This is a genomic window from Blautia sp. DFI.3.45 (genome assembly GCF_020593505.1).
In the GTDB taxonomy this organism is placed as follows: Bacteria; Bacillota; Clostridia; order Lachnospirales; family Lachnospiraceae; genus Blautia_A; species Blautia_A wexlerae.
In genome coordinates this window covers 1-57,671 of record NZ_JAJDMI010000010.1, presented here as the reverse complement: position 1 = coordinate 57,671, position 57,671 = coordinate 1, and the positions used below count along the sequence as shown (strand labels likewise).

The following is a 57,671-nucleotide window of genomic DNA, read 5'->3' as shown; positions in this document are numbered from 1 at the left end:
CCAGATCGTATCCGGAATCAAAGCACACTACAGTGCAGAAGAAATGGTAGGTAAGAGGGTTATGGTAGTCACAAACCTGAAACCAGCCAAACTTGCCGGTGTACTCAGTGAAGGAATGATCCTCTGCGCAGAAGATGCAGACGGAAACCTTTCCCTGATGGTACCGGAAAAGGAAATGCCTGCAGGTGCAGAAATCTGCTGATCTTTGTATTACTGAGAACAAAGCGAACGGTAGCGAAAATGTGTGAAAACTTACGAATATTATCTTGACAAATACACTCTCAAAAGCTATATTAATATTTAGATAAAGGGGAGTGACTGACTCATGAGTATTCATGGTGTCGTCAATTTCGGTGGGTAAAGACTCCAACCGTATCGTGATGAACAGGCGAGGCTTTTATTGTATGTTCCCGTACAATAAGAGCCTCGCTTTTTGTAAAAACTTAAACAGGGGGATTTTGATCATGTCACAGGGTTTTAATCATTTTGATGAGAATGGAAACGCAGTTATGGTAGACGTTTCCGGGAAAAATGTCACTTGCAGAACAGCAGTTGCCACAGGTGAGATTCATGTAGGAGAAGCAATCATGGAGGCTGTGAAAGAGGGGTCTGTGAAAAAGGGAGATGTGCTTGGAGTAGCACGTGTAGCGGGGATTATGGGAGTGAAAAGGACTTCTGAGTTGATTCCCATGTGCCATCCGCTTCCGATCCAGAAATGTTCCGTAGACTATGAACTGGATGAGACAAACGGAATTATCCGCGCTTTCTGTACAGTGAAAACAGAAGGCAAGACCGGTGTGGAAATGGAGGCACTGACAGGGGTTCAGGTGACGCTTCTGACGATTTATGATATGTGTAAGGCAATTGACAAGCATATGGTAATGTCCAATATTCATCTGGTTGAAAAGACGGGCGGTAAGAGTGGAGATTTTTATTTTTGATATCCACGAATTGCTCTGCGATTTGCAAAATATTTGTTGGGTAAAATGAAAGAAATGTGTATAATGGAAATACAGAATGGCAGATAACGAAAAAAATTATCTGCCCGACAGGGAGGTTTTTATAAAATGAAAAGAGTAGCGATTATTACATCCAGTGATACGGGATATCGCGGAGAACGTGAGGATTTAAGCGGACCTGCGATCCGAGAGATTGTTGAGAAGAATGGATATGAGGTTGTGTCTGAAGATGTTCTGCCGGATGACAGAAAGATGTTGTCAGAGAGAATGGCGGAAATTGCAGACAGCGGCACAGCGGAACTGATCCTGACAACAGGCGGAACCGGTTTTTCACCCAGAGATATTACACCGGAGGCAACGGAGGATATTATTGACAGACGTGTACCGGGGATTCCGGAGGCAATGCGTGCGTACAGTATGACTATCACGAAACGCGCCATGCTCAGCCGTTCTACGGCAGGTATCCGAAAAAAAACACTGATCATCAATCTTCCGGGAAGTCCGAAAGCTGTAAAAGAGAGCCTGGAGTATATTATTGATGCGCTTGGACATGGCATTGAGATCATGACAGGGGAAGCAGGGAACTGCGCAAGATAACTGATGGCGATAACAGGGATAAGAAAGCAGAGAATATAAGCTGACGGCAATAAACGGAAGAGCAGGTACGAAAACAGTATCTGAAACTAAAACAGGAAGGTGAAAGGGATAATCTTATGGGAAAAGTAATTGCGGTTTGTACAAGTGAAAGAAAGGGAATAGAGAAGACAAGTGTTCCGGAGATTAAAGTAATTGAGGACTGGGGAATCGAGGGTGATGCCCATGCCGGCAAATGGCACCGTCAGGTAAGTCTGCTCTCTTTTGACAAGATTGAAGATTTTCGCGCCAGAGGTGCAGAGGTAGAAGACGGGGCATTCGGAGAGAACCTGGTGGTTCAGGGAATCGACTTTGCCACACTTCCGATCGGTACGAAATTCCAGTGCAATGATGTAGTCCTGGAGCTGACACAGATTGGAAAAGAATGCCACAGCGGATGTGCGATCTTTAAGAAAATGGGAGAGTGCATTATGCCGAAACAGGGAGTTTTTACGAAGGTTATTCATGGCGGTGTGATCCATCCGGGGGATGAACTGGTAATTTTATAACAGATTTTTTAATCGGACTATAGCAATTCCATAAATTACTGCAAACAATCCAGTCCATCATAGCGTGAAGTCCTGCTGAACTGTCTTGATTGCATTATTTTATGGAATTGCTATAAGATTACATGAGGAGATAGGAAAAAATGATTATTGATACACATGCGCACTATGATGACGAGGCCTTTGACACAGACAGGGAAGCGCTTCTTATGTCTATGTACGATGGAGGGATTGAGAAGATTGTGAATGTCTGTGCATCTGTAGGCGGTTTTCAGGATACTGTGAAGCTGATGGAGAAATATCCTTTTGTATATGGAGCAGTGGGAATCCATCCGGATGATGCAGATAAGATGACACAGGAGACTCTGGATGAGATTCGCAGATTATCCCATATGGACAAGATGGTGGCAATCGGTGAGATCGGGCTGGACTATTACTGGCATAAGGAAGAAGAGGAACATCAGATCCAGCAGAAGATGTTTCGCGCTCAGCTTGATATTGCGAGAGAAGAGAAGCTTCCGTTTATGATCCACAGCAGAGAAGCTGCCGAGGATACTCTGAATATTGTCAGAGAATATATGCAGGGTGGTATGTATGGCGGTATCATTCATTGTTTTTCATACAGCAGGGAGATTGCAGCAGAATATCTGAAAATGGGACTGTATCTGGGAATCGGCGGAGTTGTCACTTTTAAGAATGCAAAGAAACTGAAAGAGACGGTTCAGTATGCACCCCTGTCTCAGCTTGTCCTGGAAACAGACTGTCCCTATATGTCTCCGGAGCCAAACAGAGGTAAGAGAAATTCGTCATTAAATCTGCCTTATGTAGCACAGGCAATCGCAGAACTGAAGGGAATTACAGCAGAGGAGGTTATTGATGTGACCAGACAGAATGCAGAGAAACTGCTGGGAATTCATCAATAACCACTGTCATATTCGTTTGAAGAATCATCTGAATTTTCATCCGAACTTTCATCTGAACTTTCATCCGAACTTTCATCTGAACTTTCGTCCGAACTTTCATCCGAACTTTCATCTGAACTTTCATCTGAAGAGCTGTCAGAAACGTCGGAAGAGTCTTCGGTTCCGTCTGATGTGTCTGCCTGATATTCCCAGGAGTGGATGGATTCTGTATCTTCCACTACATTTCCGGTAGTTTTGTCAATCATGTTGCCCTCCCAGTCAAACTTGACGTTCAGCAGGTTTGTATTTGTGGAAGGCTTCACATTCATGGACATGATTTCCTTAAATTTGGCTTTCAGGTTATCGAGAGTAAACTCATCACCGATCACATTTCTTACACTGTGGGAAGAAGCAAGTTCTTCTGTATAATCATCCAGCATATATGGTCCGTATTCTCCGTTATCGTAATCATAATGCATGACCATAGGTTTCACTTCCGGAGAAAGGATCTGGATGGTTGATTTGCCGTTCAGAGTTGATTTCTGTATGGTAAAACTTGCCATTCCTTCCAGAAGTTCCGGGAGTTCCTGCTGGGTGGAAACGAAGTTTCCGAGGGAGTAGAATATGGTGGTATTGTGTCCTTGGTCATCAGAAAGCTGTCCGTAAGGCTGAAGCACATGCGGATGACCGCCAATGATCACATCAACACCCTGCTGCATCAGAAAAGCGGCCCATTGTTTCTCGTATTCATTTGGCATGGTTTCATCTTCTGTTCCCCAGTGAGCCACAAAGATGATGCAGTCGCTGATTTCTTTGGCTTTCTGGATCATTGTGGTGATCTTATCCTTATCAAAGATATCGATCATGTACTCATATCCTTCGCCTGCACCGGAATTATTGGTGCCGTATGTATAGTCAAGAAAAGCAATCTTAATACCATTCACTTCTTTTACTTTGACAGTGTCTGCATCTTCCTGGGTGGCGTGGATGCCAAGTACAGGAATATCCGGATAATTGGTGCTCCAGAAATCCAGAGTACTTTTCAGATAGTCATATCCATAATCATCGGCGTGATTTGTGGCAGATTCCACTACATCAAACCCTGCTTTGATAATGGCATCTCCCACTTCCTGGGGAGTGGCAAAAGAAGGATAAGTGCTGACAGCATCGTGGCTTGGAGCAAAAACCGTTTCCTGGTCGATCATGGCTACGTCTGCAGCTTGGATCTGGTCCAGAACATGAGTGTAGATATGGTCATAATTCCATATGCCGGAGTCATTTTCGCCGGATTCATACAGCTTGCTGTGATAAAGATTATCTCCAACAGCAATTACACTTGCAGTGGAGATGACAGGTGTTTCAGCTTTGATCTTATCCTGCTGTTCCTTGAGAGCCGCTGCTTCTGCTGCTTCTTTCTGCGGTTTACGGATCAGGGTGTAATCCATCTGATGCATCACCAGAACGAGCAGAACCAGAACAATAACAGAACACAGAAGACTGATCCGGGAGTTGATTCTCTCCCGTAAATTAAGTGGCATATTATTTTTTTTCATAGAAAATTCCCTTTAACTAAAATAGTTCTTAACAGTGAGAGTGCTGAACAGTTACAGCAATCTGCAGCCTGTATTGCTGTCCTCAGTACCGTATCCCAAATTCATTGCAGACTGCATACGGAAATGAGACAGGAGCGTATGAACTGTAATCTATCTGTTCATTATAACAAATTTCATGGTTCAAAGAAAGAATTAAGAGAGAAATTCTTTGAAAACCTGCCAGAAATGCTTTGTGAGACAAAGTATTTTAGTGTATAATAGGTAGCAATATAACCATGAATGTACAAACATGCTACAGCAATGCTATATGGAATTGCTTAAGCAAAAAGAGGGAGGTAACCGGATGAACCATTATGAGGCAATTAATGATGTACTGGTCAATTTATTTAATGAGATTCTGGACCTGGAAGAACGGGCATTGATTACGGGAGAATATAAGAATATTTCCGTCAATGATATGCACATTATTAATGCAGTAGGTATCCGGGAACAGAAGAATATGTCAACAGTAGCCAGAGAACTGAATGTGACTGTGGGTACATTGACGATCGCTGTGAATAATCTTGTAAAGAAGGGATATATCCAGCGTATGAGAAGTCAGGAGGACCGAAGGGTTGTGTTGATCTCCCTGACAGAACAGGGGAAGAAAGCTTATTACCATCATAAAGATTTCCATGAGAAGATGGTACTGGCTGTACTTAAAGGCCTGAATGTGGAGGAGACAGAGGCATTGACGAAAGCTCTGACCAAGTTGCAGGCATTTTTTAGATCATATCAGTAGAAGGAGTAAAGATGGAATATACTGAGAAGGATTTAGTAAAGATCGCAAAAAGGGAAAATAATACAAAGAGAAACTATCTGGTAGTGGATCCGCTTCAGGGAAAGCATATTCCGGTAGTGCCATCAAAGGCACTGGATTTATTTGCTGCTCTGGCAGATACTTTCAGGGAGAAATACAAAGATGAAAAACTTTTGCTGTTGGGCTTTGCGGAGACAGCAACTGCCATAGGTGCTCAGGCAGCGATTACTGTGGGGGCAGATTATATTCAGACCACCAGAGAAGTTATTCCCGGCGTGAATTATCTGTTTTTTTCCGAGGAACACAGCCATGCCACAGAGCAGAAGCTGGTAAAAGATGATATTGACAGAGCAGCGGCGGAGACGGATCGGATCATATTTATCGAGGATGAAGTAACTACCGGAAAAACAATTCGGAATATCATCAGTATTCTTGACAGGGAGTATGACGGAAAATTTAAATATTCAGTAGCATCTCTGTTAAACGGAATGAGCGAGGAGAATCTGGAACGTTATAAGAGACAGGGGATTTCTCTGTATTATCTGGTAAAAACGGATCACAGTACTTACGGAGACAGAGCAGAAACATTTAAGGGAGACGGATTTTATTATAAATGTCCGGATAAGGCCGCAGAGTATACAACGATTTATGTTAAAGACCGGATGGATGCCCGCAGACTGATTGATTCCGGGAAATATGAAGAAGCATGTGAGAATCTGTGGAGAGAAATCCGGGAGAAAACCGGAAATATGGCTGATAATATATCTGGCAAAAGAATACTGGTGATCGGCACTGAGGAGTTTATGTTCCCTGCACTTTATATCGGAAGAAAGATGGAAAAAGAGGGAGCCGAAGTAAGGTGCCATTCGACTACAAGAAGTCCCATTGCTGTGAGTCTGGAAAAAGAGTATCCCCTTCACAGCAGATATGAACTGAAAAGTTTATATGATCCGGACAGGAGAACGTTTATTTACGATATAGGAAAATATGACAAGGTATTGATTGTTACAGATTCTCCGGAAATAAAGGAGAGTCAGGAAACGCTGATAAATGCTGTCCGGATGCAGAACAAGGATATTACAGTTGTAAGGTGGTGCTGATTTGAGAAGTTCCTATTCAGAAGAAGATGTGATTTTATTATTGAAGGATATTACCGGGCTGGTAGAACCTCAGCCTGCCAAAGTGCGGGAGAAACTGATTCAGTCCGGAAAACATTACAGCGAGATGCTGCCTGTTGAATATGTTCCTACAGATCAGTATATGCAGGTATATCATAATGCGCTGAAACATTATGCGAAGCCGGTTGCCAATGCAGTAGGAATGCTGGCAGATAAGATCATAGAGAATAAGGGAAAGAAAATTGTCCTGGTATCCCTTGCCAGAGCGGGAATCCCAATTGGTATCCTTGTGAAGCGATACATCAAATTCAAATATGGTATAAATGTGCCACATTATTCCATTTCAATTATCAGAGGAAGAGGGATTGACGATAATGCCATGAAGTATCTGCTTGAAAAGTACAGACCGCAGCAGATTTTATTTGTGGACGGATGGATTGGCAAGGGTGCGATCCTGAATGAATTGAAGAAAGATATCTCTGCATATGAAGGGGTTTCTGCTGACATAGCGGTAGTGGCAGATCCGGCAAATGTTACGGAGCTTTGCGGAACACATGAAGATATCCTGATCCCAAGTTCCTGCCTGAACAGTACAGTATCCGGCCTTATCAGCCGTACTTTTCTGAGAGATGACATAATAGGCAGAGATGATTTCCATGGGGCAGTCTATTACGGAGAACTGACAGATTCTGATCTGTCATATGACTTTATTGAAACCATTGAAAAGGAATTTAATATGGAGAATACACCTGATCTGGAAAAAAGAGTGGAAAGTCAGGGTATTGATGAGGTAATAAATATAGGAAAGAATTTCGGTATTGACGATATTAATCTGATCAAACCGGGGATCGGAGAGACAACAAGAGTATTACTGAGGAGAATTCCCTGGAAGGTGCTGATCGATGAGCGATATAAGGGAAATCCTCAGTTGGAGCATATTGTCAGACTTGCCGAAGAGAAACATACACCTGTAGAATACTATCCACTTACACATTATAAATGCTGTGGAATCATTAAGAAGCTTGCGGATGCGTGAGAAGGGTAATACTTATTCTGTTATTCCGAAAACTTCTGAAAGATAAACTGTTTTCTTAGCCCAGTTCAGATGGGTTTTATATTCATTCATTCTTTCTCTGGTTTTGCTTCCTGCAACAAGGGAAGCAGAATCAGCATTCCAGTTTAAAATCGCCCGTGCGTCAAGGTAGTCATTTTGTGAAACCTGATAAGCTCTGTTTACTACAGGGATCTGTGAAGGGTGGATAACGGTTTTTCCAATGAAACCGCAAAGTCTGTCCTCACGGATTTCCTGAATCAGTCCTTCTTTCCAGCTGTCACCGGCATAATATTCCCATACAGGACCGGAAATCACATAATCCATACCATATACAGTGATAATATCTGAGAAAATATCTGAAACAGGTCTGATGCTGTGAATAGATTCATTGGCATGTCTGCGAAACCCAAACATATGGCACAGATCATTTCCGCCAACACGTATATTCAATATAAGATCTTCAATTCTGGCTAAAGAATCCCTTAACAAATAGAGAATATCAATTCTGTTTCGCAAATCTATAATGGAAGGACTTTCGTAAATAGGCATCATGTAAAGCTTTTTTGCGACAAGTTCATTGACGAGGATCATCTGCTCAATATAACTTTGTGCGTTATCCGGGCTGAATTTAGGGACGATGAAACCGGTAACAATCTTAATGGATTGCCCAAGAGCTTTTGTTAATCTCTGAATCTGCTGTGGATTCCGAACACGGATAAATATTTTGGGCAGATAGAATGGCTTTTGTTCATGCTGTATGAATATCTGGCTGAGAGAAGAAATCAGTATCTGCTCGGCTTCTTCAACATGATCGTCGTTTATGGTATCTTCAAGACAGAGAGCAAGAGAAAATCTGTTCCCGAATCTTTCATTTATCAGAGAATCAGTGATGGATATTCTGTTGGCAGGACAATAGAGTAATGGACCTACACTGTAATATAAAACATTATTTTTCATAACACTCCTTCTGACATATCTACAAAAATTCCCGTAAATAGGGTACCTTATAGAAATTCAATAAAATACTGCAGGTAATCCGGCCCATCACAGTGTGAAGGACCGAGTCAGCAGCTACATCATAGCACATTTCAGGGGAATAAGCCATAGAAAGAACAGGGGAATTTTCTTGAAATATAAATAGCAATATGATACAATTTTGAGGTAGAATTTATACGAAAATTTGGAGAAAATTATGGTTCCGCATTATTTTATGAAATTACTGTAGAACTTATCATGAACAGAAATAAGATAAGCAGATATTGAAGGTGAGATACTTATATGTTGGAACACAAAAAAATTCAAAACCTCAGTGATTATTTTGTCGAACTGAACAGCAGGCGGGAGAAAGGTGTTTATTTCTACCGTATCAACGGATATTCTGAAGAAGTCGGCGAATTTATAAAGAAATATTATGATACAGCAAGAAGAACCGGAGTGGTTATCGAAGGGAAGATACCTAATCCCGATGAGGGGAATCTTGCATATTATAATGAAATAATGGGAATGGATTTTCAGATGAGTATGGATTTTATCCATGTCAGTCTGAGAAAATGGCTGCCAAGGATGAATGAGTTTCAGAGACAGAATGTGGCAGCCTCCATTTATGACTCTCTGGATTCCCTGCGAAAAGCCGGGAAAACCGAGAATATGCTCAGGAACGCATATATCAAGTTCATGTGCTGGCTGTATTATAAATTTGAACGCATTGTAAATCAGCTTGGAGAAAACCATATCCCTAAAATATTATATGAAGGGCAGATAAGCAATTATGAGTTAATGCTCATATCGATTCTTTCCAATGCAGGCTGTGATGTAGTACTGCTTCAGTATGCAGGGGATCAGGGATATCTGAAAACAGATCCGGGTTCCGTTCTTTCAGACAGTTTGCAGATGGAAGGTTTGCAGCCATTTCCGCAGGGATATTGTGTGAAAAAGGTCAGAGATGAGATTCAGAATGAACTTAACAATGAGAGACTGTATGGAATCAGACCTTCGCTTACAAATTGTACAAATGCATGGATAAAGGGAAACGGCCTGGATGATATCCGCGAGAGCATTCTGTTAAGGGGAAATGACAGCCGTTTTTTTTATAACTGTTTCTGCAGGATAAACGGGGCAGAAGATAAGCTTACTTATGCAAATGAACTGTTCAGATTGCAGCAGGAACTGAGAAATTCAAAGAGAAATACGGTGATCGTAAGTAAAGAGATTCCAAGACCAACGCCGCAGGAAATTTCAGAGATAAAGAGGTCAAACTACACATCCGGAGATCAGATGCTCCTGGGACTTGCGTGTAATATACAGTATGGAGCCAATCCGGAGCTTCAGCGGATCCTGCATAAAACATTTGTGGATGTTATGCTGGCTGAATCTCAGAAGGAAGGGGAAAATCTTAACAGACTGACAAACAGGGCAGTGTATCTGCTGTGCTGGATGAGAAGATATCTGCCGAAGCTGTTCATAAACTGGAAATCACCGGAGATTGGATGCTTTATTTATCTGGGGGGCTGCCGGAATGAAAACGAAGCTCTGTTTATGAGTTTCCTTGGGCGGCTGCCACTGGATGTGCTGATCTTATGTCCTGATCTGAACATTAAGTGCTGTCTGGAAGATAAACTTCTGTATGAGGTCAACTATCCGGAGAGTCTGGCGATCACAGAATATCCGGAAGAGAGTTCTCAGGTAAAGATTGGAACAGCCGCTTATCATGCGGAAAGAGAACTTGATACTCTGATGTATCAGGACAGTGGGATATACAGAAATCAGCAGTATGTGAAGGCGAATGTTATCAATCTGCAGACCATGTATGAAGAGATAAAACTACTGTGGGATCAGGAATTGAAATACAGACCTAATTTCAGCACAGTTAACGGTGTGGTAAATATTCCGGTTATTTTTTCAAAAATCTCAGGAGTGAAGGATGGAAGTGTTTCTCAGTACTGGGAATCCATAGCAGCACTGATCACAGAGGATACCGTTGTTGTGAAAAGTGCTCCGTGCATTGAACCAACTGCCTCCGGTCCAATGAAAGCCTTTGCCGTAGAATTTTATAAAAACGGAAAGCTTCTGCGGAATAAAATAAAGAATCATCCCAGATATCCTTATCATCTTCTTCGGGAGGAAATGCAGGAATTTATACTTGACAAGCTGCAGCTTCTGATCGAGCGGAAACTGATAAAGGGTATTGGGGAAAATGGTACAGAATATACAGTGATCGCGCAGATTCTGGATCTGCCGAAGGAGATTCTGCGTCTGATCCAGAAATTTGATTTTACAAAAAAGAATCCGAAACTGATATATATTAATACAGGGGAGACGATGATTTCACTTCAGGATTCGATTCTTGTAACATTCCTGAACCTGGCAGGATTTGACATTCTGTTTTTTGTCCCTACAGGCTATCAGAGTGTGGAGAACTACTTTGCAGAAAAACTGATGGAAGAGCACCAGATCGGGGAATATAAATACGATATGCAGGTTCCGGATCTGAATAACATTTCGACAAACAGTACCCGCCCCTCATGGCGGAGAAAACTTTTCAGGAGAGGTTAGTAGATTATGGGACTTGATTTCGGTAAATCATCTATGGGAAATCCTGCTCAGGCCGGTAATGGTCTTCAGGAGAAAAATGAGATTGAAGTTGTGGAGAAATATGATATTGTCGCTGACAGGCAGCAGATGAATGCTGAGCTGGTCAATTCAAAAGAAGTGGACGATATTGTCAGCACGATCGAAGTTTACAATATGGATACCATTGTATCTTTTGGTGCGAAAGCAGCAGAGGAGATTTCCAAGGCATCTGATGTGGTCCTCAACAGCATGAATATGTCGCAGCTTAATGAGACAAGCGAGATGCTTAAATCGCTGGCAAAGATCATGGATCAGTTTGACATTAATGAAATTAAGGATAATCCGGGACTTTTCGGAAAGCTTTTCGGAAATTTCAGAAAACAGCTGGATAAGATACTGGCCAAGTATCACACAATGGGCGAAGAAGTTGATAAGATTTATGTTCAGCTTAAAGGATATGAGTCTGAAATCAAACAGTCCAACAAAAAGCTGGATACCATGTTTAAGACCAATGTGGATTATTATCATGAACTGGTGAAATATATCCTTGCAGGAGAACAGGCATGTAAAGAGATTGAAGCCTACATTGCCCAGAGACAGCAGGATATGGAGAATACGGGAGATCAGTCTATTCAGTTTGAACTTACCAGTCTGAATCAGGCACTGATGATGCTGGAACAGAGGACACAGGATCTGAGAACAGCAGAGAATGTGGCAATGCAGTCCATTCCCATGATAAAGACTATGGAGTTCAGCAATTACAATCTGGTGAGAAAGATCAATTCTGCGTTTATCGTTACGCTTCCTGTATTTAAGCAGGCACTTGCGCAGGCAATTCTTCTGAAAAGGCAGAAGATACAGGCAGAATCTATTGCAGAACTGGATAAGAAAACAAATGAGATGCTTCTTAAGAATGCCCAGAATACAGTAGATGTATCGAAGATGACAGCTAAAATGGCATCCGGAAGTTCCATTCAGATTGAGACTCTTGAGAAGACATGGGCAACCATTACAAATGGAATCGAAGAGACAAGAAGGATCCAGGAAGATGCCAGAAAGAAACGCCAGGAGGATCAGGTTCGTCTGGAGGCAATCAAACAGGATTTTAACAAACAATACAATGTGCCACCGGTAAGAAAATAAAAACACAGAAAAAAGGGAGGATGAATGATATGCCTATTAATTTATCAAAAGGACAGAAGGTAGATTTAACAAAGAAGAATCCGGGACTTAAGAAGATCATGGTAGGACTTGGCTGGGATGTAAACGCTTTTGATTCAGGTTCGGATTTTGACCTGGATGCAGCAGCATTTATGCTTGGTGCCAACGGAAAATGCCCTACAGAGAAAGAATTCATTTTCTATGGCAATCTGAAGCATGTCAGTGAATCAGTCATCCACATGGGAGATAACCTTACCGGTGAGGGTGAAGGTGATGATGAGCAGATCATGATCGATCTGTCAAAGGTTCCGGCGAATATTGAGAGAATTGCGTTTACAGTTACCATTTATGATGCAGAAGCAAGACGTCAGAACTTCGGACAGGTTTCAAACTCTTACATCCGTCTGGTAGATGAATCCAATGAGGTGGAACTGATCCATTATGATCTTGGGGAGGACTTCTCCATTGAAACAGCAGTAGTTGTAGGAGAACTTTACAGACATAACGGAGAGTGGAAGTTTAATGCCATCGGAAGCGGATTCCAAGGTGGACTTGCAGCGCTCTGCGGTCATTATGGTATTGAAGTAGCGTAATGTAAGAGACAGTCGGCTGTTTGGTAAAAATACTAAACAGTTATCAGGTATGGAGCTGTATAGCGAAGCGGATAAGACAATATGGGAGGAAAAATATATGCCAGTTAGTTTAAAAAAAGGACAGAAGGTCAGTCTTACAAAAGGTAACCCGGGACTTAAGAATGTAGTTGTAGGTATCGGATGGGATATCAATGCTTTTGACACAGGCGGAGATTTCGATCTGGATGCAGCAGCGTTCTGTCTGACAGATTCCGGAAGGGTTTCTGATTCGAACGATTTTGTATTCTATGGAAATCTTGTACATCCGTCCGGAGCAGTCCAGCATATGGGAGACAACCTTACAGGTGCCGGAGACGGAGATGATGAGCAGATTAAGATCGATCTGTCAAAGATTCCTGCCAATATCACAAAGATTGCATTTACAGTTACCATCTATGATGCAGAGGCAAGACGCCAGAATTTCGGACAGGTTTCTAATGCCTTTGTGAGAATCTTCAATGAAGTGACAGGAGAAGAAATCCTCAGATATGATCTTGGAGAAGATTTCTCTATTGAAACAGCAGTTGTATTTGGTGAACTGTACAAGAATGGTGACGAATGGAAATTTAATGCCATTGGAAGTGGTTATCAGGGTGGTCTGGCTGCTTTGTGCAACAGTTATGGTGTAGACGTAGAATAGTGCCGGAGGGCAACAGGAGGGACGAAAATGTCAGTAAGCTTACAGAAAGGACAGAAGGTAAATCTGTCAAAGGAGCATGCAGGATTAGCAAAGGTGATCGTGGGACTTGGCTGGGATGAGGCAAAGCCATCCGGCGGTGGTGGATTGTTTGGTGCATTATTTGGTTCTTCATCACATCAGGCAATCGACTGCGACGCTTCTGCAATCATGTTGAAAAATGGTAAATTTACAGATAAAACAGACCTGGTATATTTCGGCAACCTGAAACATAAATCCGGGACAGTCAATCATATGGGAGACAATCTTACAGGAGCAGGCGAGGGAGATGATGAGCAGATCGTTATTGATCTGTCAAGAGTTCCGGCTGAATATGATAAGATTGTCATTGTTGTCAATATCTATCAGGCAGTAAAGAGAAAACAGCATTTTGGAATGATCCAGAATGCATTTATCCGTCTGGTTGATGCCAGAAACAATAAAGAAATGTGCAAATATAATTTAACTGAGAATTATTCAGGTATGACTGCGATGATTTTTGGGGAAATATACAGGTATAACGGTGAATGGAAATTCAACGCCGTAGGAAATGGCACAACAGATCCCGGACTTGGGGAACTCTGCCAGAGATTTGTGTGAAAATAAAAAGAGGAGCTGTTATGGTTCCTCTTTTTATATAAAATCCGGTAACTGTCTGTCCATGATTGAACAGTTGCAAAACCCGAAAGAGGAGGTTGATTATTATGAATGAAATAAACAAAGAGGAGCGAATGCAGGGCCTGTCCGGACAGCAGGTCAGCGAGAGCAAGGCGAAGTACGGCACCAATGAGCTGGCGAAGAAAGAGACTGAATCACTCTGGTCCATGTTCATCGGCGCATTTGATGACATCTGGATCAAGGTATTATGTGCGGCTCTGGCTCTTAAAGTTATCCTGGCTGTGCTGGGAATCTTTGTCCCTGCATTATCCGGCGGAAATGATGTTGTGGAGATCATCAGTATTGTGATCGCAATCGCACTTGCTACCGGTTTCAGTACCCTGTCAGAGTACAGAAATACTTCAAGAAGTGAGGCGCTTCAGGAAGAATACAGCAAGACCTATGCCAAAGTTGTAAGAGACGGAAAGCTGGTCAATATTCTTACCAGTGAAATCGTTAAAGGTGATACGATCCTTATCCAGGCAGGAGATAAGGTTCCGGCAGATGGTCTGTTATTTGAAGGTAAGATCAAAGTATCTCAGGCGGCATTAAACGGTGAATCAAGAGATGAGAACAAAGCAGCAGTAACCAATATGGACGAGGCAGAATCTACGGATTACTCTTCACAGGGAAAAGTCTTTATGGGTTCGGTTGTGACTTCAGGCGAAGGTTACATGATCGCAACTGTTATCGGAGACAGTTCTGAATTAGGAAAGATAAACAAAGCTCTGACAGATACCTCCGAGGAAGAAGAGCGAAAAGATACTTCCAGCCTGAAGCTGGAGGGTGTGGCAGCAGGTATCGGTAAACTGGGTGTGTCAGCTGCAGCGATCGCGGGTATCCTTCATGTTGTCCTGACTCTGATCAGGGCAGATCAGGCAATCACTGTTGTTTCCGTTCTCCTTGTAATAGCGGAAGCAGTTATGCTTATGGCTTCTATCGTGATCATGGCAGTTCCGGAGGGACTCCCGATGATGAACAGTCTGGTTCAGTCAATGAATACAGAGTCCATGTATAAAAAGAATATCCTTGTCAGCCACAAGGCGGCATTTTCAGATTCTGCTTACATGAACGTGCTGTTCAGTGATAAAACCGGAACGATCACACAGGGTAACCTGTCACTGGTAGAATTTATCACAGGTAACGGTGAGATTGTTGATTCCATCCAGAGCAGGGAGTTTATAGAAGCTATCACTCTGAATAACCTTGCAAAGATTTCCTCAGAAGGAAAGGCAATCGGAAGTAACAACATGGACAGAGCACTGCTCTCTTATGCCATTGATCATGGTTATAATGATTATGACAATGATCCGGAGAAGGTAGAAGAGATCAGCGGATTTGATTCCGAGAAGAAATGTGCCACTGTAAAACTGAAAAACGGACTTGTTTACTGGAAGGGTGCTACAGAGAATATCATTGATAAAGTAACACATTACATGCTTCCGGACGGGGAAGAAAGAGAGTTTACAAAGGCAGATAAAGATAAAGTAGAAGAACAGATGCATGCACAGGCAAAGAGAACCATGAAGCTTCTCTCCGTAGCGAAAATCAGCGATGGAAAGACTGTTCTTATGGCAGTTCTGTGTCTGCGTGATAATGTCAGAACAGATGCGGTTGAGACTGTTCAGATTCTCAATGATGCAGGAATCCAGGTAGTTATGGTTACCGGTGATGCAGAGGAAACTGCAGTAGCCATTGCAAAAGAGGCAGGTATTCTTGCAGATGAGAAGAAGGACGTGGTTCTTACCCATGAAGAAATGGAGAAATTATCAGATGAAGAGCTGAAGAAAGTTCTCCCGAACCTGAGAGTGGTAAGCCGCGCGAAACCGCTTGATAAGAAAAGACTGGTATCTCTTTCACAGCAGATTGATAATGTCTGTGGTATGACCGGTGACGGTGTGAACGATGCTCCCGCATTAAAACAGGCAGACATTGGTTTTGCAATGGGAGATGGTACAGCAGTTGCACAGGAGGCAGGAGATGTTGTTATCCTTAATAACAGTCTGACTTCCATTAAAGACTGTGTGCTTAACAGCAGGACTATGGCGAAATCTGTTGGAAAATTCCTCATTTTCCAGCTTACTGTAAATATCAGTACTCTGTTAATGAATATCATTGCACCGATCCTGGGATGGACAGAGCCGTTTTCCATTGTCCAGATCCTTTGGATCAACCTGATCATGGATACATTGGCTGCCATGGCGTTTGGTGGAGAACCTATTCTTGACAGATATATGAAAGATCAGCCGGCAAAGAGAACAGATAATATTCTGACTCCGTACATCAAGTCAGCGATCGGAGTAAGTGCAATATTTATTACCCTTGGTTCTATCCTGATACTTGAGAATATCGGCGGCATTACCAGTTGGGTAATCCCTGCGGGCTGTGCAGATCCGGAGCTTTATGAGAAAACATTTATGTTTGCGTTCTTCATTTATGCGATTATCTTTAACAGTCTGAATACCAGATCTGAGAAGTTTAATCTGTTTGAGCATATCGGGGAGAATAAGAACTTCGTACTGGTAATGGGAGCAATCTTTGTTCTTCAGACCATTATCATTGAAATCGGCGGAAAAGTATTTAACACAACTCTGCTTGAGCCAAAGGCATTACTGGTATCCATGGTACTTGCAGTACTTATTATACCGGTGGATCTTATCAGAAAAGCAATCATGAGCAGGTAAACAATACGTATGAAATAATAATTATGGGGCTGTCGCAGGTAATAACAGTGTGGCAGTCCCATTTTTGGAGGAAGCGAATGAATGGCATTTTATGCGCGGACATGGACAATACCATAATATATTCGTATAAGCGCAATATCGGTGAAAATAAATTAAATGTTGAGTTATATAATGGAAGAGAAATCTCATTTATTTCTGAAAAAACGCATGATCTGTTGAAAAAAGTAAGTGAGAAGATGACTATCATACCAACATCCACAAGGACGGAAGAACAGTATAAACGTATTGATCTGGATATAGGAATCGTACCCTATGCCCTTGTCTGTAATGGAGGAGTACTGCTGGTAAATGGTAAGCGTGACAGAGAGTGGTATCTGGAGTCGCTGCAAATGATCCAGAACAGCAGACCGGAAATGGAAAAAGCGCAGCAGATTCTTGCCGGGGATTCCAGACGAAAGTTTGAGCTGAGATTTCTAGATGAGCTTTTTATTTTTACAAAATGTGAAAAGCCAGAGGAAGTGGTTGAAGATCTGCAGGCAAAACTGACTACGAAGCTGGTGGACGTATTTCATAATGGAGAGAAGGTATATGTTGTTCCTGTAAATCTGAGTAAGGGAATGGCTGTGAGAAGACTTCGAAAGAGGTTGCAGCCTGCATATATCATAGCAGCCGGAGACAGCGAATTCGATGTTTCCATGGTGGAAGAAAGCGACCTGGGATTAGTTCCGGCCGGATTTAAAAAGATTTACGGTAATGGTAGCGACAGATTCAAAGAGACAGTGATGGAAATGGAGGCAGGAAGACTGTTTTCGGAAACATTACTTGAGAAATGTTTGGTTTTATATTTTAAAGAGCCGGACTGACTGCAATTCTATAAAATATTGCAGTCAGTTCGGCTCTTTGTTATATCAGGCTGTTAATCCATACTGACGCGGATTCCGCTCTGACGTTCAGATGGCTGAATGATAACCGTAACATTATCTCCTCCATGCCACTCAAACTGATAAGACTCTCCGGAAGTCTGGCCGATGAAAGTTTTCCAGTAATTCGTTTATTTCATGTATTTTTCCAGAACCGGAAACTGTACAGGTCCGATGTCCAGAATCCGGCGGTGAAATTCTTTCAGGTCGAAATCATCTCCAAGTCTTTTCTGACAGACTGTTTTCAAGTCAAGGAAATTCAGATATCCCCAATAGTATTTCAGATAGTTACCGGGAGTTTCCACAATATACTGATAGATTTCGGCAGCAGTAGAAGCATTGTTGATGCCAAATGCTTTCAGAAAGACAGCAGTGCGGGCTGCATCCCAGCCCCTGTAATGAATGCCGATATCGATCAGGGAGTAAATGCACAGATTCATACTCCTGTTTAACCAGGCAAGCCGGACAGCATTTTTGGCAGAATCCGGATCCTTCATGAGGGAGGCGGCATATTCATAGCCGTAGGATTCCACGTAGGTTGCCCAGCCTTCCACGTAACCGGAGGAGGTGACCAGATATCTGATGTTAGAGGGATTGTTTTCGGCAAAAGAAACTGTCTGGTAAAGATGGCCGGGAAATCCTTCATGTGCCAGTGTGCCGAAAAGTTCCAGAGAAGAGGTACGTCCGGAATCGTTGATATAGATTACGTTGGGGGTTCGGGTATCCACAGGCGGCGTGAGGTAAAAAGCAGGACTTAAGAATTTTTTCATGGAAGGATGAACGGTGCGGAGTTCGTAAGAGGCATCTTTCAGTTCCGGGAAATCTTTTTTCATCAATTCCGGAAGCTTCTCAAGCATCTGAGTCGGTGTCAGCGTAAGTTCACCGGAACATTGATTCAGCCTGTCGATCAGGGAGGAATTCTGTTTCAGCAGGGAAGATATCTCCCGATAGTCGGACAAAAGCTGAGCTGACAGTCTTTTTTCAATTTGTCCGACAGGTACATAGGTTCCTGTCTGGCTTTGCAGCAGGTAGAGGTAATATTCACGCCCACCCTCAAAAAATGCCAGGCCCCGGCTGCTTTTGCCTGTACCGCGAAGACTTTCCAGACTGTCTGCCAGTTCCTGATAAGCAGGGATCACTTCGGTTAAGATCAGTTTATGATGATATGTACAGAGTTTTTTCTGATCTTCGCTGCTAAATGCAGGGTTGGAGAAAGCTTTCAGTTTCTGCGCGAAAATATCATCCATGTAGTTGGAATCAGGATTCGCGACAAAAGAATGACATTGTTTCAGGATACGGTCCAGAGTTGTGTCGCTCATGAAAAGCCCTGACTGGGATTTCTGCTTTTCCAGTTTTATAATACTTTGAAAATATGGCCTGACGGTACTCAGAAGTTTCAGATAATCAGAGATATCTTCTTTTGTCCGGAAAGTATATTCCGCCAGAAGAATGGGAAGTTGTGCCTGCACACCCAGGCCTGGTCCCAGCGGCTCATCCAGGGCGCTGTTTTTTCCAAGGGAGGCTCTGGTGTGAAAATAGAGAAGAAGCATATCACAGGTAAGCCGGTTTTCTTCGGAGAGCTTGGAATAGGCAAAGGATTTCAGCTCTTTCTCATATTCCTGACAGAGACTGGTGGTCTTAGCCGGGTCAGAAAGTGCAGTTCCAAGAGTTGCCTCGGGCTTTCTGATACCTTTTTTTTCAGGGTGTGCAAGAGTGTAGTGAAGGGTGAGGGTATTGCTGCATACTTCGGACCGGAATAATTTTTCCGTAAAGGTCTGAAAACGGGAGTTTTCAGAAACAAAGTGGTCGGAGAGAACACCCATGCTGATGCCAATGGCAAAGACCAGACACAGGCTGAGGATTCTTTTAGGGATATTTTTATAAATACGCATATCCACCTCGGAATCTGCTTTTTACTATCTTATTGAAGGAAGGCATGAAGTATGCTTTCGGTAACATCATTACTGTTCACACACCATTATCCCGCGAGGTGTTTTGGCATAAATATGCCAAAATCCTGAGACATACAAGCCAAAATTCATTCCAAATGCTCGTCACACTTTTTTCATTTGACAAAATTGGGATGTTATGTTAACATACACAAATGCGTAACAAAACGTAATAAAAATGTAATAATTTTACAACGATGTATAACAGGAGTTGATTAGTAAAATGAATAATAAAATAAAGACAATTTTGATGGCAGCAATTATGAGCTCTGTGGTTCTGACACAGGGGGTATGTGTAAGCGCAGCACAGTTTGATGATGGCGCATCAGCGTTTTCTGATGGAACAGGAAGTGTAAGTGCTCTGGCAAGTACACTGGCGAAGCAGACAGAGGAACAGACACAGGAGTTTGTTGCGAAAGAAGAGGAAGCAGCTCAGATTCGTGAAGAACGAAGAGTAGAGAAAGCGGAAAAGGCTTCTGAGAAGGCAGAGCAGGAAAAAACAGCCGCGCTGGAGAGTATTCAGCAGACAGTTGAGGATACAAAGAAAAAAATTGCCGAAGAAGCAGAAGCGAAACGTCTGGCAAAGAGACAGGAAGTGGTAAACTTTGCGCTGCAGTTTGAAGGAAATCCTTATGTTTATGGCGGAACAAGTCTTACAAACGGTGCAGACTGCTCAGGATTTGTAATGTCTGTATTTGCCAATTTCGGTTACAGTCTTCCACGTGTGGCTGCAGCGCAGTGTGATGCCTCCACAAAGAAAGATATCAGCCAGCTTGAGCCGGGAGATCTGGTATTCTACGGAAACGGATATATTGATCATGTGGCACTTTATATCGGAGATGGAAAGATTATTCATGCCAGTAATGCTGCTACAGGAATCAAGATTTCCGATTATGATTATGAGAAGCCGGCAGCTGTAGGTACGTTCATGGAATAGCTGTAACGCCTAAAATTATATGATTCGACAAATTGCACAAAGAATGTCGAGAGGTGGGAAAAGTGGATAAAGTCATACACACTCTATCCACATACCCAGTTATTGAAAAATCCCGTAAATTAAAGTTATACACAAAGTTATCCACATTATCCACATTTTATGTATGTGGAATACTCGATTTACATAAGGAAAAAAGAAACAGATGTTTTGTGTAAAATGATAAATCGACATTTTTGGACGAAAAAATCCACAAATCTATTGACTTTTTTATATTCTAAAAAACATATAATATTGTACAAAAAAGACAAAATATAACAATATATATAAAAATAATCAGAATATTCAAAAAGATATTCTGCTAAAAAATACAACAACAATGAAAAAAAGAATACATTTGACAGAAACAGGAAATTTCCACATAGGAGAGACAGATGTGGATGAGAAATGCACAAAATGAATTCGGGTGGGGATAACTTTTCACAGATATTATCCACATAGCATGAAGTCCTGTGTCAGATATCTTTGCCGTGCGTCAGCACGCCTGCAGATATCTTCCTTGTCTTTCGCACTCTGCTGAACTGTCTTAAATGTATTATTTACGAGGATTGCTATAGATATCTTTATCATACGTCAGATAAAATCAGCCGGATGAATAGTAAATATTCATCCGGCTGATTTCTGATATATACTATTTTTGTTTCATCCGTTTGATGACTTTCAGACGGGTAAATTCCTCACGTTCTTTCTCCTCCAGTGCATTCTGGATATCTTTGGTCAGTGCCTCGTACTTCGGAATAGTGATATTCTTCAGAGCATTGGCACGTTTCTGAGTTTTTTTGATATTGGCTGCAAGGCGGATGGCTGCATTTTCCACCATGGACAGGCGGATGGACAGCTCTTTTACCTTTTCAAAGGCAGCCTTGGCTTCGTCCAGAGACATCTTTGTGCTGTAATAGGCATAGGTGGGAGTGTTAGTGGTTTTGTCATATTCCACCAGAGGAATTTCCGTACCCATAACACTTCGGGTTTTAATGCGTATAGAGTTCTCGACAGGAACCGTACACGCGATCTGCTGGACAAAGGCGATACCAATCTCCATATTGGCTTTCTGCAGTGCTGTATAGGCAGTGCGGAAAGTCACATCAATCTGTGTCTGGATATCCTTTGCCTGATCGATCAGTTCCATCATTTCACGAATCAGGATGTTACGCTTCTTGTCCATCAGTTCATAGCCCTGACGGGAAAGCTTCAGTGAGTTCTTTGCAAGTATCAGGTTTCCCTTGGTGGGAAAGGTATTCGGATCCATGTAATCACCTCGCTTCTTTTAGCGTACTGTTTCGTGATAGTACTTGTCGAGGATCTTCGTATCAATTCGGTCGAGCTCTTCTTTCGGAAGAAGTCCCAGAAGCTCCCAGCCCTTATCCAGGGTTTCGGTGATGCTTCGGTTCTCGGTTTCGGACTGGCCGACAAATTCACTCTCAAAGGCTTTACCAAATACCAGATAGCGTTTATCCAGCGGGGAAAGCTCATCCTCACCGATAACGGAAGCAAGGGCTCTGGCATCTCCAACCTTTGCATAGCAGGAGAAAAGCTGATTTGCCACGTCCTGATGGTCTGCTCTTGTATAGCCTTCACCGATACCGTCCTTCATCAGACGGGAAAGAGATGGCAGTACGTTAATAGGCGGATAGATTGCCTGTCCATGAAGCTGTCTGTCCAGAACGATCTGACCTTCGGTGATATAACCGGTAAGGTCAGGGATCGGGTGAGTGATATCATCGTTTGGCATGGTCAGGATCGGGATCTGGGTTACGGAACCCGGTTTGCCTTTTACGATACCTGCACGTTCGTACAGGGTTGCAAGCTCGCTGTACAGATAACCCGGATAACCTTTACGGGACGGAATCTCACCTTTGGAGGAGGAAACCTCTCGCATGGCCTCGCAGAAGGATGTGATGTCTGTCAGGATGACCAGGATGTGCATTCCCTTTTCAAAAGCAAGATACTCTGCGGCAGTGAGGGCGATCTTCGGTGTAAGAAGACGTTCAACAACCGGATCATTTGCAAGATTCAGGAACATAACTACATGGTCTGCAGCACCGCTTTCCTCGAAGGTACGGCGGAAAAATTCCGCTACGTCATATTTGACACCCATTGCCGCGAAAACAATGGCAAAATCTTCATCAGAGTCCTCTCCCAGAGAAGCCTGCTGTACGATCTGTGCAGCCAGCTTGTCGTGTGGAAGACCATTTCCGGAAAAGATCGGAAGCTTCTGTCCTCGGATCAGGGTGGTCAGTCCGTCGATTGCGGAAATACCGGTGTTGATATAGTTTCGGGGATATTCACGTGCTACCGGGTTCAGCGGCAGACCATTGATGTTTAATTTTACATCCGGGGTGATGTCCCCCAGACCGTCGATGGGCTGTCCGATACCGTTAAAGGTTCGTCCGAGGATTTCCGGGGAAAGCCCGATCTCCATGGGACGTCCGGTCAGCCGGGTATGGGTGTTGCCTAAGGACATACCGTCTGTTCCTTCAAAAACCTGGATAACAGCCTTGTCCTCATAAATCTCAATAATACGGCCGATCTTGCGAGTCCCGTCATCCATGTGAAATTCAACGATTTCCTCATAGGAGGCATTCTTGACGCCTTCCAGGACCACCAGAGGTCCGTTTATTTCGCTTAAGCCTAAATATTCAATTGCCATAAACTTCTCCTCTCTGTTACGACTCATAGCCGGTTATGGCTATGAATGTAACTGTTCCGGCATCAGCCGTTTTTTTCCATTATGTTATCATAGAAAGTATCAATGTCCTGCTTGTATTGGTCGAATTTATCAAGCTGATTATTTGCCACATCATATTTAATGGAAATAATTTTTTCAAAAATGTTGTTCCCCTCTTTCAGTACGGAAACCGGCATTCCACGGTTGATGAGTGCACGGCATTTTTCATAAAGATAGAGGATCGTTTCCATCATTTTAAACTGTTTTTCCATTGGTACGCAGGTGTCTTCTGCGTGAAAAGCGTTCTGCTGGAGGAAGCCCAGACGGATGACTCTGGCAATTTCCAGCGTCAGTTTCTGGTCATCCGGAAGAACGTCGCTTCCGATCAGCTTGACAATCTCCATCAGGGAGCTCTCCTGATTCAGGATTGCCATGAGCTGATTCCTGTCTGCTACAAATTTCGGGGAAACATGTTCTCTGTACCATGGAGTCAGGTCTTCCAGATATTCACTGTAGCTGGTGAGCCAGTGGATTGCCGGGAAGTGACGGGCATAGGCAAGGGATTTGTCCAGTCCCCAGAAGCAGCGGACGAAACGTTTGGTGTTTTGTGTGACAGGCTCTGAGAAGTCACCACCCTGTGGAGAAACTGCTCCGATAATGGAGACAGAGCCTTCGGTTCCGTTTAAGTTCTGCATCATTCCTGCACGTTCATAGAATGCGGACAGCTTGGATGCCAGATATGCAGGGAAACCTTCCTCTGCAGGCATTTCCTCCAGACGGCCGGACAGTTCTCGAAGAGCTTCTGCCCAACGGGAAGTGGAGTCTGCCATGATAGCTACGTCGTAACCCATGTCCCGGTAATATTCCGCAAGAGTTACACCTGTATAAATAGAAGCTTCACGCGCCGCAACCGGCATGTTGGAAGTATTGGCGATCAATGTGGTTCTGTCCATCATCAGGTTTCCGGATTTCGGGTCGATCAGTTTACTGAAATCTTCCAGAACCTGAGTCATCTCGTTTCCACGTTCTCCGCATCCAATGTAGATGATAATGTCTGCATCAGACCATTTTGCAATCTGATGCTGAGTCATGGTCTTACCTGTACCGAAACCTCCCGGAACAGCGGCTGTACCGCCTTTGGCAATCGGGAAAAGAGTGTCCAGGATACGCTGGCCTGTGACAAGCGGGACGCTTGCGGGGAAACGTTTGTGGGTTGGTCTCGGGATACGGATCGGCCATTTCTGTGCAAGTGCCAGATCTTTGGTGGTTCCGTCTGCGAACTGAATGGTTACGATCGGTTCCAGAATGGTGTATGCTCCGTCAGATGCTGCGTGGATAACTGTGGCTTCTGTAAGATTCGGAGGAACCATGGATTTATGGAGAATGGAGTCTGTTTCCTGAGTTTCTGCGATAACAGAGCCGGGACCTACAACATCTCCTTCTTTTACTATGATGTGAGTGTTCCATTTCTTTTCTGTGTCAAGAGAATCAACGCTGACACCTCGTGAAATATATTTGCCTGAGGCTTTGGCAATCTCTTCCAGAGGACGCTGGATACCATCAAAAATATTGTGGATGATTCCAGGTCCCAGAAGTACAGAAATGGCATCTCCGGTTCCTGTAACTGTATCGCCCGGTTTCAGTCCTGTAGTCTCCTCGAAAACCTGTACGGTGGTCATGCCTTTCTTCAGGCCGATGATCTCACCTACCAGATGTTCCGGACCTACATAGACCATCTCGGAAATCTTAAATCCGCTGTCGCCCTTCAGATAAATGACGGGGCCGTTGACACCGTAGATAATACCTGTATTACTCATGTTCTGGTCCTCCGTCAAACTTGAATTCTTTGTATGCTGCCTCAAAATTTCCTGCAAAAGAGTGATCGATCAGGATGTTTTTCTGAGGAATCGTAGCGCGGATACCGCCAAGAAAAGAGTCCTTTGCAAGCTGGATAGCAGTACCTGTTGTATGCTGAAGTTTCTCTGCAAGAGATCTGTCCTCCGGAGAGAGATAGATGGTAATCTCATCATTTCCTGCGAAATCCAGAGCTTCTTTGATCTTAGCAGTTAAATAGTTCTCATACTCCGGAGTTTTGGTAAAGGATTCCAGAAGTCCTTTTACTTCGGAGAAAATTTTCTCTTTTAATTCGTTTTGTTTTCTGGTCCAGTCACGCTTGATCGTGAGCTGTTCTGCGGAGAGAGCCTTGTTTATTTCACGTCGGGCGCTGGCAGTTTCCGCTTTGATCTGTGTCTGGGCATTTTCTTCACTGAGAGTTTTGTGTTCTTCTGCCATTTTCTCCAGAGCCGCTTTATGCTCATCGAGAATGGCGGCAGCTTTTTCGTGGGCTTCCTCTACAGTGATATCATAAAAATGGCTGAGTTTTTCATCAATTGTCATGTTAACACCTGCCTGTAATATTTAGATTGTAACTGTTCACTCCGTTCACAGTAATGTAGCCAAAATTCATTCCAGATTGCCTGCGGCAATGGGATTTTGGCTTGTATGTCTCGGAATAGTGGTGTGTGAACAGTAACATTAGATTTACTATTGGTAACTGTTTTACAGTTTTAAACCAATAGCTTCATTCACATATGAAGTGATAAAATCCGGTTTGCGACCAGTACCGTGCCTGTCGGGAATTTCGATGATCAGAGGGGTCTTGTGATGAAGCTTTACATCATCTATAATTTCGGGAAACTCCCGGCCGAATTTCTCGGTCAGGAGTATGATTCCGATTTCTTTATTGGAAATAGCTTTCTGCAAAGCATCTTTTAATTCATCATGTGTGTGTACGACCACGCCCTCCACACCTGCCAGTCTCATCCCTGTGTAGGTATCGATATTGTCGCTGATCAAAAACATCTGCATCTTATAACTGTCCCAGGATCATGAAGGAGATGATCAGTCCATAAAGGGCAACACCTTCTGCAAGACCTACGAAAATAAGGGATTTACCAAGGATACTCTGATCCTCGCTGATAGCACCTAAGGCTGCGCTTGCCGCACTGGCAACGGCAATACCACCACCGATACAGGAAAGTCCGGTTACAAGAGCTGCTGCGATATAACCCATACCTGTTGCAAGTGTGCCTTCAGAGCCTGCAGCGGCCTGTACGGAAGAAGCACCTGTGAACATAACTGCAATGGCGATAAGCATGGTTCCAAAGAAGAAGAATGCGTTTACACCGAGAGCTGTTTTGTAACGTCCGCGGTTTTTTTCACCGATGAGATAGTAGCCAAATGGAAGAATGATGCTGAGTACCAGTGCGATTGCTAAAATGATCTGTGCGATTGTTGTCATAATTAAATCTCCTCTTAGTTCTTGATTTTGCTGTTCATATATATCATATTTATTCGGCTTCGAATATCTGGCTGACCGACAGATATGGGTTTCCCGGGGATGATATATAAATGAAAATAGTATAATTTCTAATGATCTTTCTGTCTATTTTACAGAGCGGAACGGCTCAAATTTACGTCCTGTACCTTTGTAGAAGCGGCTGAACATTTCATAATATTCCAGACGAAGCACCTGGATACCTACGATCAGGCCCTCCATACCACATACAAAAAGGTTTCCCAGAACTACTACTATCCAGTTCAGGTTTCCGCTTTCTGCGCCTGCAAGCATGAGAACGACTTCCATCATCGCTGCATGGCTGACTGCGAAAGCTCCGATACGGACGAAGGAAAGGGTATTGGAGAAGTAGCTTAACAGGACTTCAAACATTTCAAAAAGTCCCTGTACAATGAACATTCCCTTCTCTTTCGGCATAACTTCTGATTTCTTCTCAATGAGGGCTGTAAGTGGCTCTTTCAGGAAGATCAGGATCAATGGTACGCCGAACATGATAAACAGTACGATTCCGCCGGGAAGTGTTTTGCCATTCAGTATAAGTGCAATGGAGACAACTGCAGAGCCGTAGAATACCAGACCGGCCACTGAGTTTGTATCAAACCAGATGTGTTCTACGTCTCTGGCTTTCCAGGCGTTCAGAATGTTAAATACCATACATAAAAGGATCAGGCACATACCAAAACCAATGGCAACAATAAATACTGTATTCAGCTTTCCGATAAACGGAACTGACATCATATTGTTCATCGGGCGAAGCCACAGGGCAGGTATCACATCTTCGAATCCGAAGATACTTCCGAACATAAATCCGAAGATTGTGGAGAACACACCTGCACAACTGATAATGCCTGCCAGTGTGATATGTTTGAATTTATAAAGCAGGAAACCTCCGATAAAGAGCAGCAATCCCTGTCCCACATCACCGAACATTGCACCGAAAATAAAGGAATAAGTCAGTGCTACAAACCATGTGGGATCCATCTCGTTATAGGCCGGAAGACCATACATCTTAATGTACATTTCAAATGGTTTAAACAGTTTCGGGTTCTTCAGTTTCGTTGGTGGCTGCTGGTGTATACCTGGCTTCAGATGTTCGTCCTCTTCACCGTCAATAATACAGAAAATGCGGCTGTCGTCTTTGATATCATTCTGGAAAGAATGGGCATCTTTCTCTGTCATCCATCCACATAAGATATAGAAAACGTCTTTATCCCCATGTGTACATGCCGCAAGTCTGCGCACATCAAAGTTACCGGAAAGCTGTGTGATAGCATTGCGTGATGCAACGATATCTTTCTGATTTCTAAGAAGAAAATCTGTTTTTTTCTGATCGGCAGATGCCAGATCAGCAGCAGCTCTGTTGCGTGTTTCAGTCAGTTGTTCGAAAGCTTCTTTTGCTGTTCCCTTATAAGTATCCGGCATATAAATACGCTCGAAGTGCATGGAAGAATAGACGGCTTTTACTTTCTGGGCTTCGTGCTCCGGGACAAAATACAGACCCCAGACATACTGGTCATCTTCATCACATTTAATGAAAATTGTGTCCAGATTTTCGTAAATATACTTTTCAAATTTCTGGTAATATTCCTTCTCAATCCTTCCGAAACGGAAGTGGATGAACTGGAATTTCAGGATTGAGGAAATATTGTAATTAATATTTCTGAACGGGCGGATCACTCGCAGAGATTCATCCAGAGCTGCAAGCTGACTCTCCAGATCAGCACGTTTATTGCTTAGTTCTTGATAATCAGACTGAATCCGGCGGATTGTATTTAAAGCCTGTTCAGTATCCATGGGTTTGGCAGAAATCTTCTCCGGATCTGCCAGTTCATCATAGAAACTGTTGGCAGTAGAGAGTGCTTCCTTATATGGATTGATTTCCATAAACGGAGAAAGACTCTCTACTGCTGTCAGCTCGGAAAGGGCATTTTCCAGATGAATTTCGTACTTGGAAAGATAGGTGTTTACCACTCTGTCAATATCGGCCTTAGGACCGGTAATGCTCAGGAACTTCATTTTCTCAATCATAAATTCACCTCCTGGTTAATGTTCTTTAAACTGCGAAGCAGTTATTCAGTTATGCGCCATATAGAAATCAACTGTTGCAAATATAACGCATGGCTTCATCATGCTGCACACCGTAACGTACGCATTCAATGGCGATAGTCAGACGGTTTACTTCGTGTTCCTTGTTATACAGATAAGAATAGATCACTGCTACAGAATATGGATTTCTGTGGGATTCCTTCTCAAGGATCGAGCGGTGGATGTGGTTGTAGAATTCTTCCAGATTGGCTACGGTAAGCTGTTCATATTTGTTGCCGTACCATGTTTTCTGGAAAATTCTTCGACCTTCTTCGTATGAAGGCGCTTCCACCAAAGCTGTGATTTCTTCTTTCTTTAACTTATAATTTACAGGAATCAGCAGGGCATAAATACTTGCCGGATCCATGTTGTAATACCTTTTGGAACGCTGGATAAACTGCAGGTTCAGCATATCAAATTTCTCACCGTAAGTGTGGGTAATCTCTTCCAGATCTTTACCTTTAAACAGCTTCTTACGGATGTTCCAGATCTGGGTAAAATAGTACAGATCCAGTGCCATACCATAGTCGAAGAGAAGTGCTGTTTCATGCTCCTGGATCTTCGAAAGCGGGATATAAAATTCGTTTCCTTTGAGGCAGGAGATCAGTTCCTCCATGGTGGAACAGGTAGTGATCCGGTCTACATCAATATTGGAATGCAGACGGAAAAATTCACGGTACGGAGAAACATCTACAGGATCCGTGTCGCGGTGATCGAAGATATTTGTCATGACTTCCTTCAGTACACGGATTTCATATCGCTTGGAATACAGATCCAGAAATTTACGCTGCTCCGGGTTGGCAAAGTGATAAATTCTGGAGAAATTCTGGAATATGGATTTCTTCAGAAGCTTCTCAATCTGGCCACGGTGCAGGGTATTTTCATCCAGTGCATCCCACCTGGAAGAGTATTCCGGCATTCGCTTCAGATAGGCGGCTACCTGCGTGACATCGGAGAGTTGGAGGATTTCCTCGAACTGATCCATGGTAGTAAGCCTGCTCTGCATTGCGCGGATTTTCGTGGAAAGTCCGCTGTAGGAGAGTACGCCTCCCATTGTTTTTCACTTCCTTTCCTGATGTCATCTAGAGTGTGTCTGAGACAGATCTTTACATAGTTAGTATTTTCTCAAACAATTCTCTGGAAAGTTGTGAGTGCTGCTGTTCGTAATGAGCATCCAGTGAAGAAAAGGTAGCGTCTGTGTCTGCACGTAACTGTGCCAGGCGAGAATCTTTTTCTTCTTCCAGTTGCTGACGGATCCGTCGAATCTGCTCTGCTGTCCGGGACTCCAGCTGCTTGTCATAATTTTTACATTTCTGTTCTGCCTCTTCAGAAAGCTGTTGCTTTTGCCGGTCGCAGTCTTCCATGATGCGTTGGGCTGTAAGCTCGATTTCAGATAATTTGTTAAGTATCTGCTCCATCTTCAACCTCCTTGGTTGTCAAAATTTTACAAAAAAACCAGATTTACTATGTGAAAAATAGTAATATCTGTTAGATATCATACACCCTTTTGTTAAAAAAAACCATCTAAATTTTTTCCAGAAAGAAAAAAATTGTTATTTTTTAGACAAGTTAAAGAAATCTCCTGCGAATATCTGTCCGGGATGTAATTGACGTTAGGAGTATGGTATGGTAGTTTATTGGTGGCAGGAAATTGCACGCACATCTTGCGTAAAGCATTTTTCAAACACGCTCTGGAGATATAAGAAAAGGAACAGGAGATTTTTATGAGATTAAGAAATATTCCGGGAGCTCAGGATGCAATTCTGGAGAGCCCTTATGTGGTGCAGGAACCACAGACAAAGAAAGGACACTGGGGGGAGGTTTTTGTGAAAAAGCAGCCTCTTCATATTGAAGTAGGGATGGGAAAAGGAAGATTTCTTATGGATCTGGCCCGGCTGCATCCGGATATCAATTATATAGGAATCGAGATGTATGACAGCGTTCTTCTTCGCGCATTGCAGAAGAGAGAAGAACTGGAGGAGAATGGAGAGGTTTATTCTAATTTATTTTTTATGAGAGTGGATGCCAGACTTCTGCCGGAAATCTTTGAGAAAGGTGAAGTAGATAAGATTTATCTGAACTTTTCCGATCCATGGCCAAAAGCCCGCCATGCAAAACGTCGCCTGACATCCAGAGAATTCCTGGCACGTTACGACCAGATTCTGGTTCAGGATGGAAAAGTGGAATTTAAGACAGATAATAAGGAACTGTTTGAATTTTCCCTGGAAGAAGTGGAGGAAGCTGGATGGAATCTGGAAGCTTCTACCTTTGATCTGCATCATAATGAAGAGATGGTACAGGGAAATGTTATGACAGAATATGAAGAGAAATTTTCTTCTATGGGAAATCCAATCTGTAAGATGGTGATTTCCAGAGAGTATCACAGATAAAACAGCAGAGCAATTATCTGGTTTATAGCGATTCCATAGTGAAGTGGATTGCGATTATCCATTTGACTATCTGTTGTGGCTGGCAGTGCATATTATAGTATAAGAAAATTTCGGGGCGCTTCGCGCCCCGAAGGAGTCAGCCAGTGAAACGAAAAAGTTTTTTCCATAATAAGATGCTACAATTCCGCTATGAACACAAAAACTTTGATAATACCTTCAGCCGCCTGCGGAAATCCGCAGAAGAGGTCAATAAAACACTTAACAAAATGTCCCAAAACGACGAAAAAAAGGAAAAATAAATGAAATAAAAAAAAATCTGATTTTTTTTGAAAAAACCTATTGACATTTAAACGACTATTATATATAATATCACTTGCGTTGAAGGTGATGCAAAACTTTAACACAGAGAAAAACAAAAGAATATGCGCTTTTAGCTCAGTTGGTAGAGCACCTGACTCTTAATCAGGGTGTCCAGGGTTCGAACCCCTGAAGGCGCACTAAGAACACTGTTTTTGCGGACAATGCGATTGCCGCGGGGACGGTGTTTTTCTTGTTTTGCGGGAAAGTGAGAAATAAAGGTGTCTGGGAAATAGAGAAAAATGAAATATTTACGCCCCTGCGGAGAAAGTTCCACAAGGGCGTAAAAGTATTTTATGCTGCTGATAGCGCTTGAAGAACACAGGGTCAAGCTGGTAAATATCTTCATGCAGGAGAGAAGACTGCTGTGCAAGATGCAGATAAACTCTCTTTATAACCAGTCATCACACTTTATACAAACCATCCTGATAACATTGAAATCCCTCCCTGTTGGAAAGAGTTGATGACATTGAATTTTTATAAGTCGGAAACATATAAGACATTGCAAGAAAAAGAAAAGGGTTTGTGAAAAGATTTTAACGCTTTTCGTATCAAAAGATGCACTATGGCTTCTGATTATGTTATACTCTATACTCAGTGTATTGTCGAAAGAAGAGGAATAAGTCAAATATATGGGTTCCGGTCTGGTCAAGGGAGGTTGTGGTATCGAATGAAAAAAATACTAAAAAGAATAGGCAAAGTATTTTGCCTTTTTTTGCTGATCGTGGTGTTGGTGAATGTACTTTCACCTCTTTTTTGCAGAAAACCGGACGAAAAATATGTGGAAAGTCTGAGAAAGACAGAATTTACATCAGAGACAGCAGGCGTAGAAAGAATTTGCTGCATTGACGATAATGAAGAGGCACTTTTGTGGAGGCTTCGTATGATTGGCACTGCGAAGGAGAGCATTGTACTGTCTACCTTTGACTTACGCGCGGATGATAATGGCACTAAAATTCTTGCCGCATTGAATTGCGCTGCGGCAAGAGGTGTGAAGATTCAGTTATTGATCGATGGAATTTATCAGCAACTGTTTCTGGCTGGAAGCAGCGATTTCCAGGCTCTGGCATCATATGAGAATGTGGAAGTGGGAGTTTACAATCCGGTGACACCGGTCAATCTGTTTAAGGTGAATTATCGCATGCATGATAAATATCTGATCGTGGATGAGAAAATGTATCTGCTGGGCGGACGCAACAGCAATGATATCTTTCTGGGGGATCAGACAAAAGGCATTAATGAAGACAGAGATATCCTGGTGTATGATACATCAGAAGGACAGGGAGAGTCTCTGAACCAGCTTGAGGATTATTTCCATAAAATATGGAAGGAAAGCTGTGTGAGCATTAAAAAAGGCAAACAATCTTCCAGATATACGGATGCATACCGGCACATGGAAGAAATTTACATATCTCTGCTGAAAAGGTACAATGATATAGAAACCTACAGTGCATGGGAAAAGGATACGATAGAAGCAAACAAGATCACTCTGATCAATAATGGAATTGAGGCGGGACGAAAAACACCGCAGGTTCTCCAGACAATTCAGTATCTTACTGAAAATGCAGATCATGTAATAATACAGACTCCTTATGTGATCTGTAATGGTTACATGTATGATGTATTGCAGGGGATTTCAGATCATGCAAAACTTCAGATCGTGCTGAATGCAGTGGAAAAAGGCTCTAATCCATGGGGCTGTACAGATTATCTTAATCAGAAAAAGAAAATTCTGGAAACAGGGGCAGATGTGTATGAACTGATGAATGATTATCCGGTTCATACAAAAGCTGTGCTGATAAATGACCGTCTGTCAGTAGTAGGTTCCTATAATCTGGATATGCGAAGTACTTATCTGGATACGGAACTGATGCTGGTAATTGACAGCGAAAAACTGAGTCAGCAGATTCACGAAACAGAATCAGATTATATGGAAAAAAGCAAAGAGGTACTTGCAAACGGTCAGGAAACCGAAGGCGCAAAGTACCAGGGGAAAGTGTTGAATCGGAAAAAGAAGTTATACTACGGTGTGCTCAGGATTATCATTCGTCCTCTTCGGCAGCTGCTTTAGAGTGTGTTTGGAAAATCATTCCCAAAATCTCCTGCAAATTGTGACGCACATCTTGCGTAAAGCATTTTTCAGACACGTTCTAGAAAATAGTATCACAAGTATATGTCATATAAATGTTCAGTAGCTGAAAAAAAGCGTTGTCAATCAGACTACAGAAGATTAAAATAGACATAAAAGCAGTTGTTACAACTGTTGTTGATGTAAAGGAGGAAAAGCTTTTATGGACTTAAAGAAATTTGTACTGGAAGGTAATCCTGTATGCAGAAAGGAAGCTGTAATCGTGGGCGATCATTTCAGGATTACAATGCTGACAACTGCCCTGATCCGTTTTGAGTACAGCGAAGACGGAGGATTTGAGGACAGAGCAACACAGATGGTATGCAATCGTGATTTCCCGGTGCCGGAATTCAGGGTGAGCGATGGCGGTGAGGAATTACATATTTACACCAAAGACCTGGAAATCCACTATGACAGGCAGAAATTTTCTCCAAGCGGTCTGATGATACGTGTTGCGGGTGGAAAAGCCAGCGAGCGTGTGTGGCATTATGGTGATGAACCGAAAGATCTGCTGGGAACAGCCAGAACCCTGGATGAAGCAGACGGTGAGATTCCGCTGAGTCATGGCATTATGTCCAGAAACGGTTTTTCAGTGTTGGATGATTCCCACACAATGGCTATGGGCGAAGATGGAATGGTAGAGCCACGTCAGGGAAACAGAGCAGACTTTTATTTCTTTGGATATGGTCACAGATATGTGGAATGTCTGCAGGATTTTTACAGATTATGTGGAAAAACACCTCTGCTTCCAAGATATACGTTCGGAAACTGGTGGAGCAGATATCACAAATACACAGAGACAGAGTACAAAGAACTGGTAGAGCGTTTTGAGAAAGAAGAAGTGCCATTTTCTGTTGCAGTTGTAGATATGGACTGGCATCTGGTAGAGGATGTACCTCCTGTATATGGAAGCGGATGGACAGGATATACCTGGAATAAGAAGTTTTTCCCAAATCCGCCTGAATTTATGGACTGGCTGCACAAACATGGATATAAGATCACATTGAACGTACATCCGGCAGATGGAGTGCGTGCTTATGAAGAAGCCTATCCGAGAGTTGCAGAGAAGATGGGAATTGATCCTGCAAGTAAGGAACCGGTACTTTTTGATATGACAGATCCGAAATTCATTGAGACATATTTTGAGGAACTGCATCATCCGATGGAAGAAGAGGGAGTAGACTTCTGGTGGCTTGACTGGCAGCAGGGAACTGTAACCAAGGTTCCGGGACTGGATCCGCTCTGGATGCTGAACCACTATCACTATCTGGACAGCAAGTGGAAAGGAAAACGTGCGCTGACTTTCTCAAGATATGCAGGTCCAGGAAGCCACAGATACCCGGTCGGTTTTTCCGGTGATACGTTCATTACCTGGGAGAGTCTGAAATTCCAGCCATATTTCACAGCAAATGCCAGCAACATCGGTTTTGGATGGTGGAGTCATGATATCGGTGGACATATGTTTGGATACAGAGACGACGAGCTCACTGCAAGGTGGGTACAGCTTGGAGTCTTTTCACCAATGAATCGTCTGCACAGCACAGATAACCCGTTTAATGGAAAAGAACCGTGGAAATACAACCAGATTGTAGAAACAGTAATGAAGAATTTCCTGAAACTGCGTCATAAGCTGGTTCCGTATCTTTACACCATGAACCGTCGTGCAAGCAGAGCGGGACTGCCGCTGGTACAGCCGATGTATTATCTGGAGCCGGAGCGCGAGGAAACCTATGAAGTACCGAACAACTATTATTTCGGTACAGAGATGATGGTATCTCCAATCACAGATAAGCTGGATCCGGTAACAGGACTTGCAGGCGCAAAGACATGGATCCCGCAGGGAATCTGGTATGATTTCTTTAACGGAAGAGCATATAAGGGCGGCAGAAAAGTGGATCTCTGGAGAGATATTTATGAGATGCCGGTACTTGTGCGTGAAGGCAGCATCATTCCACTGAAGGACATGGAAGGATATGATAATTCCATTGAGAATCCTGAGAAACTGGAAGTACTTGTATATCCTGGAGAATCAGGAGAATTTGTACTCTGGGAAGACGATGGGGACACACCGGAAGACCTGGATGAGAACTGGGTATCCACCAGAATGACGAAGACTGCAGATGAGAATGGAACAGTATTTATTGTAGAAGCTGCGCAGGGAAATACAGCAGTGATTCCGCAGAAACGTTCCTGGAAGATCCGCTTCTGCAACATTCAGGACAAACCGCAGGAGGTTACTGTAAACGGACAGGTATATAAGGATGCAGAGTTCGCAGAGGATAAGAAGCTTCATGGAACAATAGTGATTCTGAAGGATGTGCCGGCAGATGCACAGGTGAAGGTTACTTTTGCGGCAGATGCAGCTGTTTATCAGAGAGACTATGCAGAAGAGGTCTATGAGATTCTGGAAAAAGCACAGATTACCTATGCACAGAAGACAGAGGTTTATAAAGTAGTGAAAGAGCTGGGCACAGAAGCAGTGCCTGTTCTGGTATCCATGAATTTGAATCCGTCATTGCTTGGGGTACTGATGGAGATTCTTACAATGGGAATTTAATCGAATCAAGTAAGTGTGCCAACAAGTTGATTTCTCGAACAATCTTGCGTCTAAATTCCTTATTTCCGCGTTGTCGTCGGTCGCCGTAGCCACCGCTACGCCTCCTTCTTCCGCCTTGAAATAAGAAAATTTATCCTGCAAGATTGTTTCAAGAATCAACTTGTCGGCACACTAGTTCTCTGCGGTAACACAAAAATCCCGCTCACAGTTGTGTCTTACTGTGAGCGGGATTTCACATTTTAAAAGAAGGAGTGCCGGATCTTGCGATCCGGCAAGTATGAAAAAGAAAAAGTTTTATTATAAATAAAGCGTTTGCTTTATTTGCTTATTAATATACAGGGAAAATGTGTGCAAAATGTGATGGACTGTTGAAGAAATTGTGATTAAATTCTAAAAAACTTATAAAAAAAAGAAAAAGACCTGAAAAGGTCTGTAAAAAGAAGGAGGGCCGGACCTTACGGTCCGGCATAAGTATGAAAAAGAAAAAAGTTAAAAATCTATGTGAAAAAGCATTTGCAACCTGTCTGTAAAGCATTTGCTTTATTTGCTTATTAATATACAGGGAATTTGTGAGCAAAATGTGATGGACTGTTGAAAAAAACGTGATTAAATTCTAAAAAACTTATAAACTGGCAGGAAGAAAACACAAGGTGGAAAACTGAAAATAAGCATTGTAAAAATCCGAACTGTAATTTATAATAAAATTTAATGGTAACGGTTCAATATCTTTACAGTTACAAATAATGAGAAACAAGGAGGAAAACATGAAAAGAGAAACAGTCGTCGTACTGGATTTCGGCGGTCAGTACAATCAGCTGGTTGCCAGACGTGTGAGAGAATGTAACGTATACTGCGAAATCTATTCATACAAGACCGATCTTGAGAAAATCAAGGCAATGAATCCTAAGGGAATCATCCTTACCGGTGGTCCGAACAGCTGCTATGAGGCAGATTCACCTACATGCAATAAAGAATTATTTGAGCTTGGTATTCCTGTTTTGGGACTTTGCTATGGCGCACAGCTTATGATGCATGTTCTGGGCGGAAAAGTTGAGAAAGCAGATGTGAGCGAATATGGAAAGACAGAGGTTCTGGTAGATAAGACAGATTCCAAAATCTTCAAAGACGTATCTGACAAAACAATCTGCTGGATGAGCCACACAGATTACATTTCCCAGGTTGCACCAGGATTTGAGATTGCTGCTCACACAGCAGATTGTCCGGTAGCAACTGCACAGAATGAGGAGAAGAAGCTGTATGCGATCCAGTTCCATCCGGAAGTGCTTCATACAGTAGAAGGAAAGAAGATGCTTTCCAACTTCGTACTTGGTGTATGCGGATGTGCCGGAGACTGGAAAATGGATGCCTTTGTTGAGCACACTATCAGAGAAATCCGCGAGAAGGTCGGGGATGGAAAAGTTCTTCTTGCCCTGTCAGGTGGTGTTGACTCTTCCGTTGCAGCAGGACTTCTTTCCAGAGCAATCGGCAAGCAGCTTACCTGTGTATTTGTAGATCATGGTCTTCTTCGTAAAGATGAGGGAGATGAGGTTGAGGGTGTATTCGGACCAAACGGTCAGTTTGACCTGAACTTTATTCGCGTCAATGCACAGCAGAGATATTATGACAAGCTGGCAGGTGTTACAGAGCCTGAAGCAAAACGTAAAATCATCGGTGAAGAATTTATCCGTATTTTTGAAGAAGAGGCCAAGAAGATTGGTGCGGTAGATTTCCTGGCACAGGGAACTATTTATCCGGATGTTGTAGAGAGTGGTCTGGGCGGAGAGTCCGCAGTGATCAAATCTCACCACAATGTAGGCGGACTTCCGGATTTCGTTGATTTCAAGGAAATCATCGAACCGCTCCGCGACCTTTTCAAGGATGAGGTTCGTAAAGCAGGTCTGGAGCTTGGAATTCCGGAGAGACTGGTATTCCGTCAGCCATTCCCGGGACCGGGACTTGGAATCCGTATTATCGGTGAAGTTACTGCAGAGAAGGTTCGTATTGTACAGGATGCAGATTTCATTTATCGTGAAGAGGTAGACAATGCTGCAGCTGAGTATAAGAAAGAACATGGTGAAGATCCTTCATGGATGCCGAACCAGTACTTTGCAGCACTGACAAATATGCGAAGTGTAGGCGTTATGGGTGACTTCAGAACTTATGATTACGCTGTAGCGCTCCGCGCAGTGAAGACTATCGACTTCATGACAGCCGAATCTGCTGAGATTCCGTATGCAGTACTGAATAAGGTTATGAACCGCATTATTAATGAAGTTAAAGGCGTTAACCGCGTATTCTATGACCTGACCAGCAAGCCGCCGGGTACGATTGAGTTTGAATAAAAAAATGGAGCTCGGAAATCCAGTGTTTATGCGGGTTTCCGGGCTCTTGCTATGTGGTTTGAGTACAGATTGAGTACAAAATATGTTAATTGTAAAAATTTATTTGTTTAAGGTAGCTGTTAATAATAAATGAAAACTCTTTATCTGATTCGGCCTCCTTTTTTATCTGTGAATATAGCAGTTTTTTATAAGTCTCATTAGTTTCTTTTTTCCATTTATCAACCAGAGGTAATAAATTTTCAATTTTTTCTTTTCTACGTTCTATTAATTCAGAGCGATTTAAATCTAAAATTGCAATAGATAACTCTCCTTTTCGTTCTCCTGGCACTTGATATATAAAAGGGCCGAATGCCATTAAATATTTATCAGGTTCATCAGCAATTGGATTTATTAAAGGATCGGAAGGATTATAATAGTCTTTCTTGTTAGTGCGATTACAAACTTCACAGGCTAAAGTCAAATTAGTCCATTCAACATATAATTCAGGACAGGCATTTTTATTTTTGGGAAGTATATGCTCAATATCACCAAAGGCAACATGTTTGATTTTACTTTCGCAATAAGCACATTTTCCATGAGTTTCTTTCTCTAATGCATCTTTAATATCGTTATGTTGATATCTATATTTTATATGGGGTGGAACAGGTGTCGATTGTTTTAAAGCAGTTAAATATTCGTCTGTCCACTGCTTAGCGTTATCTTCCAAAATTTTAGGTTTTGTGTCTTTGTTAATTTTTATCATTGCTATCACCTTTAAATAATTGATTTAAGGCAGTCGGAATGACGTTGGAGAAACCAAACTTTTCCATCTGATTACGAAAATCTGAAAGACTTTCTTCTGAGATTCCTTTGGCAATAGTGTCTCTTACTAAAATATCTATTTTTGATGAAGCCCATAAAGGATATGTACTTGAGATTCCAAGTACTTCTCGTAATATTTCATTTGAGGACGCTGCCTTGGTTACATTATCTAACAAAGTAGAACCAATTTTGTTGTCTTTAGTATAATTTAAAACATATATTAATGATGATTCTACGGATGAAATGATAAATGGATTGTGTGTGGCAACAATAAATTGTACATTAGGAAAAGCTCCTAATAAATTTGGCAAAAGTGTCTGTTGCAATTCTGGGTGTAAATGATTTTCGGGTTCATCAAATAATACAGTAAATGATTCATTGAATGGAGCATACATATATATCATCCAAGCAAGTTCAATGATAGATGCTATACCGCCAGAAACAGCGTCAATAGGAAAGTTGCCAGAATCTGTTTCTAAAATAACTTCTGGAATTTCAATAGATAATTTTTTGAAACCAATTTTAGGCGGTAATATTTTGTGAAGTATAGATTGAAAACCTTTGAAGATATCCAATGCTTCTTGGTTTGATTTTACATAATTATTGCCAGGACCAAAAGTTGCTAAAGAAATAATTGCTTCCTTTATATGTTTGGTTGCACCCTGTTCATTTGGGTTGTAGTAGGTGTCGGATAAAGGTAATGTTTTATATTTGTGGTATGCACTAAAAATTTCATCTCGTTTTAGCGCATGCGTAGGGATATTGTCGACTTTTTTGTACTGAAATAAAGAACGATGGGAGTTGATGTATATACCTTTACATGGTTTAGTATCTTTTAAATCAATATTATAAGTAGTTGATACTTGTTCAGGGACTAAAATGGATGAAGTTGTAGAATTATATGTTATATTTCCGATAACGGAAGATTTATAATTACTATCACGTTTTTCTTCCAAATCTCCTATAACACTTGAGGTATAATCAATAGAGCCATCGGCGGTCTCACTAACATTGCTAACAAACTTAACAGATTCACCAAATGCTTTAGAAAGAATGTTTAATATAGTGGTTTTTCCAGATCCATTTGCACCTGTTAATATGGTCAGTCGTTTGTCAAAATCAATAGTTAGGTTGTCAAATTGTCTCCAATCGTTTATTTGAATTTGTTCTATCATAGTTAGCCCTTTCTTTAGTATCAGTAATTAGGATCTATTTTAACTTTAATGCCATCAGAAGTATCAAGCAACATCTGACTTCTCTGCAATTCCAATTCCACTTTTTCTTTTGTCTCGGTTATCTCATCTATAGCTGCCTGTGTTGCTTCATTTGGATTATCACCAGCGGATTCCAAAACACTCTGGTAGATGTAATTCATTTTTTCCCATTTCAACAGGTCATTAAATACCTTGTAACTTCTGATATTCAACAATACATCCTGCAAAGACAGCGTATGTGCCTTCCCTCTGGTGGTGTATCCGATTTCGAGATAAGAAGAGAGAACCAGATTCAGATGGATGGATACAGTATTATCTTTTAACATCTTGTCTTCTCCACGCTCTCCGCTGATCTGGAGGATGCCGGAATTACAAAGCACCATAAGTACGCCCATCAGATCACCGACTGTTTCCAGACGAAGTCCGGCGGTATCACTGCCATTCAAAGCATTATAACTGACACCGAGTGCAGCTGCAATTTTCTCTAACTGAGGAGGTTGTGGCTGCATTTTATTTGTTTCGTATTTTCGGATAGAAACCGGATGGATGCCGGTCAGCTCAGCCAGTTTATCTTGCGTAATGCCAATTTGCTTTCGGCAGTATTTGATTTTTTCTCCTATGGTCATTTTCATCGTCCTCCATGTATCGAGATGGCTACATTATAGCATGTTTAAAAAATTTTTTCTACTGGCATTTCAAAATACTTAACAATAGCGAAGTCGCTACATATAATGAGATTATAAAAGTAGCGATAACGCTACATAGAGAAAAGGAGGATGCATACATGGCAGAAAACAAAAAGATTTATATTACTGCAAATGAACTCGCAGAAATGCTGGGTGTTTCTGTAGGTCATGCTTACAAGCTGATCCGTAAGCTGAATCAGGAACTGGAAAAAGAAGGATTTCTGGTGATTGCGGGCAAAGTTCCCAGACGCTATTTTGAAAAACGCTGGTATGGTTTCAGTGTGTGGGAGGTGGTCGAATGAAAGCGGAAAAAGACAAGAAAACAGGAAAATGGTTGATTCAGTATCGTTATACGGATTGGCAAGGAAAACGTCGGAAATCTACCAAAAGAGGTTTTGCGACCAAAAGAGAGGCGGAGGAATGGCTTCGAAATTTCCTTATTACGCAAAAAGCGGATTTTGATATGAAGTTTGCGGATTTTTGGAAGATGTATTGTGCAGATATGGAAACTCGCCTGCGGGAGCATACCATGAGAACGAAAAAGTATATTGTGGAGCTGAAAATTCTCCCGTATTTTGGGAATAAGCGGGTAAATGATATTACTGCAGCTGACATCCGGCAATGGCAGAATGAGTTGATTAAAATGGGGTATTCACCCACTTATCTGAAAACAATCAATAACCAGTTGAGTGCAATTTTTAATTATGCGGTTCGATATTATGATTTGAAAAGTAATCCCTGTGCAAAAGCCGGAAGCATGGGTAAGAGTAAGGCAGAAGAAATGGATTTCTGGACAGGAGAGGAGTTTAGGAGGTTTATCGACAGTGTTATGAACAAAAGGCTTTCTTATATGGCATTTATGACTTTGTACTGGACGGGAATGCGTTTGGGAGAACTTTTGGCTCTGAATCCGAAAGATGTGGATTTGGAAAAGAGAACAATTGCTATCACAAAATCATATCAACGTCTTGGTAAGAAAGATGTGATCACTCCACCAAAGACATCGAAAAGCAAGAGAGTGATTACCATTCCAGAGTTTCTGGCTGCAGATATCAAAGATTATATGGACAGCTTATATGATTTGCAGGAGGACGACAGGTTGTTCCCTATTACGAAATATTATCTGGAGCATGAAATGCAGCGAGGAATTAAAGAAAGTGGCGTAAAACAGATAAGAGTACACGATTTGAGGCATTCCCATGCAAGTATGCTGATTGAATTGGGCTTTTCACCGCTGGAGATTGCAAATCGGCTCGGACATGAAAAGGTAGAAACAACGCTGAACACTTATGCACATCTTTATCCGAACAAGCAGACAACTGGTCATTGCACTGCCGGAAAGTTTTCAAGAATATGATCGGAACTTGCTATTACAGTTGTTTGCAGAACAGTTTCGAAGCACTTATGGAGTGCAGTGTACGGCTGCTTTGCATCATAATAAAAAGAAAACAAATTACCATATTCATTTGATTTACAGTGAACGAAAGGTTTTGGAGAAGAAAGAGATAAAGCGAGCCAGTCGGAATATGTTTTACGATGAAAAAGGGAAGCATGTTCGAACAAAGAAGAAAATTCTGGATGAAAACGGAAATATTAAACTCGGCTGTTATATTGTTCCGAAAGGTGAAATTTATGAAATGACTTTCTTTGACAGCAAGGAAGAAATCTTTAAACATTCATCTTTTTTAAAAGATGTAAAGAAGATGTATACGGATTTGATGAATCAGTTGGTGAAAGATGAAGCAGAAAAACTAAGTGTCTTTGAACCAGATGGACCATATCTGGCAACGAAGAAGATTGGAAAGAACAATCCAAAGGCGGAAGAAATTCAGGCTGATAATGAAGCAAGGAAGGAGTGGAATCGAACAGTAGATGAAGCTTTTGTTGCGGGCGTTCCCTCTGATGAGATTGCAGAAGTCAAACAGAAAAATATCAGTCTGCCGGTAAAAGAATCTATTCAAAAAGAAGGTCAAAAGCCTGGATTACTGAGAGTAATTTTGCAAAAAGCGGTTGATATTCTTTTGGAAAAGATTAGGATGGCTGCAGCTCCTGAGAAACCAGAATTAAAAGTTGACATGGAAATATTTAAGCAGATGCAGAAAGTGCGAAGGGAACTTTTAGGAATCCGAAAATCAATTCGAGAGATTGATGATCAGATTCAGAAGAAGCAGAAACGTCTGGATGAATTGACTGGTCTATCCGGCACATTTCGTCTGAAAGAGAAAAAAGAGTTGATGAATTCCATCACATATCTGATTTCAGAAAGAACAAAGCAAAGTTCATTATTGAAAGAAACAGTGACCGAGGCTGGTTATCGCAGCGTTGACAGTTTTATGAGGGCGTTTAATAAATCGCAGATGTTGGTTGAGGAATATTTGAAAACTCAGGGCGGTATTGAAAATGGCAATAAAAGTCCTCAGCAAACACAGCAGAAGAAGCAAAGTGTACTTGATAAGCTCCATCAATATGATGAGGAAGCGAAACGGAGTAAAAGTTCCTGCAAACGCAGGGAAAACGTACCGAAAAAGGGCATGGAAGTTGAATGATAATTACAGAAAGTGAGGACAAAAGTATGCAGGAATTAAAAAAGAGAATTCATGAAAACGGAATTGATTATGTGTTGGTGGGTGATTACTATGTTCCCAAATTAAAAATGCCAGAAGAAAAAAGAAGTATCGGGCATTATGGCAGATTGCACAGAGAGTATCTGAGACAAGTAAAGCCAATAGTGTTTAATGAGCTGATTTTATTCGGACAGTTGTGGACGTATCTGGCTGATCTGAATGAGCAGGCAACGGAACGCAGAAATGTGATGATGAAGCAATTAATGGAAAAAGAAGGTGTGACGGAGGATTTAAAGAAAAAGGACAGGTACGAATGGGTACGGAGAATGAATGGGATACGGAGCAGAGTGGATGAAATTATTATAAAGGAAATGATCTACGTATAACAGAATTGTGAAACAACAAAACTCTGGATGACAGAATAAAACTGTTAATCCAGGGTTATTTGTTGTTGGATAATCCATTAAAAATTGTATTGAAATCGGTATGGAAAATTTCTGCCAATGCAATAAGTTCGCTGATTTTAATATTGTAGGTGCCGGCCTCTATTTGAGAGTAGATGCTGCGTGTGGTTGGAAGGTTGCGTAATTGTAATTGAGCAACGACCTGTTCTTGAGTAAGATTAGCTGCATTTCTTAAATTTCGTAGATTGTTTCCGAGAGAAATGTCATTAATTTGTCGTAGCTTTTGCTCCATAAAATCCATACCTTTCATCAATATCACTGTACCTGTATTGATTTTACTTTAAAAAATTCTTATAATTGCAATGTATAACTTGCAAATATAAGGGATAGAGATATGAATAAAAAATGTATATGGGTATTATGTGTAATGGCGGTATTGATTATTACAATGGAGTATTTTATAAAGCCGAATTCTGAGGAAGACGTACCAATGGCTCCAGACGTTGTTAGCAGTATAAGTATGAATCGAGATCAATATCTTACAGTAGCAGCTAATCGAGATAATATTGAAGATAAAGAAGAGTTTGCAAAATTATTGATTGAGATGTGTAAGGAAAATTCATTTCATACAATTAAATTTTCTACAGACAGAGGATATGCGACCAATGTCGATATGAGGGTATATCTTTTTTAAGACAAAATAGAAGGACATGAGCCAGTAATGATAGTGAAATATGAACCTGTTGAATACGGAAAAGGGTATGATATTGTGCATAATCCAGACCAGTTTAAATTGACTATTGATGGAAAAACATATGAATAAGTGTATGAAGAAGGATGTAAAAGAATCAAATTTGATGTATAATATCTTTAATATTGTCTAGAAAAATGTTTTTGATTAAGTAATAGAAAATGGAATTGAGTAGTGGGATTACTATCATGGAAGAAAGACAGAATTTTATAATTTTGGTTGAAAAGTTATTGTACCGAAGGGGAAAGAAAAATGGCAAAAAACGTATATGATAAATTTGGATTTGATAGAGATGGCTATAACCGTGATGGATATGATCGAATGGGGTACAATAGAGAAGGCTATGATCGTCAAGGATATAATAAACAGGGTGTGAATAAAAATGGCATTAATAAATTATCGGGAAGAGATAAAGATGGTTATGATGCAGAAGGTTTTAACGAAGAAGGCTATGGCCGAGATGGCTATAATCGAGAAGGTTATGACAAAGAAGGTTTTAACCGAGAAGGGATAGATGCGGAAGGGTATGATCGAGAAGGTTTTAACATAGAAGGTTACAATCGAGATGGCTACAATCGTGCAGGATATGATGCAGAAGGTTACGGTCGAGATGGCTATAGTAAAGAAGGCTATGATCGAGATGGGTTTAATCGAGACGGATTTGATATTGAAGGATATACACGAGATGGATTTGATGTATATGGATTTGATAGAAATGGTTATAATAAAGATGGTTTTAATTTGAATGGTATTTCTGAAGATGGTTACAATATTCTTGGTTATGGTATTGATGGCTTTGATCGAGGTGGTGTAAGCGTAGACGGATATACTAAGGATCTGTTTGATGAGTCTGGTTTTCATATTTATACCGGATTTAATTTGCATGGCTTTGACAAAGACGGCTTTAACATTAATGGTTTTGATATAGATGGTTATGATCGGGAGGGATACCATAGTGTAACTGGATACAATCATTCAGGTTATGATCGAGAAGGTTACAATCGTGCGGGATATAATGCAGAAGGCTATGATCGGGATGGTTATAACCGAAATGGGTATGATATCAAAGGCTATGACCGAGATGGTTATAATGAAAATGGCTATGATGAGGATGGTTACAACAAAGCCGGTTATGATTATAGGGGCTATGATGCCAGTGGTTATGATGAGGAAGGAAATCTTGACCCAGCAAGAAAGAAAATTATAGAAAAAGATGAAATGGATCCGAAACAGGATATGATGGAAGCTGCTTATTTCAAAAAATGCGTTGCTCAGATCAAAGGATATTATAAAGATAAACTTAGAGAAGATGTTTTGAAGGATTACGAACCATTTTCAAGAACATACATAGACCGTTGGGGATTTGTGCAAACAGATTGGGTTTATCCTGACACAAGAAATGCTGAGTATGAAGTTGATAGAAAAGTAAAAAAGGTATTAAAAGAACCCTATTTCTGTCATATTGATTATAAAGATGATTGTGAGTTATACATAGGAAGGCAAGCAATTCACGGTTGGGTAACAGACTGGGCTGATAAGAGGGCATCCCTTTATCATCAATATGAAATATATATCGGAGATGAGAAAACAGGATTAAACTTTGTGAGAGATATACATATTGTTAATTCTGCTTATAAAGGATACGAAGATAAATATAATCGAGGCGGCGGACAGAAAAAAGAAATTTTAAAGTTTACAGATACACATCTTGCTAAAATTATCGCAGCAAATCAGCAGAATAAAAGAATACACGATATTGTTGAATCTATTCAGCAAAATCAGTATAACATTATCACTTCTGATAAAGATAGGAATATTTTAGTTCTTGGTTGTGCTGGTTCTGGAAAAACGATGATTTTAATGCACAAAATCCGTTATATGAGATATAACAATCCAGATATTCGTATGGATGATATCATGGTTATTTCTCCAACGGATATTTTAGGAAGAGAAAGCAAGGAATTATCTAAGTTACTTCAAATAGAAAAAGTACAGCAGTTTACAACAGCATCTTTTTATGAGGCGTGTTGTAAGCAATATTTTGATGCAATGGGAATTAGCTATGAGCCATTTGCAGTTATAGATGATGGTACAGTCATTGAGGATTATTATGACGAAGGGTATCTTTGGGATTTATTGGAGGATGTAAAAGATAATTTCAACTCGAATACAAAAGGAAAACAATTTTTCAATACGGAGCAAAATACTATCACGAATATGATGGATAAGCATATAGCGTTGCTTGGTGGTAAAAAAGATTTTGCAAATGAAATGTATAAATTGTATACAAGTTCAGCAAAAGAGATTAGCCAGTGTGGAAAAAAAGATATTGAAAGATTGATTAGGCAAATTGATAATGCAATTCGTGAAAGAGAATTGTATGAACTGACAAAAGATTTGGTTTGTTTTTTACAAGAAAGAAAATGCTTTACTAAAGAAAAATCTAATAGAACGTTATCAAAAGAAGAACTATCAAGAGGCTTTTACTATACGAGAAAAGCATGTTCTGAAATGGATTATGACGAATTTTCCAGAGTCCGGTATTTCAAATCTATTACGCTGGAAGGTGCAGTTCCAATGTTGCAGTTATTGCAACTATATAGAAACGAAGCAATGGATAAAGAAGATGCTTATAAACTCTTAACAGAATGGAATAATATTTCTGAAGAAGAAGCGGAAGAATATTGTAAATATATTGATTGGCAATTAGCCAGAATTGAACGTCTGGAAAATAAAAGAGAAGTTTTACAGTATATTCTGGATAATAAAATGGTAATTGAACGTTCAATAGAAAACAAAAATCTTCAATACGATACTTCATTTGAAAAATTGTTACAACTGTTTGCTAAAACAGAAGAATTATTGGAGAAGGTAGGATATACGCCATTTTCATATTTTGAAGAATATGAGAAGATTGAGCGAAAGAGAAAACGCTTGGCAGAACAAAGAGGAGCAAAAGGGAAATATCAGTATTTGTTCGATGGAATTTTATCAATGCTTGGCGTGACATTTGTAACAGATAAGGAAATAGAGGTACCACTGACAAAAGCATTTGAAATGACATATATTTTGCATCAACTTTTTGGTACTTGTGATGGAAATAGAAAGTATATGTATATTGATGAATTTCAAGATTTTTCACCGATAGAATTAAGAATGGTTAGAACAATGTACCCGTCTGCAGTTCTGAATGTTTTTGGGGATGTCAACCAGTGTATTAACTGTAAAGGTATTATGCAGTTGGATGACATTCCGGAAGAAATCTATTCTGATAAGTATGAAATAAAAGAGAACTATCGTAATGCAAGAGAGATTACCACTTATGTGAAAGACAATTTGAACATTGCAATGGAACCTTACGGTTTAGAGGGCATACAAAAAACAGTTGAAGAAATACCTGAAATTACAGTTGCTGATGATGATCGAGTTGCGGTTATTGTAGAAGATGATAGTATGATTTCAGCAGATATCAGAGAAAAAACGAAATTGAATTTCTATTCAGATAGTAAGGAAATTTTGCGAGGAATATATAATGTTATTCCGGTGACAATGACAAAGGGTTTAGAATTTGAAAAAGTTATTGTTGTTCAGCGTGGGATGGATAAAAATCAGTTTTATGTTGCATGTACCAGAGCAATCAGTGAATTATATGTAGTATCAGATAATTATCAGGATATGTATGATTCAGATGATTATAAGGAAACACGTGATGAAAAAGTTGAAAACGTGATCGTTATAGAGAATAAAGATGAACAGGAAATGAGTGATTCAAGCGAAGGTACGTTGGAAGTTCTTGAAAATACAGCGGATATTCAGCAGTATAAATTAGTACCGTACAATGGAAAACTGAAAAAAATAACTGGTATGAAGCATGTTCCAACAATGCATATTTCTATCAATTCTACTAATGGAGAAAAGAAGATTCCGGTATGTTACCTGGTTGACAAACAATGTGCATATATCCCAGAAGCTACATATAAAAAATACGAAAATGAGCTTAATAGTTATTTCTCGGGTGAAAGCAATGATAAATTTGTTATGCCTTCATTGACAGAAGAACAGGAAACAGATGATGCAGAAAAAGAATCAGTTCGTGAATTAGAAGTATATGTATCAGCTAATACCAGTACAGTAAATTTATTAGATAAATTTGAAGGATTAGGTACGGATGCTCCATACGAAAGATTAATTATTAAAAATGCGATGAGAATATACAAAGGAAGTCAATCAGAAGTGATTAGCCTGGTAGTAGAGCGTAGTAAAAATCATGATTATGAAGGCGATATTACGTTTACGAAATTCAAACAAGGATATACATTAAAGTTAAAAACATTTATAGATAATCAAATATCTAAAAGTGATTTTGTAGCATATAAAAATTCAGGAAAAATGTTCCGGTTTTCTAAACCGTACCTTTTACGAGCACAAAATAGCAGAAATCGTAGTGGATATGGATGGGAGTGGGATTGGTCTACACCATATGCTCCATTAGTAACCGAAGGAACTTTGTATGGAGAAACGACGGACTATGTGTTTGTAGGAGCTTATATCGGCGACAGGTAGTTATATTTATGGAATTTTCTCAAGTTTCTATAAATGTGAAGTAATTTGTAAGTTAATGAATTTGTGACAACACTGTTGACACAAATTAGTTGGAGTAACCATCTTGCTATTATGTCTAAAGCAAAAACTGCGGAAGAAAGACATTTCTATATAACCCTTTGTATAAAAGAATCTTATTCAGCCAGAGAGTTGGATAGACAGATTAACAGCGGATATTATGAGAGGTATATGCTTTCTAAGGAAAAACTCTTGCCGGAACCGATAAAAGGTTTGAAAGAAAATCCGTTCTTAGATTCGTATGTTATCGAATTTTTGGATTTGCCTAAAAATTTTAAGGAATCTGATTTGCGAAAAGGTCTTATCCAGAATATGAAAGAGTTTATTCTGGAAGTAGGCAAGGATTTTACATTCATTGATGAAGAATATCGAGTACAGGTCGGTGGTGAAGATTTCCGAATTGATTTGTTGTTTTTCCATAGAGGACTCCAGTGTCTGGTTGCCTTCGAATTGAAGATTGGAAAATTCAAACCGGAATACATTTCTAAAATGGATTTCTACTTGGAGGCATTGGATCGTCAGAAGAAGAAAGAGAATGAGAACCCAAGCGTGGGAATGATTCTTTGTGCTTCTAAGGATGATGAAGTGGTAGAATATGCAATGAGCAGAACATTATCTCCGATGATGGTTGCGGAATATAAATTACAATTGCCGGATAAAGTAGTATTGCAGAAAAAGTTGCAGGAATTGATCAATATGCCGTTGATCGAAGAATAATTTTCATTTTGTTGTTTTGAGTTCATTTTGAGTACAATTTTTATGCCAGTCAAAATCATGGTGGAAAATATGGCAAATATAGCAACAAAAAATAGCGAAAACGCTATTGAAATCACTGTGATTAATCTTCTGTGAGACGAGTTTGAGTAGCTTGAAAAATCGCGGAAAAGCCCATAAATAAAGGCTTTGCGGGGTGTCGAAAAGACCAAATGGAGTGTAAATGGAGTTTAAAAATTATTTTTTTCTCTTGTTTATATTCCAGATTCACCTGCAAATTTCGTGAAATCAGTTATTCTCATAAAATAAAATTAGAGTAAATATGAAGAACAGTTTGTTTTGATGGAAGTGATTTTCGTCAAGGCAGGCTGTTTTTTTGTTGCCTGCATTTAGAAAACAGATATCACAGAAAGGTTCTTTACTTTCGATGAGCTTAAACTCCATGACACAGTAATCACACTGATGGAGAATTAAAAAACAAGAAAATTTGATAAATTTCGGAAAATGATGTCCGATTTTACATCTGCCAGTACAGAGTATATGAAGAGATAAATATTCAAAATACAGGAGGTACTGATTATGCAGAACAAATTATTTTTAAAGGCAGCCGATATATGTGAACTTCTGGAGGTAAAACAGACATCGGCTTATGAGATCATTGGCAATCTGAATAAGGAGCTGGAAGAACAGGGATATTTGACGCTTAGAGGAAAAGTTCCGACAAAGTATTTTGTGAAGCGTTTCTACGGAGTAGAAGATACTTGTGAGATTCCACAGGAAGAGGGAAAGGCTTTTTTTAAGCGGTAGAAGTGGATTAGATTATAATGATAGTAAAACAGCATGGCGGCGTCCTCCCGTGGGCCGCCATGCCTTTAACTGCTGGGAATGACAGAAAGAAAGCAGCGGCCTTGATTTCTCAAAACCGCCACCAGTGAATATAAATTAAGCGTGAAAATGGGTCTGCCCAGCAGCGGTTTTTTTCTTTTCTGCCGCTGGGCAGATGTTTTTTCTTTAGATACATGATAAGAGGAATTTTTGAAGATTCCATAAAGATTTGAAAAATGGACGGACATAAAAGACGTCCATTACACTATCGGAAAATCAGCAAGGAAGTTTCATAGTAACCTTTGCGCCGCCGGTTTCTTTTGAATTTTCTAAAATAAGCTGACCATTATGTTGTTCCATAATCGAATTTGTAATATATAGACCCATACCAAAGTGTAACTTTGAATTGCGGCTTTGATCGCCCATATAGAACCGTTCCTGTGCGTGGCATAATGCCTCTTTAGAAAACCCCGTTCCCTCGTCTGTGACTGAAATTTCCACGAAACCGTTGTTACTCTGAACATCCACATAAAGCGTTCCGCCTTGCGGGGAGTAGTCCAGCCCATTACTGATAACATTCATAATAGCACGTTCTATCAGCACCCTATCAAATTTCAGCATTTGAGGGAGTGAAACAGTATTCATTTGCAGCCGGATTTCTTTTGTCCGGCATAGTGATTCCATATAACCGAACAAGTGCTGCATGAACGCTGGCAAGTCTATACTTTCAATATGGAGCTGATAACCAACCGCCGCCCGTGATATGTCAATCAGGGTTTGAATATATGACTGCATCTGGCCGGAGCTTTCCACGACGTAACCAGCGTATAATCGTTGCTCATCATCAAGATTTGTTTCTGTGAGTAAATCAGCATTTCCTTGAATAACCGTCAGAGGCGTTTTCAAATCATGGGCAAGCGCGGCGATTTGCTCTTTCTGTGTCTGTTCGGTTTTCCATTGCCGTTCTAACGAAATTTTCAGATTATCTTTCATATCTGAAAAAGATGCAAGGACATCTTCAAACTCTTTGATTTTGGCGTGTCCTACTTCAAAATCAAGGTTTTGCTTTGAAACCTCCGCAGTTGCTTCAAAAAGCGGGGTCAGTTGTGTACGCAGGTTCTTAGCAAATCTGGCGGTCAGTATGATAATGACCAGCAGCGAATTTACAGCCATCAGGATAAACGCAAGCGTGTCAGGAGATGGAAAATATTCCGGTAGCCATGACACTGTAAATTGAGAACCAATATAATACCTTAAAACGCAAAATTCGTTTTCCCGGACAACAAGTGCAAACTGCCTCCCCGTAGCATATTCAATATATTCTCCCTTTGCGTACAGCAGGGCAATTTCTTTTTCATCATCGTCCATATTGCTGTAAAGCTCATTAAAGTTCTTGTCCAGAATTAAGTAGCCGCATCCCTGTGGAATCACAACCTTTGTAATATCCGGGGCAATCGTCAGCGTTGGAATGATCTCTTTTACCTGCAATTCACTTAGATTTGCTCTTGTAGCTAATCCAGCATTTACAGCAAGTCCCTCCAAACCAAAAGGGACAATAATTGCCGCTACCAGCATGACAATGAGGGAGATAGCAAACTGGCGAAACAATATTTTCAATGTAGGTTTCTTTTTCACTCCCATTTATATCCTATCCCCCATACGGTGCTGATCGGACTTATTTTGAAATGCTCCAATTTCGCACGAATATTTTTTATATGCGTTGAGATCGTAGAGTTATCGCCTATTCCATCAAACCCGAAAACGGCTTCATAGATTTGTTCTTTTGCAAAAACCTGTCCCCGGTTTTTCGCAAGGTATTCACAGATTGAATACTCGCTTTTGGTAAGGGGAACCGGCTGTTCTGAAACATACAGTACCTTTGCGGAAAGGTCAAATCTTATATCAGGCTCAAATGAAAGTGTGCTGTGATGCTCCCTTTTTTCTCTGCGTAAATGTGCCGCGACACGGGCGCGAAGCTCCTGAATACGAAAAGGTTTCGTAATATAATCATCCGCACCGATGCCCAATCCAAACAATATATCTTCCTCTAATGTCTTTGCGGTCAGAAAGAGAATCGGGCAGTCTACCATATTCCTGATCTGTTTGCAAAACTCAAACCCGTCTGTGCCAGGCATCATCACATCCAAAAGAATGAGGTCATAGAAATGCAGCTTTTTGATGTCTACATCATCCGCATTTTGACAGACTGTTATCAAATATCCATCTTTCCCCAAACTGTTCTTAATCAATTCCAAGATAGAAACTTCATCGTCAACTACAAGTAAGTGGGTCAAAAAATCACCTCCCGCCCCATTATACCACATTGTCGAGGTTACTCATCATTATTTTTAATGTCAGCTTTCCGATATTCATTGTTGATATTTACAGCTACGGCATTGCTTATATCCACATCCACAATACTGTAAACGTAGCCGAAACTGAAATCTTCCCCCGCCACATTTTTGAAGCGTTTCGATACCTGCCCGATTTCTTCTTGCAGTTCTGACATTTCAAGACATTCATCCGTTATGGTATATGTCAGGCCGTTATATGAAATTTCATCATAGTTTGCGGCGTTCAGCTCATAATACGGCAGAGATTCATTTAACGCCTTATTTTTATCGGCGGTATCGCGGAGCGCACCGCAGGCCGATAAGCATATAAGACTTACAAGCACAATTACCACGGCAAACAGGCACTTTTTATTCACTGTTTTTACCTCCCTCCCAACCATGAAACCAAACCAAACTGGCAATCAGCAGACAAACAGTGCAGCATACAGAAATAATCATACCGCTGAAAAAATCAGTTTTTACCTGTGCATACAGTTGGGGGCTATCCCATGCAAGCACAGTGTAATCCATAGCACGAACGCCCCAGGCCCAGGGAATATATTTCCATGTAGCGTCACCAAGCCCTGTTATCATAAGGGCAGCTATTAAACTCCCTGCAATTCCCAATCCCATAGATGCACCTTTTCCGAAGCTCATTCCCACAAACAAATGAATCAGGTAAATGGGAAGCATGGTAATCAACAATAGAATCCCTGCTTTCAGGTAAAGGCTTGCCGGAGCATCCCTATATAGTGCAGCGAATGTTCCTAACGCTAAAAATGTTGCGCCAAAAGCACAGATCATCAGAAAACCAAGTTTACCAATATACGTTGCCATGCGAGATGGGATTGTTCCCAACAAAAGCTGATAATGCCCGGCCTGATTTTCGATCTGAACAACCAGGCCCACAATAATGCCGATCAGAAACGGGAACGCAACGGCCAGCACTTCCAGATAGGCACTGATTTTGGTTGCCAGTTCCCATCTGGATATATGATAGTAACCCGCAAAAATCGCCGCACATATAATCGGAATCATGCTGTGCATATAGAGCAAAATGCTATGTTTACACTTCTGATATTCTGCTTTCCAGCAGCGAACCACAGATACCATAGTTACCCCACCTCCTTTTTCTCAAACCATCTTGCAGTTAAAAATGACAGCGCCGCAAACCAGGCCAGCGAAATGACCAATACAAGTATAATCATCCAAAATGCCATTGCCGTACTCTGATCTGCAACCGGCTCACCATTAGGCAAAATACCTAACACGGAAATCATAAGATGCGGCACCCAGCTATACGGGCAGATCATCCACAAAGAGGTTGTAGCCGTGAAAATCCCTAAAACGCTTCCAAGTCCGGCATTAAGAATAACCGTGACAAAGATACCAACTTTTTTTGATAACCATAAGCACAGCGGAACTTCCCATAGGCTTGCAATGACAATACAAGCTGTTCCGGCCGCAGCCTGCCAAATTCCGATTGTCAGGGGAATTTCGTTGATAACTAATATTGCAAAACCGCCCAACAGATTTAGCGCCAGGAAAATGAAATTCCCCACACAGGAGTAAATACCGGCCACTCCAATTTTTGCTTTCCAGACTTTGTTCTGCGAAACAGGCAATGAAGCAACGGCACGATATTTTAGTTTGCCATTATCCCGCTGTTCAATCAAGGCACAGGTGAGCGTAAGGAATCCAGGATAAAGCAGGTTATACCACCAATTATAAGAATTGAGCTGGAACCAAAGAGGGGCAAAAAAGTTCATAAGCGCAGTTACAAACGGGGCCAGAACGATCAGCGTTTTTGTGAAAGTTCTCTTATGCTTTAGGTTCTCTGCCTGAATATATGCCATCTCCATTTAATATCCCTCCTTACCATTTCTGCGAATAACATCCATAAAGAGTTGTTCCAAATCTTCACCGGCGCGAAGCTCTCCCTCATATCCAAGGACGCCGCCAGCAATGATACCCACATGATCTACAATCTGCTGGACTTCTGACAGAATATGGCTGGACAAAATAACTGTAATCCCTTTGCGGGGAAAAGAGCGAATTAACTCTCGAAGTTCCTCAATCCCTAAAGGGTCAAGGCCGTTAGTCGGTTCATCCAGAATCAAAAGCTGGGGACTGTTCAGCAATGCAATAGCAATACCAAGCCGCTGCTTCATACCAAGAGAAAACTGCCCGGCCCGTTTCTTGCCGGTATTCGTGAGCTGGACAATTTGCAATACCTCGTTAATTCGTGCATCGTCCAGGCCGAGCAATGTAGTTCTGACTTTGAGATTTTCGTATGCAGTCAGATTTTCGTAAAGCGGGGGCATCTCAATCAAAGCACCGATATGCTCCAGATCATTCCGCTTCCACGGGTGGCCGTCAAACTCGATGCTTCCCGATGTGGGGCGCAAAATGCCGGTGAGCATTTTTAAGATCGTGGATTTGCCAGCCCCATTCGGTCCCAGCAGACCATAAACCGAGTTGCGCCGGATGTTCAGTGACACATTGTTTACCGCCATTTGCCCCTTGAAATTTTTGCAGAGGTCAGTCGTTTTCAAAATCATATCCATATAATCAAGTCCTTTCTTTGATTTTACGGATAGCATACCGGGCAATTTTGAAGATTTCATAAAGATTCCCGAAAACAGAATATGAACAATACACCGTAACCGTGGAGCATATCGCAACAAAGCACCAACCTACGCATTTAGGGCCTTAAAAAGCCCTATATTTCAAGGCTTTTCCCGCATAGTCGGCGGGGTATGTGAGTGTTTTATCCTATCCCCGCCATAGTGCCGCTCTAAATGCGTAGAATTTTTAAACCTATCGAATTCGATAGGTTTAAAGCGGAATCAGGAGATAATGCTTTTACATTGACACCACAGCAATGGATAAAAGCAACGGATGCAATCAGTATCGTATCAAAATCGGGACGATATGGCGGTACTTATGCACATACAGATATAGCTTTTGAGTTTGCTTCGTGGATTTCGCCGGAATTTAAGCTTTATATCATCAAAGATTATCAGAGACTAAAGAAAGACGAAGCAGATCGGTTAGCGATTGGGTGGGATGTAAAGAGAGAAAGCTCATAAATAAAGGCTTTGCGGGCAGTCGAAAAGACCAAATGGAGTGCAAATGGAGTTTAAAAATTATTTTTTTCTCTTGTTTATATTCCAGATTCACCTGCAAATTTCGTGAAATCAGTTATTCTCATAAAATAAAATTAGAGTAAATATGAAGAACAGTTTGTTTTGATTGAAGTGATTTTCGTCAAGGCAGACTGTTTTTTTGTTGCCTGCATTTAGAAAACAGATACCACAGAAAGGTTCTTTATCAGCGATTCTTACGACAGTAGTGTTTGTTCTACTCCACATATCGGTATGGGGATAGTTGCAGTGATTGAAGTTGTGAAATGTGGATTACAGGACTTTATTTTTGGATGATTGTGGAAAATATAGTGGCGCTATATGGAAAGGCAGAAATAAACAATGGAAGAATTATATAAAGTGATGGATGATTTGCTTGAGGTGGAATTTCAGATGAAAGCAGGGAGGGATATCCTGAAAGAACTGGAAGAGTTTTATATGCTGGAAAAAGAAACCGAAAAATCGGATGCTAGAAAAGTAGCTGTGCTGATGAAAGGATATCTGCAGTCGATGAAGTCAAATACTCGAGAAATCATTCGTTATATTGATGACACGACACTTGAAAAATCAAATGATAAAAAGAAAGATAAACAGGAATCTGCGAGCACCATATCCGAGGAAGTGCAGGAATTTGTGAATCTGACAATTACAGAGCATATGGGGAAAGCATATTCAGAATGGAAGTTAAAGCAGGATAAAGAGCCAGTAAGTGAGATTGATAAGAAATACCAGAAATTACTGGAAACGTTATCCCAAGAACAGGAAGAAGTGATTACGGAATACTGTAATGCAATTTTTAGCAGTGGAGCAGAAACAGAAGAATTTTTCTATCGACTGGGATTAAAAGATGGACTGAATCTGAAAAATACGGTAAAATCTGTATTAGAAATGATATCATGAAATCGGAAGTTGGAGGATACACGCATGAAAATTGTAATCATTAATGGAAGTGCCAGAAAAG

Annotated in this window: 51 protein-coding genes, 1 tRNA gene and 3 pseudogenes (1 of these 55 running past the window's edge); 32 read left to right on the top strand and 23 right to left on the bottom strand. The window is 41.1% G+C overall.

Annotation, left to right across the window (positions count from 1 at the left end):
* From metG to LJE09_RS05740, 5 genes are all read left to right on the top strand, one after another.
* Positions 1-202, top strand: the 3' portion of a protein-coding gene (gene metG / locus LJE09_RS05760) for a methionine--tRNA ligase (protein WP_081017142.1). The gene continues 1,781 nt to the left of window position 1, outside the view; only the last 202 of its 1,983 coding nucleotides appear in the window; its start codon lies off the left edge, out of view; it ends in the stop codon at positions 200-202.
* A 262-nt stretch (positions 203-464) separates the two neighbouring features.
* The gene (gene moaC / locus LJE09_RS05755; protein WP_118614352.1) at positions 465-941 is read left to right on the top strand and encodes a cyclic pyranopterin monophosphate synthase MoaC; all 477 of its coding nucleotides are present in this window, start codon (positions 465-467) and stop codon (positions 939-941) included.
* A 126-nt stretch (positions 942-1,067) separates the two neighbouring features.
* The gene (locus LJE09_RS05750; RefSeq protein WP_022379966.1) at positions 1,068-1,556 is read left to right on the top strand and encodes a MogA/MoaB family molybdenum cofactor biosynthesis protein; all 489 of its coding nucleotides are present in this window, start codon (positions 1,068-1,070) and stop codon (positions 1,554-1,556) included.
* A 116-nt stretch (positions 1,557-1,672) separates the two neighbouring features.
* On the top strand, positions 1,673-2,101 hold the full coding sequence (locus tag LJE09_RS05745; protein WP_055151846.1) for an MOSC domain-containing protein: 429 nt from the start codon (positions 1,673-1,675) through the stop codon (positions 2,099-2,101).
* Positions 2,102-2,241: 140 nt separating this feature from the next.
* Positions 2,242-3,021 (top strand): TatD family hydrolase, encoded by a 780-nt coding sequence (locus tag LJE09_RS05740; protein ID WP_055151843.1) that lies wholly within the window; start codon positions 2,242-2,244, stop codon positions 3,019-3,021.
* On the opposite strand, the gene LJE09_RS05735 is transcribed toward LJE09_RS05740, so the two are convergent.
* Positions 3,015-4,553 (bottom strand): CapA family protein, encoded by a 1,539-nt coding sequence (locus tag LJE09_RS05735; protein ID WP_173700973.1) that lies wholly within the window; start codon positions 4,551-4,553, stop codon positions 3,015-3,017. The two genes, LJE09_RS05740 and LJE09_RS05735, sit on opposite strands and share 7 nt — an antisense overlap.
* Before the next feature lie 343 nt (positions 4,554-4,896).
* On the opposite strand from LJE09_RS05735, the gene LJE09_RS05730 reads away from it, so the two are divergent.
* From LJE09_RS05730 to LJE09_RS05720, 3 genes are read left to right on the top strand one after another with little or no spacing between them, the layout of a single operon-like run.
* Positions 4,897-5,334 (top strand): MarR family winged helix-turn-helix transcriptional regulator, encoded by a 438-nt coding sequence (locus tag LJE09_RS05730; protein ID WP_022380519.1) that lies wholly within the window; start codon positions 4,897-4,899, stop codon positions 5,332-5,334.
* A gap of 11 nt (positions 5,335-5,345) precedes the next feature.
* On the top strand, positions 5,346-6,452 hold the full coding sequence (locus LJE09_RS05725) for a phosphoribosyltransferase domain-containing protein (RefSeq protein ID WP_118614348.1): 1,107 nt from the start codon (positions 5,346-5,348) through the stop codon (positions 6,450-6,452).
* Position 6,453: 1 nt separating this feature from the next.
* Positions 6,454-7,506: a cysteine protease StiP family protein gene (locus LJE09_RS05720; RefSeq protein ID WP_008705360.1), complete on the top strand. Its 1,053-nt coding sequence runs from the start codon at positions 6,454-6,456 to the stop codon at positions 7,504-7,506.
* A 12-nt stretch (positions 7,507-7,518) separates the two neighbouring features.
* Here the strand turns inward: LJE09_RS05720 and LJE09_RS05715 are convergent, their stop codons facing one another.
* The gene (locus LJE09_RS05715) at positions 7,519-8,481 is read right to left on the bottom strand and encodes an HpcH/HpaI aldolase/citrate lyase family protein (protein ID WP_118566924.1); all 963 of its coding nucleotides are present in this window, start codon (positions 8,479-8,481) and stop codon (positions 7,519-7,521) included.
* A gap of 321 nt (positions 8,482-8,802) precedes the next feature.
* On the opposite strand from LJE09_RS05715, the gene LJE09_RS05710 reads away from it, so the two are divergent.
* The 7 genes from LJE09_RS05710 to LJE09_RS05680 all read left to right on the top strand — a co-directional run bounded on the left by LJE09_RS05710 (position 8,803) and on the right by LJE09_RS05680 (position 17,767).
* Positions 8,803-11,076, top strand: coding sequence for a YceG family protein (locus LJE09_RS05710; RefSeq protein WP_025578292.1), 2,274 nt, complete (start codon positions 8,803-8,805; stop codon positions 11,074-11,076).
* Positions 11,077-11,082: 6 nt separating this feature from the next.
* Positions 11,083-12,237 carry a toxic anion resistance protein gene (locus LJE09_RS05705; RefSeq protein ID WP_020993224.1) on the top strand — a complete coding sequence of 385 codons (1,155 nt, stop codon included), beginning with the start codon at positions 11,083-11,085 and terminating at the stop codon, positions 12,235-12,237.
* Positions 12,238-12,266: 29 nt separating this feature from the next.
* Positions 12,267-12,848: a TerD family protein gene (locus LJE09_RS05700; RefSeq protein WP_008705354.1), complete on the top strand. Its 582-nt coding sequence runs from the start codon at positions 12,267-12,269 to the stop codon at positions 12,846-12,848.
* 97 nt (positions 12,849-12,945) lie between these two features.
* Positions 12,946-13,527: a TerD family protein gene (locus LJE09_RS05695; protein ID WP_008705353.1), complete on the top strand. Its 582-nt coding sequence runs from the start codon at positions 12,946-12,948 to the stop codon at positions 13,525-13,527.
* Positions 13,528-13,554: 27 nt separating this feature from the next.
* Entirely contained in the window at positions 13,555-14,163 is a 609-nt protein-coding gene (locus LJE09_RS05690) for a TerD family protein (protein ID WP_008705352.1), read from the top strand.
* A gap of 104 nt (positions 14,164-14,267) precedes the next feature.
* Positions 14,268-16,904 carry a cation-translocating P-type ATPase gene (locus LJE09_RS05685; RefSeq protein WP_055200185.1) on the top strand — a complete coding sequence of 879 codons (2,637 nt, stop codon included), beginning with the start codon at positions 14,268-14,270 and terminating at the stop codon, positions 16,902-16,904.
* Positions 16,905-16,981: 77 nt separating this feature from the next.
* Positions 16,982-17,767, top strand: a complete 786-nt coding sequence (locus LJE09_RS05680) for an HAD hydrolase family protein (protein ID WP_055200183.1) — start codon at positions 16,982-16,984, stop codon at positions 17,765-17,767.
* 53 nt (positions 17,768-17,820) lie between these two features.
* Here the strand turns inward: LJE09_RS05680 and LJE09_RS18695 are convergent.
* Both LJE09_RS18695 and LJE09_RS05670 read right to left on the bottom strand, forming a co-directional pair.
* A pseudogene (locus LJE09_RS18695) lies at positions 17,821-17,946 on the bottom strand (AIM24 family protein); the annotation flags it as partial.
* A gap of 9 nt (positions 17,947-17,955) precedes the next feature.
* On the bottom strand, positions 17,956-19,716 hold the full coding sequence (locus LJE09_RS05670) for a DUF885 domain-containing protein (RefSeq protein WP_055200315.1): 1,761 nt from the start codon (positions 19,714-19,716) through the stop codon (positions 17,956-17,958).
* 280 nt (positions 19,717-19,996) lie between these two features.
* Between LJE09_RS05670 and LJE09_RS05665 the strand changes: the two genes are divergently transcribed.
* A complete protein-coding gene (locus LJE09_RS05665; protein ID WP_055200181.1) occupies positions 19,997-20,710 on the top strand; it encodes a C40 family peptidase in 714 nt (237 codons plus the stop codon).
* 688 nt (positions 20,711-21,398) lie between these two features.
* Here LJE09_RS05665 and LJE09_RS05660 read toward each other — a convergent pair.
* From LJE09_RS05660 to LJE09_RS05620, 9 genes are all read right to left on the bottom strand, one after another.
* Entirely contained in the window at positions 21,399-22,016 is a 618-nt protein-coding gene (locus LJE09_RS05660; RefSeq protein WP_008705345.1) for a V-type ATP synthase subunit D, read from the bottom strand.
* An 18-nt stretch (positions 22,017-22,034) separates the two neighbouring features.
* Positions 22,035-23,417 (bottom strand): V-type ATP synthase subunit B, encoded by a 1,383-nt coding sequence (locus LJE09_RS05655; protein ID WP_008705343.1) that lies wholly within the window; start codon positions 23,415-23,417, stop codon positions 22,035-22,037.
* 62 nt (positions 23,418-23,479) lie between these two features.
* Positions 23,480-25,252 (bottom strand): V-type ATP synthase subunit A, encoded by a 1,773-nt coding sequence (locus LJE09_RS05650; RefSeq protein WP_008705342.1) that lies wholly within the window; start codon positions 25,250-25,252, stop codon positions 23,480-23,482.
* Entirely contained in the window at positions 25,245-25,832 is a 588-nt protein-coding gene (locus tag LJE09_RS05645; RefSeq protein ID WP_025578303.1) for a V-type ATP synthase subunit E, read from the bottom strand. Before LJE09_RS05645 ends, LJE09_RS05650 begins: the two co-directional genes overlap by 8 nt.
* A gap of 162 nt (positions 25,833-25,994) precedes the next feature.
* Positions 25,995-26,303, bottom strand: coding sequence for a V-type ATP synthase subunit F (locus LJE09_RS05640; RefSeq protein ID WP_008705340.1), 309 nt, complete (start codon positions 26,301-26,303; stop codon positions 25,995-25,997).
* A 1-nt stretch (position 26,304) separates the two neighbouring features.
* Entirely contained in the window at positions 26,305-26,736 is a 432-nt protein-coding gene (locus LJE09_RS05635) for an ATP synthase subunit C (protein ID WP_008705339.1), read from the bottom strand.
* 144 nt (positions 26,737-26,880) lie between these two features.
* Complete coding sequence (locus LJE09_RS05630) at positions 26,881-28,821, bottom strand: V-type ATP synthase subunit I (RefSeq protein ID WP_055060339.1); 1,941 nt, start codon at positions 28,819-28,821, stop codon at positions 26,881-26,883.
* A gap of 67 nt (positions 28,822-28,888) precedes the next feature.
* Positions 28,889-29,932 (bottom strand): V0D/AC39 family V-type ATPase subunit, encoded by a 1,044-nt coding sequence (locus LJE09_RS05625; protein ID WP_055060340.1) that lies wholly within the window; start codon positions 29,930-29,932, stop codon positions 28,889-28,891.
* Positions 29,933-29,984: 52 nt separating this feature from the next.
* Positions 29,985-30,296 carry a hypothetical protein gene (locus tag LJE09_RS05620; RefSeq protein WP_055060341.1) on the bottom strand — a complete coding sequence of 104 codons (312 nt, stop codon included), beginning with the start codon at positions 30,294-30,296 and terminating at the stop codon, positions 29,985-29,987.
* A 306-nt stretch (positions 30,297-30,602) separates the two neighbouring features.
* Between LJE09_RS05620 and trmB the strand changes: the two genes are divergently transcribed.
* The 5 genes from trmB (at position 30,603) to guaA (ending at position 38,652) form a co-directional block, all read left to right on the top strand.
* On the top strand, positions 30,603-31,268 hold the full coding sequence (gene trmB / locus LJE09_RS05615) for a tRNA (guanosine(46)-N7)-methyltransferase TrmB (protein ID WP_055060342.1): 666 nt from the start codon (positions 30,603-30,605) through the stop codon (positions 31,266-31,268).
* A gap of 424 nt (positions 31,269-31,692) precedes the next feature.
* Positions 31,693-31,765 (top strand) — tRNA-Lys (locus LJE09_RS05610).
* Positions 31,766-32,295: 530 nt separating this feature from the next.
* Positions 32,296-33,696 carry a phospholipase D-like domain-containing protein gene (locus tag LJE09_RS05605; RefSeq protein ID WP_055060343.1) on the top strand — a complete coding sequence of 467 codons (1,401 nt, stop codon included), beginning with the start codon at positions 32,296-32,298 and terminating at the stop codon, positions 33,694-33,696.
* A gap of 220 nt (positions 33,697-33,916) precedes the next feature.
* On the top strand, positions 33,917-36,310 hold the full coding sequence (locus LJE09_RS05600) for a glycoside hydrolase family 31 protein (RefSeq protein ID WP_055060344.1): 2,394 nt from the start codon (positions 33,917-33,919) through the stop codon (positions 36,308-36,310).
* Between the two features lie 764 nt (positions 36,311-37,074).
* On the top strand, positions 37,075-38,652 hold the full coding sequence (gene guaA, locus LJE09_RS05595) for a glutamine-hydrolyzing GMP synthase (protein WP_008705330.1): 1,578 nt from the start codon (positions 37,075-37,077) through the stop codon (positions 38,650-38,652).
* A gap of 85 nt (positions 38,653-38,737) precedes the next feature.
* Here the strand turns inward: guaA and LJE09_RS05590 are convergent, their stop codons facing one another.
* From LJE09_RS05590 to LJE09_RS05580, 3 genes are read right to left on the bottom strand one after another with little or no spacing between them, the layout of a single operon-like run.
* Complete coding sequence (locus tag LJE09_RS05590) at positions 38,738-39,394, bottom strand: HNH endonuclease (RefSeq protein ID WP_118614338.1); 657 nt, start codon at positions 39,392-39,394, stop codon at positions 38,738-38,740.
* On the bottom strand, positions 39,381-40,628 hold the full coding sequence (locus tag LJE09_RS05585; protein ID WP_118614336.1) for an AAA family ATPase: 1,248 nt from the start codon (positions 40,626-40,628) through the stop codon (positions 39,381-39,383). Before LJE09_RS05585 ends, LJE09_RS05590 begins: the two co-directional genes overlap by 14 nt.
* Before the next feature lie 20 nt (positions 40,629-40,648).
* Positions 40,649-41,293: a helix-turn-helix domain-containing protein gene (locus LJE09_RS05580; RefSeq protein WP_118614334.1), complete on the bottom strand. Its 645-nt coding sequence runs from the start codon at positions 41,291-41,293 to the stop codon at positions 40,649-40,651.
* A 158-nt stretch (positions 41,294-41,451) separates the two neighbouring features.
* Here LJE09_RS05580 and LJE09_RS05575 point away from each other — a divergent pair, with 158 nt between their 5' ends.
* From LJE09_RS05575 to LJE09_RS05560, 4 genes are read left to right on the top strand one after another with little or no spacing between them, the layout of a single operon-like run.
* Positions 41,452-41,655 (top strand): HTH domain-containing protein, encoded by a 204-nt coding sequence (locus tag LJE09_RS05575; protein ID WP_117827592.1) that lies wholly within the window; start codon positions 41,452-41,454, stop codon positions 41,653-41,655.
* The gene (locus LJE09_RS05570; RefSeq protein ID WP_118614332.1) at positions 41,652-42,710 is read left to right on the top strand and encodes a site-specific integrase; all 1,059 of its coding nucleotides are present in this window, start codon (positions 41,652-41,654) and stop codon (positions 42,708-42,710) included. Before LJE09_RS05575 ends, LJE09_RS05570 begins: the two co-directional genes overlap by 4 nt.
* Positions 42,643-43,899 (top strand): MobA/MobL family protein, encoded by a 1,257-nt coding sequence (locus LJE09_RS05565; protein ID WP_215679857.1) that lies wholly within the window; start codon positions 42,643-42,645, stop codon positions 43,897-43,899. Before LJE09_RS05570 ends, LJE09_RS05565 begins: the two co-directional genes overlap by 68 nt.
* A 26-nt stretch (positions 43,900-43,925) precedes the next feature.
* A complete protein-coding gene (locus LJE09_RS05560) occupies positions 43,926-44,303 on the top strand; it encodes a TnpV protein (protein WP_118614356.1) in 378 nt (125 codons plus the stop codon).
* Positions 44,304-44,358: 55 nt separating this feature from the next.
* On the opposite strand, the gene LJE09_RS05555 is transcribed toward LJE09_RS05560, so the two are convergent.
* The gene (locus LJE09_RS05555) at positions 44,359-44,613 is read right to left on the bottom strand and encodes a helix-turn-helix transcriptional regulator (protein WP_118614354.1); all 255 of its coding nucleotides are present in this window, start codon (positions 44,611-44,613) and stop codon (positions 44,359-44,361) included.
* Positions 44,614-44,715: 102 nt separating this feature from the next.
* On the opposite strand from LJE09_RS05555, the gene LJE09_RS05550 reads away from it, so the two are divergent.
* The 5 genes and pseudogenes from LJE09_RS05550 (at position 44,716) to LJE09_RS05535 (ending at position 51,213) form a co-directional block, all read left to right on the top strand.
* Entirely contained in the window at positions 44,716-45,015 is a 300-nt protein-coding gene (locus LJE09_RS05550) for a hypothetical protein (RefSeq protein WP_227227058.1), read from the top strand.
* 309 nt (positions 45,016-45,324) lie between these two features.
* Positions 45,325-49,635 (top strand): UvrD-helicase domain-containing protein, encoded by a 4,311-nt coding sequence (locus LJE09_RS05545; protein ID WP_215679856.1) that lies wholly within the window; start codon positions 45,325-45,327, stop codon positions 49,633-49,635.
* A 63-nt stretch (positions 49,636-49,698) separates the two neighbouring features.
* Positions 49,699-49,848: pseudogene (locus LJE09_RS19115) on the top strand (DUF1016 N-terminal domain-containing protein); the annotation flags it as partial.
* Positions 49,849-49,863: 15 nt separating this feature from the next.
* The gene (locus tag LJE09_RS05540; RefSeq protein WP_255601787.1) at positions 49,864-50,409 is read left to right on the top strand and encodes a PDDEXK nuclease domain-containing protein; all 546 of its coding nucleotides are present in this window, start codon (positions 49,864-49,866) and stop codon (positions 50,407-50,409) included.
* 576 nt (positions 50,410-50,985) lie between these two features.
* Positions 50,986-51,213, top strand: a complete 228-nt coding sequence (locus LJE09_RS05535) for a DNA-binding protein (RefSeq protein WP_118614326.1) — start codon at positions 50,986-50,988, stop codon at positions 51,211-51,213.
* Positions 51,214-51,507: 294 nt separating this feature from the next.
* Here the strand turns inward: LJE09_RS05535 and LJE09_RS05530 are convergent, their stop codons facing one another.
* The 6 genes from LJE09_RS05530 to LJE09_RS05505 are packed head-to-tail and all read right to left on the bottom strand — an operon-like array spanning position 51,508 to position 56,131.
* On the bottom strand, positions 51,508-52,872 hold the full coding sequence (locus LJE09_RS05530) for a sensor histidine kinase (RefSeq protein ID WP_055059697.1): 1,365 nt from the start codon (positions 52,870-52,872) through the stop codon (positions 51,508-51,510).
* Positions 52,863-53,525, bottom strand: a complete 663-nt coding sequence (locus LJE09_RS05525; RefSeq protein ID WP_172679304.1) for a response regulator transcription factor — start codon at positions 53,523-53,525, stop codon at positions 52,863-52,865. The genes LJE09_RS05530 and LJE09_RS05525 overlap by 10 nt, the downstream gene beginning before the upstream one ends.
* A 38-nt stretch (positions 53,526-53,563) precedes the next feature.
* Positions 53,564-53,941, bottom strand: a complete 378-nt coding sequence (locus tag LJE09_RS05520) for a NisI/SpaI family lantibiotic immunity lipoprotein (protein WP_025580194.1) — start codon at positions 53,939-53,941, stop codon at positions 53,564-53,566.
* Positions 53,934-54,677: a lantibiotic immunity ABC transporter MutG family permease subunit gene (locus tag LJE09_RS05515; protein ID WP_025580193.1), complete on the bottom strand. Its 744-nt coding sequence runs from the start codon at positions 54,675-54,677 to the stop codon at positions 53,934-53,936. Before LJE09_RS05515 ends, LJE09_RS05520 begins: the two co-directional genes overlap by 8 nt.
* Positions 54,678-54,679: 2 nt before the next feature.
* Positions 54,680-55,426 (bottom strand): lantibiotic immunity ABC transporter MutE/EpiE family permease subunit, encoded by a 747-nt coding sequence (locus LJE09_RS05510; protein ID WP_025580191.1) that lies wholly within the window; start codon positions 55,424-55,426, stop codon positions 54,680-54,682.
* Complete coding sequence (locus LJE09_RS05505) at positions 55,427-56,131, bottom strand: lantibiotic protection ABC transporter ATP-binding protein (protein ID WP_172679305.1); 705 nt, start codon at positions 56,129-56,131, stop codon at positions 55,427-55,429.
* A 246-nt stretch (positions 56,132-56,377) separates the two neighbouring features.
* On the opposite strand from LJE09_RS05505, the pseudogene LJE09_RS05500 reads away from it, so the two are divergent.
* Positions 56,378-56,653 (top strand): annotated as a pseudogene (locus LJE09_RS05500) (KilA-N domain-containing protein); the annotation flags it as partial.
* A 399-nt stretch (positions 56,654-57,052) separates the two neighbouring features.
* Positions 57,053-57,610, top strand: a complete 558-nt coding sequence (locus tag LJE09_RS05495; RefSeq protein ID WP_118614324.1) for a hypothetical protein — start codon at positions 57,053-57,055, stop codon at positions 57,608-57,610.
* Positions 57,611-57,671 lie beyond the last annotated feature (61 nt).

Bases quoted from the DNA above. Each gene is read 5' to 3' on its own strand.
- moaC (WP_118614352.1), top strand. From the start codon at position 465: ATGTCACAGGGTTTTAATCATTTTGATGAGAATGGAAACGCAGTTATG.
- LJE09_RS05750 (WP_022379966.1), top strand. From the start codon at position 1,068: ATGAAAAGAGTAGCGATTATTACATCCAGTGATACGGGATATCGCGGA.
- LJE09_RS05745 (WP_055151846.1), top strand. From the start codon at position 1,673: ATGGGAAAAGTAATTGCGGTTTGTACAAGTGAAAGAAAGGGAATAGAG.
- LJE09_RS05740 (WP_055151843.1), top strand. From the start codon at position 2,242: ATGATTATTGATACACATGCGCACTATGATGACGAGGCCTTTGACACA.
- LJE09_RS05735 (WP_173700973.1), bottom strand. From the start codon at position 4,553: ATGAAAAAAAATAATATGCCACTTAATTTACGGGAGAGAATCAACTCC.
- LJE09_RS05730 (WP_022380519.1), top strand. From the start codon at position 4,897: ATGAACCATTATGAGGCAATTAATGATGTACTGGTCAATTTATTTAAT.
- LJE09_RS05725 (WP_118614348.1), top strand. From the start codon at position 5,346: ATGGAATATACTGAGAAGGATTTAGTAAAGATCGCAAAAAGGGAAAAT.
- LJE09_RS05715 (WP_118566924.1), bottom strand. From the start codon at position 8,481: ATGAAAAATAATGTTTTATATTACAGTGTAGGTCCATTACTCTATTGT.
- LJE09_RS05710 (WP_025578292.1), top strand. From the start codon at position 8,803: ATGTTGGAACACAAAAAAATTCAAAACCTCAGTGATTATTTTGTCGAA.
- LJE09_RS05705 (WP_020993224.1), top strand. From the start codon at position 11,083: ATGGGACTTGATTTCGGTAAATCATCTATGGGAAATCCTGCTCAGGCC.
- LJE09_RS05700 (WP_008705354.1), top strand. From the start codon at position 12,267: ATGCCTATTAATTTATCAAAAGGACAGAAGGTAGATTTAACAAAGAAG.
- LJE09_RS05695 (WP_008705353.1), top strand. From the start codon at position 12,946: ATGCCAGTTAGTTTAAAAAAAGGACAGAAGGTCAGTCTTACAAAAGGT.
- LJE09_RS05690 (WP_008705352.1), top strand. From the start codon at position 13,555: ATGTCAGTAAGCTTACAGAAAGGACAGAAGGTAAATCTGTCAAAGGAG.
- LJE09_RS05685 (WP_055200185.1), top strand. From the start codon at position 14,268: ATGAATGAAATAAACAAAGAGGAGCGAATGCAGGGCCTGTCCGGACAG.
- LJE09_RS05680 (WP_055200183.1), top strand. From the start codon at position 16,982: ATGAATGGCATTTTATGCGCGGACATGGACAATACCATAATATATTCG.
- LJE09_RS05670 (WP_055200315.1), bottom strand. From the start codon at position 19,716: ATGCGTATTTATAAAAATATCCCTAAAAGAATCCTCAGCCTGTGTCTG.
- LJE09_RS05665 (WP_055200181.1), top strand. From the start codon at position 19,997: ATGAATAATAAAATAAAGACAATTTTGATGGCAGCAATTATGAGCTCT.
- LJE09_RS05660 (WP_008705345.1), bottom strand. From the start codon at position 22,016: ATGGATCCGAATACCTTTCCCACCAAGGGAAACCTGATACTTGCAAAG.
- LJE09_RS05655 (WP_008705343.1), bottom strand. From the start codon at position 23,417: ATGGCAATTGAATATTTAGGCTTAAGCGAAATAAACGGACCTCTGGTG.
- LJE09_RS05650 (WP_008705342.1), bottom strand. From the start codon at position 25,252: ATGAGTAATACAGGTATTATCTACGGTGTCAACGGCCCCGTCATTTAT.
- LJE09_RS05645 (WP_025578303.1), bottom strand. From the start codon at position 25,832: ATGACAATTGATGAAAAACTCAGCCATTTTTATGATATCACTGTAGAG.
- LJE09_RS05640 (WP_008705340.1), bottom strand. From the start codon at position 26,303: ATGCAGATGTTTTTGATCAGCGACAATATCGATACCTACACAGGGATG.
- LJE09_RS05635 (WP_008705339.1), bottom strand. From the start codon at position 26,736: ATGACAACAATCGCACAGATCATTTTAGCAATCGCACTGGTACTCAGC.
- LJE09_RS05630 (WP_055060339.1), bottom strand. From the start codon at position 28,821: ATGATTGAGAAAATGAAGTTCCTGAGCATTACCGGTCCTAAGGCCGAT.
- LJE09_RS05625 (WP_055060340.1), bottom strand. From the start codon at position 29,932: ATGGGAGGCGTACTCTCCTACAGCGGACTTTCCACGAAAATCCGCGCA.
- LJE09_RS05620 (WP_055060341.1), bottom strand. From the start codon at position 30,296: ATGGAGCAGATACTTAACAAATTATCTGAAATCGAGCTTACAGCCCAA.
- trmB (WP_055060342.1), top strand. From the start codon at position 30,603: ATGAGATTAAGAAATATTCCGGGAGCTCAGGATGCAATTCTGGAGAGC.
- LJE09_RS05605 (WP_055060343.1), top strand. From the start codon at position 32,296: ATGAAAAAAATACTAAAAAGAATAGGCAAAGTATTTTGCCTTTTTTTG.
- LJE09_RS05600 (WP_055060344.1), top strand. From the start codon at position 33,917: ATGGACTTAAAGAAATTTGTACTGGAAGGTAATCCTGTATGCAGAAAG.
- guaA (WP_008705330.1), top strand. From the start codon at position 37,075: ATGAAAAGAGAAACAGTCGTCGTACTGGATTTCGGCGGTCAGTACAAT.
- LJE09_RS05590 (WP_118614338.1), bottom strand. From the start codon at position 39,394: ATGATAAAAATTAACAAAGACACAAAACCTAAAATTTTGGAAGATAAC.
- LJE09_RS05585 (WP_118614336.1), bottom strand. From the start codon at position 40,628: ATGATAGAACAAATTCAAATAAACGATTGGAGACAATTTGACAACCTA.
- LJE09_RS05580 (WP_118614334.1), bottom strand. From the start codon at position 41,293: ATGACCATAGGAGAAAAAATCAAATACTGCCGAAAGCAAATTGGCATT.
- LJE09_RS05575 (WP_117827592.1), top strand. From the start codon at position 41,452: ATGGCAGAAAACAAAAAGATTTATATTACTGCAAATGAACTCGCAGAA.
- LJE09_RS05570 (WP_118614332.1), top strand. From the start codon at position 41,652: ATGAAAGCGGAAAAAGACAAGAAAACAGGAAAATGGTTGATTCAGTAT.
- LJE09_RS05565 (WP_215679857.1), top strand. From the start codon at position 42,643: ATGCACATCTTTATCCGAACAAGCAGACAACTGGTCATTGCACTGCCG.
- LJE09_RS05560 (WP_118614356.1), top strand. From the start codon at position 43,926: ATGCAGGAATTAAAAAAGAGAATTCATGAAAACGGAATTGATTATGTG.
- LJE09_RS05555 (WP_118614354.1), bottom strand. From the start codon at position 44,613: ATGGAGCAAAAGCTACGACAAATTAATGACATTTCTCTCGGAAACAAT.
- LJE09_RS05550 (WP_227227058.1), top strand. From the start codon at position 44,716: ATGAATAAAAAATGTATATGGGTATTATGTGTAATGGCGGTATTGATT.
- LJE09_RS05545 (WP_215679856.1), top strand. From the start codon at position 45,325: ATGGCAAAAAACGTATATGATAAATTTGGATTTGATAGAGATGGCTAT.
- LJE09_RS05540 (WP_255601787.1), top strand. From the start codon at position 49,864: ATGCTTTCTAAGGAAAAACTCTTGCCGGAACCGATAAAAGGTTTGAAA.
- LJE09_RS05535 (WP_118614326.1), top strand. From the start codon at position 50,986: ATGCAGAACAAATTATTTTTAAAGGCAGCCGATATATGTGAACTTCTG.
- LJE09_RS05530 (WP_055059697.1), bottom strand. From the start codon at position 52,872: ATGGGAGTGAAAAAGAAACCTACATTGAAAATATTGTTTCGCCAGTTT.
- LJE09_RS05515 (WP_025580193.1), bottom strand. From the start codon at position 54,677: ATGGTATCTGTGGTTCGCTGCTGGAAAGCAGAATATCAGAAGTGTAAA.
- LJE09_RS05510 (WP_025580191.1), bottom strand. From the start codon at position 55,426: ATGGAGATGGCATATATTCAGGCAGAGAACCTAAAGCATAAGAGAACT.
- LJE09_RS05505 (WP_172679305.1), bottom strand. From the start codon at position 56,131: ATGGATATGATTTTGAAAACGACTGACCTCTGCAAAAATTTCAAGGGG.
- LJE09_RS05495 (WP_118614324.1), top strand. From the start codon at position 57,053: ATGGAAGAATTATATAAAGTGATGGATGATTTGCTTGAGGTGGAATTT.